This is a genomic window from Flavobacterium sp. LC2016-23, from assembly GCF_009674775.1.
GTDB lineage: Bacteria > Bacteroidota > Bacteroidia > Flavobacteriales > Flavobacteriaceae > Flavobacterium.
In genome coordinates, this window is sequence record NZ_WKKE01000026.1 from 1 (window position 1) to 57,671 (window position 57,671).

General features: G+C 36.8%; 56 protein-coding genes (1 of these 56 running past the window's edge). 32 read left to right on the forward strand and 24 right to left on the reverse strand.

The features are described 5' to 3' along the window. Window positions 1-88: 88 nt before the first annotated feature. Window positions 89-1,279 carry a DUF5009 domain-containing protein gene (locus GJU43_RS19305; protein WP_154343054.1) on the reverse strand — a complete coding sequence of 397 codons (1,191 nt, stop codon included), beginning with the start codon at window positions 1,277-1,279 and terminating at the stop codon, window positions 89-91. A gap of 138 nt (window positions 1,280-1,417) precedes the next feature. On the opposite strand from GJU43_RS19305, the gene GJU43_RS19310 reads away from it, so the two are divergent. After that, the gene (locus GJU43_RS19310) at window positions 1,418-2,155 is read left to right on the forward strand and encodes a tyrosine-protein phosphatase (RefSeq protein WP_154343211.1); all 738 of its coding nucleotides are present in this window, start codon (window positions 1,418-1,420) and stop codon (window positions 2,153-2,155) included. Here GJU43_RS19310 and GJU43_RS19315 read toward each other — a convergent pair whose 3' ends face one another. After that, a complete protein-coding gene (locus GJU43_RS19315; RefSeq protein WP_229655089.1) occupies window positions 2,156-3,508 on the reverse strand; it encodes an undecaprenyl-phosphate glucose phosphotransferase in 1,353 nt (450 codons plus the stop codon). Between the two features lie 224 nt (window positions 3,509-3,732). Between GJU43_RS19315 and GJU43_RS19320 the strand changes: the two genes are divergently transcribed. The 3 genes from GJU43_RS19320 to GJU43_RS19330 all read left to right on the forward strand — a co-directional run bounded on the left by GJU43_RS19320 (window position 3,733) and on the right by GJU43_RS19330 (window position 7,374). Beyond that, window positions 3,733-4,695 (forward strand): T9SS C-terminal target domain-containing protein, encoded by a 963-nt coding sequence (locus tag GJU43_RS19320; RefSeq protein ID WP_154343058.1) that lies wholly within the window; start codon window positions 3,733-3,735, stop codon window positions 4,693-4,695. Window positions 4,696-4,826: 131 nt separating this feature from the next. Continuing rightward, a complete protein-coding gene (locus GJU43_RS19325; RefSeq protein WP_154343060.1) occupies window positions 4,827-5,249 on the forward strand; it encodes a helix-turn-helix domain-containing protein in 423 nt (140 codons plus the stop codon). 262 nt (window positions 5,250-5,511) lie between these two features. Next, a complete protein-coding gene (locus GJU43_RS19330) occupies window positions 5,512-7,374 on the forward strand; it encodes an ABC-F family ATP-binding cassette domain-containing protein (RefSeq protein WP_370455659.1) in 1,863 nt (620 codons plus the stop codon). A 167-nt stretch (window positions 7,375-7,541) separates the two neighbouring features. Here GJU43_RS19330 and GJU43_RS19335 read toward each other — a convergent pair whose 3' ends face one another. Then, complete coding sequence (locus GJU43_RS19335; RefSeq protein WP_154343062.1) at window positions 7,542-7,910, reverse strand: four helix bundle protein; 369 nt, start codon at window positions 7,908-7,910, stop codon at window positions 7,542-7,544. Between the two features lie 98 nt (window positions 7,911-8,008). After that, window positions 8,009-9,562 carry an SDR family oxidoreductase gene (locus GJU43_RS19340; RefSeq protein WP_370455660.1) on the reverse strand — a complete coding sequence of 518 codons (1,554 nt, stop codon included), beginning with the start codon at window positions 9,560-9,562 and terminating at the stop codon, window positions 8,009-8,011. Between the two features lie 127 nt (window positions 9,563-9,689). Between GJU43_RS19340 and GJU43_RS19345 the strand changes: the two genes are divergently transcribed. Further along, on the forward strand, window positions 9,690-10,481 hold the full coding sequence (locus GJU43_RS19345; protein WP_154343064.1) for an O-methyltransferase: 792 nt from the start codon (window positions 9,690-9,692) through the stop codon (window positions 10,479-10,481). A gap of 53 nt (window positions 10,482-10,534) precedes the next feature. On the opposite strand, the gene GJU43_RS19350 is transcribed toward GJU43_RS19345, so the two are convergent. Continuing rightward, window positions 10,535-11,194 (reverse strand): DUF6565 domain-containing protein, encoded by a 660-nt coding sequence (locus GJU43_RS19350; RefSeq protein WP_154343066.1) that lies wholly within the window; start codon window positions 11,192-11,194, stop codon window positions 10,535-10,537. Between the two features lie 296 nt (window positions 11,195-11,490). On the opposite strand from GJU43_RS19350, the gene GJU43_RS19355 reads away from it, so the two are divergent. The 11 genes from GJU43_RS19355 to GJU43_RS19405 all read left to right on the forward strand — a co-directional run bounded on the left by GJU43_RS19355 (window position 11,491) and on the right by GJU43_RS19405 (window position 25,257). Further along, window positions 11,491-12,177, forward strand: a complete 687-nt coding sequence (locus GJU43_RS19355; protein WP_154343068.1) for an ABC transporter ATP-binding protein — start codon at window positions 11,491-11,493, stop codon at window positions 12,175-12,177. A 139-nt stretch (window positions 12,178-12,316) separates the two neighbouring features. Beyond that, window positions 12,317-12,886 (forward strand): cob(I)yrinic acid a,c-diamide adenosyltransferase, encoded by a 570-nt coding sequence (locus GJU43_RS19360; RefSeq protein WP_154343070.1) that lies wholly within the window; start codon window positions 12,317-12,319, stop codon window positions 12,884-12,886. A 218-nt stretch (window positions 12,887-13,104) separates the two neighbouring features. Then, the gene (locus GJU43_RS19365; RefSeq protein WP_007138072.1) at window positions 13,105-13,326 is read left to right on the forward strand and encodes a DUF2795 domain-containing protein; all 222 of its coding nucleotides are present in this window, start codon (window positions 13,105-13,107) and stop codon (window positions 13,324-13,326) included. Window positions 13,327-13,413: 87 nt separating this feature from the next. Beyond that, window positions 13,414-16,758 (forward strand): preprotein translocase subunit SecA, encoded by a 3,345-nt coding sequence (gene secA, locus GJU43_RS19370; RefSeq protein WP_154343072.1) that lies wholly within the window; start codon window positions 13,414-13,416, stop codon window positions 16,756-16,758. 330 nt (window positions 16,759-17,088) lie between these two features. After that, window positions 17,089-17,433, forward strand: a complete 345-nt coding sequence (locus GJU43_RS19375; protein WP_154343074.1) for a hypothetical protein — start codon at window positions 17,089-17,091, stop codon at window positions 17,431-17,433. Between the two features lie 117 nt (window positions 17,434-17,550). After that, window positions 17,551-18,354: an MbnP family protein gene (locus GJU43_RS19380; protein ID WP_154343076.1), complete on the forward strand. Its 804-nt coding sequence runs from the start codon at window positions 17,551-17,553 to the stop codon at window positions 18,352-18,354. Window positions 18,355-18,587: 233 nt separating this feature from the next. Beyond that, window positions 18,588-19,631, forward strand: coding sequence for a cytochrome-c peroxidase (locus tag GJU43_RS19385; protein WP_154343078.1), 1,044 nt, complete (start codon window positions 18,588-18,590; stop codon window positions 19,629-19,631). Between the two features lie 288 nt (window positions 19,632-19,919). Continuing rightward, window positions 19,920-20,879, forward strand: coding sequence for a transporter (locus GJU43_RS19390; protein ID WP_154343080.1), 960 nt, complete (start codon window positions 19,920-19,922; stop codon window positions 20,877-20,879). Between the two features lie 102 nt (window positions 20,880-20,981). Further along, entirely contained in the window at window positions 20,982-21,326 is a 345-nt protein-coding gene (locus tag GJU43_RS19395; protein WP_154343082.1) for a hypothetical protein, read from the forward strand. A gap of 90 nt (window positions 21,327-21,416) precedes the next feature. After that, window positions 21,417-23,576, forward strand: a complete 2,160-nt coding sequence (locus GJU43_RS19400) for a TonB-dependent receptor (RefSeq protein WP_154343084.1) — start codon at window positions 21,417-21,419, stop codon at window positions 23,574-23,576. Window positions 23,577-23,652: 76 nt separating this feature from the next. Then, complete coding sequence (locus tag GJU43_RS19405) at window positions 23,653-25,257, forward strand: PepSY-associated TM helix domain-containing protein (RefSeq protein ID WP_154343086.1); 1,605 nt, start codon at window positions 23,653-23,655, stop codon at window positions 25,255-25,257. 73 nt (window positions 25,258-25,330) lie between these two features. Here the strand turns inward: GJU43_RS19405 and GJU43_RS19410 are convergent, their stop codons facing one another. The 4 genes from GJU43_RS19410 to GJU43_RS19425 form a co-directional block, all read right to left on the reverse strand. Beyond that, entirely contained in the window at window positions 25,331-25,993 is a 663-nt protein-coding gene (locus GJU43_RS19410) for an RNA methyltransferase (protein WP_154343088.1), read from the reverse strand. 55 nt (window positions 25,994-26,048) lie between these two features. Beyond that, complete coding sequence (locus GJU43_RS19415; protein WP_154343090.1) at window positions 26,049-27,023, reverse strand: sulfotransferase family protein; 975 nt, start codon at window positions 27,021-27,023, stop codon at window positions 26,049-26,051. A gap of 24 nt (window positions 27,024-27,047) precedes the next feature. Beyond that, complete coding sequence (gene cysC / locus GJU43_RS19420) at window positions 27,048-27,584, reverse strand: adenylyl-sulfate kinase (RefSeq protein ID WP_154343092.1); 537 nt, start codon at window positions 27,582-27,584, stop codon at window positions 27,048-27,050. 131 nt (window positions 27,585-27,715) lie between these two features. Beyond that, window positions 27,716-28,351: a hypothetical protein gene (locus tag GJU43_RS19425; protein WP_154343093.1), complete on the reverse strand. Its 636-nt coding sequence runs from the start codon at window positions 28,349-28,351 to the stop codon at window positions 27,716-27,718. Between the two features lie 95 nt (window positions 28,352-28,446). On the opposite strand from GJU43_RS19425, the gene GJU43_RS19430 reads away from it, so the two are divergent. The 3 genes from GJU43_RS19430 to GJU43_RS19440 all read left to right on the forward strand — a co-directional run bounded on the left by GJU43_RS19430 (window position 28,447) and on the right by GJU43_RS19440 (window position 33,043). Then, complete coding sequence (locus tag GJU43_RS19430) at window positions 28,447-29,145, forward strand: NAD-dependent deacetylase (protein WP_370455661.1); 699 nt, start codon at window positions 28,447-28,449, stop codon at window positions 29,143-29,145. Window positions 29,146-29,224: 79 nt separating this feature from the next. After that, window positions 29,225-30,571: an adenylosuccinate lyase gene (gene purB, locus GJU43_RS19435; RefSeq protein ID WP_154343097.1), complete on the forward strand. Its 1,347-nt coding sequence runs from the start codon at window positions 29,225-29,227 to the stop codon at window positions 30,569-30,571. 237 nt (window positions 30,572-30,808) lie between these two features. Further along, on the forward strand, window positions 30,809-33,043 hold the full coding sequence (locus tag GJU43_RS19440) for a cation:proton antiporter (RefSeq protein ID WP_154343099.1): 2,235 nt from the start codon (window positions 30,809-30,811) through the stop codon (window positions 33,041-33,043). A 95-nt stretch (window positions 33,044-33,138) separates the two neighbouring features. Here the strand turns inward: GJU43_RS19440 and GJU43_RS19445 are convergent, their stop codons facing one another. The 3 genes from GJU43_RS19445 to GJU43_RS19455 form a co-directional block, all read right to left on the reverse strand. Then, the gene (locus tag GJU43_RS19445; protein WP_154343100.1) at window positions 33,139-33,777 is read right to left on the reverse strand and encodes a peroxiredoxin; all 639 of its coding nucleotides are present in this window, start codon (window positions 33,775-33,777) and stop codon (window positions 33,139-33,141) included. Window positions 33,778-33,869: 92 nt separating this feature from the next. Further along, on the reverse strand, window positions 33,870-35,087 hold the full coding sequence (locus GJU43_RS19450; protein WP_154343102.1) for an MFS transporter: 1,218 nt from the start codon (window positions 35,085-35,087) through the stop codon (window positions 33,870-33,872). Between the two features lie 19 nt (window positions 35,088-35,106). After that, window positions 35,107-36,018: an AEC family transporter gene (locus tag GJU43_RS19455; protein ID WP_154343103.1), complete on the reverse strand. Its 912-nt coding sequence runs from the start codon at window positions 36,016-36,018 to the stop codon at window positions 35,107-35,109. A 116-nt stretch (window positions 36,019-36,134) separates the two neighbouring features. Between GJU43_RS19455 and GJU43_RS19460 the strand changes: the two genes are divergently transcribed. The 3 genes from GJU43_RS19460 to meaB all read left to right on the forward strand — a co-directional run bounded on the left by GJU43_RS19460 (window position 36,135) and on the right by meaB (window position 38,637). Continuing rightward, complete coding sequence (locus GJU43_RS19460; RefSeq protein ID WP_154343105.1) at window positions 36,135-36,542, forward strand: Rrf2 family transcriptional regulator; 408 nt, start codon at window positions 36,135-36,137, stop codon at window positions 36,540-36,542. 55 nt (window positions 36,543-36,597) lie between these two features. Then, the gene (locus tag GJU43_RS19465; protein ID WP_154343107.1) at window positions 36,598-37,239 is read left to right on the forward strand and encodes an NAD(P)-dependent oxidoreductase; all 642 of its coding nucleotides are present in this window, start codon (window positions 36,598-36,600) and stop codon (window positions 37,237-37,239) included. 306 nt (window positions 37,240-37,545) lie between these two features. Next, the gene (meaB, locus tag GJU43_RS19470; protein WP_154343109.1) at window positions 37,546-38,637 is read left to right on the forward strand and encodes a methylmalonyl Co-A mutase-associated GTPase MeaB; all 1,092 of its coding nucleotides are present in this window, start codon (window positions 37,546-37,548) and stop codon (window positions 38,635-38,637) included. Between the two features lie 27 nt (window positions 38,638-38,664). Here meaB and GJU43_RS19475 read toward each other — a convergent pair whose 3' ends face one another. The 4 genes from GJU43_RS19475 to GJU43_RS19490 all read right to left on the reverse strand — a co-directional run bounded on the left by GJU43_RS19475 (window position 38,665) and on the right by GJU43_RS19490 (window position 43,078). Further along, on the reverse strand, window positions 38,665-39,207 hold the full coding sequence (locus GJU43_RS19475) for a hypothetical protein (protein ID WP_229655090.1): 543 nt from the start codon (window positions 39,205-39,207) through the stop codon (window positions 38,665-38,667). 249 nt (window positions 39,208-39,456) lie between these two features. Next, entirely contained in the window at window positions 39,457-41,400 is a 1,944-nt protein-coding gene (locus tag GJU43_RS19480) for an LTA synthase family protein (protein WP_229655091.1), read from the reverse strand. A gap of 37 nt (window positions 41,401-41,437) precedes the next feature. Next, on the reverse strand, window positions 41,438-41,665 hold the full coding sequence (locus GJU43_RS19485) for a hypothetical protein (RefSeq protein ID WP_127339667.1): 228 nt from the start codon (window positions 41,663-41,665) through the stop codon (window positions 41,438-41,440). A gap of 27 nt (window positions 41,666-41,692) precedes the next feature. After that, window positions 41,693-43,078, reverse strand: a complete 1,386-nt coding sequence (locus tag GJU43_RS19490) for an MATE family efflux transporter (RefSeq protein WP_154343111.1) — start codon at window positions 43,076-43,078, stop codon at window positions 41,693-41,695. Between the two features lie 192 nt (window positions 43,079-43,270). Between GJU43_RS19490 and GJU43_RS19495 the strand changes: the two genes are divergently transcribed. Then, a complete protein-coding gene (locus tag GJU43_RS19495) occupies window positions 43,271-43,780 on the forward strand; it encodes a hypothetical protein (protein ID WP_154343113.1) in 510 nt (169 codons plus the stop codon). Between the two features lie 74 nt (window positions 43,781-43,854). On the opposite strand, the gene GJU43_RS19500 is transcribed toward GJU43_RS19495, so the two are convergent. After that, window positions 43,855-44,730, reverse strand: a complete 876-nt coding sequence (locus GJU43_RS19500; protein WP_154343115.1) for a PPK2 family polyphosphate kinase — start codon at window positions 44,728-44,730, stop codon at window positions 43,855-43,857. A gap of 272 nt (window positions 44,731-45,002) precedes the next feature. Between GJU43_RS19500 and GJU43_RS19505 the strand changes: the two genes are divergently transcribed. The 8 genes from GJU43_RS19505 to GJU43_RS19540 all read left to right on the forward strand — a co-directional run bounded on the left by GJU43_RS19505 (window position 45,003) and on the right by GJU43_RS19540 (window position 50,753). Then, window positions 45,003-45,839 carry a hypothetical protein gene (locus GJU43_RS19505; protein ID WP_154343117.1) on the forward strand — a complete coding sequence of 279 codons (837 nt, stop codon included), beginning with the start codon at window positions 45,003-45,005 and terminating at the stop codon, window positions 45,837-45,839. 49 nt (window positions 45,840-45,888) lie between these two features. Then, window positions 45,889-46,218 (forward strand): hypothetical protein, encoded by a 330-nt coding sequence (locus tag GJU43_RS19510; protein WP_154343119.1) that lies wholly within the window; start codon window positions 45,889-45,891, stop codon window positions 46,216-46,218. 236 nt (window positions 46,219-46,454) lie between these two features. Then, on the forward strand, window positions 46,455-46,955 hold the full coding sequence (locus GJU43_RS19515) for an RNA polymerase sigma factor (protein WP_154343219.1): 501 nt from the start codon (window positions 46,455-46,457) through the stop codon (window positions 46,953-46,955). Window positions 46,956-46,957: 2 nt separating this feature from the next. Continuing rightward, complete coding sequence (locus GJU43_RS19520; RefSeq protein WP_154343121.1) at window positions 46,958-47,923, forward strand: hypothetical protein; 966 nt, start codon at window positions 46,958-46,960, stop codon at window positions 47,921-47,923. A gap of 26 nt (window positions 47,924-47,949) precedes the next feature. Next, window positions 47,950-48,612: a carboxypeptidase-like regulatory domain-containing protein gene (locus tag GJU43_RS19525; RefSeq protein ID WP_154343123.1), complete on the forward strand. Its 663-nt coding sequence runs from the start codon at window positions 47,950-47,952 to the stop codon at window positions 48,610-48,612. 96 nt (window positions 48,613-48,708) lie between these two features. Further along, window positions 48,709-49,296, forward strand: coding sequence for an LURP-one-related/scramblase family protein (locus GJU43_RS19530; RefSeq protein WP_154343125.1), 588 nt, complete (start codon window positions 48,709-48,711; stop codon window positions 49,294-49,296). 112 nt (window positions 49,297-49,408) lie between these two features. Then, a complete protein-coding gene (locus GJU43_RS19535; protein WP_154343127.1) occupies window positions 49,409-50,125 on the forward strand; it encodes a 3-ketoacyl-ACP reductase in 717 nt (238 codons plus the stop codon). A gap of 115 nt (window positions 50,126-50,240) precedes the next feature. Continuing rightward, window positions 50,241-50,753, forward strand: coding sequence for a hypothetical protein (locus tag GJU43_RS19540; RefSeq protein WP_154343129.1), 513 nt, complete (start codon window positions 50,241-50,243; stop codon window positions 50,751-50,753). A gap of 75 nt (window positions 50,754-50,828) precedes the next feature. Here GJU43_RS19540 and mtaB read toward each other — a convergent pair whose 3' ends face one another. Continuing rightward, complete coding sequence (mtaB, locus tag GJU43_RS19545; protein WP_154343131.1) at window positions 50,829-52,163, reverse strand: tRNA (N(6)-L-threonylcarbamoyladenosine(37)-C(2))-methylthiotransferase MtaB; 1,335 nt, start codon at window positions 52,161-52,163, stop codon at window positions 50,829-50,831. Window positions 52,164-52,670: 507 nt separating this feature from the next. Between mtaB and GJU43_RS19550 the strand changes: the two genes are divergently transcribed. After that, complete coding sequence (locus GJU43_RS19550) at window positions 52,671-53,192, forward strand: hypothetical protein (RefSeq protein WP_132038086.1); 522 nt, start codon at window positions 52,671-52,673, stop codon at window positions 53,190-53,192. Window positions 53,193-53,293: 101 nt separating this feature from the next. On the opposite strand, the gene GJU43_RS19555 is transcribed toward GJU43_RS19550, so the two are convergent. From GJU43_RS19555 to GJU43_RS19580, 6 genes are all read right to left on the reverse strand, one after another. Then, on the reverse strand, window positions 53,294-53,821 hold the full coding sequence (locus tag GJU43_RS19555) for a GNAT family N-acetyltransferase (RefSeq protein ID WP_154343133.1): 528 nt from the start codon (window positions 53,819-53,821) through the stop codon (window positions 53,294-53,296). A 2-nt stretch (window positions 53,822-53,823) separates the two neighbouring features. Then, complete coding sequence (locus GJU43_RS19560; protein WP_154343136.1) at window positions 53,824-54,627, reverse strand: Cof-type HAD-IIB family hydrolase; 804 nt, start codon at window positions 54,625-54,627, stop codon at window positions 53,824-53,826. A gap of 130 nt (window positions 54,628-54,757) precedes the next feature. Beyond that, on the reverse strand, window positions 54,758-54,976 hold the full coding sequence (locus GJU43_RS19565; RefSeq protein WP_059116437.1) for a putative signal transducing protein: 219 nt from the start codon (window positions 54,974-54,976) through the stop codon (window positions 54,758-54,760). A gap of 31 nt (window positions 54,977-55,007) precedes the next feature. Beyond that, window positions 55,008-55,823, reverse strand: coding sequence for an alpha/beta hydrolase (locus tag GJU43_RS19570; RefSeq protein WP_154343138.1), 816 nt, complete (start codon window positions 55,821-55,823; stop codon window positions 55,008-55,010). Window positions 55,824-55,841: 18 nt separating this feature from the next. Further along, window positions 55,842-56,507 carry a DEAD/DEAH box helicase gene (locus GJU43_RS19575; protein WP_154343140.1) on the reverse strand — a complete coding sequence of 222 codons (666 nt, stop codon included), beginning with the start codon at window positions 56,505-56,507 and terminating at the stop codon, window positions 55,842-55,844. A gap of 240 nt (window positions 56,508-56,747) precedes the next feature. Next, window positions 56,748-57,671, reverse strand: the 3' portion of a protein-coding gene (locus tag GJU43_RS19580) for a sigma-54 dependent transcriptional regulator (protein ID WP_154343142.1). 240 nt of this gene lie beyond the right edge of the window; 924 of the gene's 1,164 nt are visible here — the last part of the coding sequence; the start codon falls outside the window, past its right edge; it ends in the stop codon at window positions 56,748-56,750.

Genomic DNA, 57,671 nt, shown 5'->3' on the forward strand with positions numbered 1-57,671 from the left:
CGCAGTATTCAGTCGCAGTCGCAGTCGCAGTCTAGCTGAGACCGAGACTGCGACTGCGACTGCGACTGAATACTGCGACTAAAAACTGCTACAAATGCAGCTGGATCTTATACTTGTTGCAGATTTTCATGACCAAAAGCATGATCGTTGAAAAAACGAGACTCCAGATAATCCCCGGAATGCCTTCACGGAAATAGCCCGGAATAATATGAATTTCAAAAACTTTACAGAAATAATAAATAACGCCCGGTAAGATGTAAATTAACAGTGGGTTTGCCGCTGCAGGCATAAAGAAACCGCTCCATTTGGTCTGTTTCTTAATTTCCATCAGCCAATACAAAAAGTAAAACAGCACGGTACAAATGGCAGCCGAAAACATCGTCCAGGAAGGCGTTCCTTTTATTTTTGAGATTCCAAAATACGGTCGTAACAAATATCCGGTTACCAAAAACAATATTGCAAAACCGATCACGGGCCAATTGATTTTTGGAGTGACTTTTCGATCGAAAAACAATAACGAAATAATCACACCGGCAGTTACCACAGCAGCATGGGTTAAATGTCCGGCAATAAAACTAAGTACCGAATTTTGATGAATCAGTGATCCTTCGATTAAATTAAGTGAATTGGCAAAGACACAAATGATCAAAAACAAAATCATTGCCCCTAATTTTCCGCAAACCAGCCAGTAATACACTACTGTAAAAAGGTACGCCCAACCGATCAGTCCCAGAATGCCCCACCATTTTGGCGTCATACCAGTTGCTCCGGTATCCTGAACATATAAAAAATATAAGGCCACTAATACTAACATTCCGCCATATTGAAGCGTGTTTTTTAACCAGACCGGAAAATTTTTGGCATATTTATTCCAAATCGGAATTGGCATTGCATAGGCCAAAAGCCCCCAGAGAGCCGGAGTGATAATCATTTTTGAAGCATCATAGCCATATTCAGCATTCACCATAAAAACGCCAATAATGATTAAAGCCAAGGCTCTTTTTAACGTATGTGTCCAAATCGTTCTGGCACTATCACCTTTTAACAGTCGCGCATTGAATGCAAACGGAACCGACATTCCGACAATAAATAAAAATGCCGGAAAAACTACATCTACAAAAGTCATGGCATCTGCATCGGCCGGCATGTGTTTCATCCATTGTGGTACGTTTTTCACGCTTGCCAGCTCATTAACAAAAATCATTACAAAAATGGTAATTCCACGTAAAGCATCTATCGAAATAATCCTTTGATTGTATAAGTTTTCCTTTATTTTCATAAATTATTGCATTTTTAGTAACTTCAAATATAATATAATTACGAAATGAGAAGTTACATTGTTACCTTAATTTTGAGTGGTGAATTTCCGTTTAACAAATTCGCTAAAAACACATCCTTTTTTTTTTACTTTTGCGGCATGTTATCATTCTTTAAATCAAAACCGTTCCTGAAAGATCTTCTTTCCGATAATTATGTCGATATCCATTCGCATCTGTTACCGGGAATTGATGATGGCGCAAAAACTATAGCTGACACCCTAAAACTAGCAAGGTCTTTTGCCGAAATTGGCATTTCTCAATTTGTGACAACGCCACATATCAAACATCATTTCTGGGATAATTCGTCTGAGTCCATTAGGGCTAATCAGCTGGAAACTGCAATGGCATTAAAAGAAAATGGTATTCATACTCCCTTTCGGGCCGCTGCAGAATATTTCATGGACGACTGGTTTGAAAATCATTTTAAATCTGAAAAACTACTGACATTAAAAGACAATTATGTACTCGTAGAAATATCATACATTAGTCCGCCGGCACAATTACACAAAACACTTTTTGATTTGCAGGTAGCAGGTTACATTCCGGTTTTGGCACATCCGGAAAGGTATTTGTATTACCATCAAAACTTTGGTGAATACGAAAAACTAAAAAAGTCGGGTTGTTTGTTTCAATTGAACTTACTTGCGACAGTAGGCTATTATGGTACAGGAGTCACTAAAATTAGCGAAGAGTTATTGAAAAAAGGAATGTATGATTTTGCAGGCTCTGACGTGCATCATCACAACCATATTAAGGAATTGAACAAAAAAATAAAGATAAAGAGTGTTTCTGCCTTAAAGGAAGTTATTGCAAACAATCAATTTTTCAAATTTTAGCTAGTAGGCGTTCTCTTCTCCTTTAAAAATATTGATAATCGTTCTGACAATAATTTTCATATCCAAAAGCAGACTCCAGTTTTCGATGTACCAAATGTCGTAATCGACTCTGTTTTCCATGTCGATAAGTTCTTTCGTTTCGCCACGATAGCCATTCACCTGTGCCCAGCCTGTAATCCCGGGTTTTGCATATTGTCGCACTAAATAATTGTTGATCAGCTCACTATATTCTTTTGCCAGATTGACCATGTGCGGTCTTGGTCCGACGACCGACATATCTCCCCAAAAAACATTAAAAAACTGTGGCAATTCGTCTATACTTGTTTTGCGGATAAAAGCACCAAATTTGGTAATCCTTCTATCTCCTTTCCCTGCTTGTTTGTTGTGCGCCAAATCATTGACATACATGCTTCTGAATTTAAAGCACATAAAAGAACGGTTGTCCCTGCCCGAACGTTCCTGTTTGAAAAAAACCGGCCCACGGGATTCTATTTTAATTATGAGGGCAACTATTGGCAAAAGCCACGGAAAAATCAATAAAATAACCCCAAGCGAAAAACAAATATCAAATACCTTTTTGATAAGCCTGTTGGAAGCAAATTCCAAAGGTTCAGGGCGTAGCATAAGAACAGGAGTATTTCCATAAAACGTGACCTCAACTTTGCTTGATTTGGTGTACAATTGAAAATCAGGAATAAACTTGATACGAATCATGTTTTGTTCGCATATTTTCGTGAGCTTATTGATTACTTCAATTTTATCAATGTGAAGTGCCACATACATCTCGTCAATTTTTTCCTCAATGATAAAGCTCTCAATACGATCAAATCCACCTAAAAGCGGGCCTGAAAAACCGGGAGAGATCGCTTCTTTTTCATCAAAAAAACCTAAAAAACGGTAGCCGTACGTCAAATCCTTAGCCAGTATTCTTCGCATTCTTTCCCCTGTATCATTAGCCCCAACAATAATTATTTTTTTAAAATTAAATCCATTGGCTCTGATTTCTTTTAAAAGCTTCATTAATACATAACGCGAAATCATAATCAGCAAAAAGAAAAACAGGTAAAAATACAATAAGCGAAGCCTTGAAATATCTCCATATTTTAAAAAAACAACAAAAATTGCCACCAGTGCGGCATGGATCACAATTTTATTAATGGTTCTTTTAAATATCGATTCGATACGTTCAATTCGTATTATTCGATACGAATTCCGATGAAGCAATAAACCAATCCAGATTAAATTCATCAGTAAGGCAATCGTTTTTTCCTCTTTTAACAAAAGTTCCTTCAAATCTCCAAATCTCGCCAGTGCTGACAGATTTATTGCTACATTTAACAATAAAATATCCAAACAGACAAACAAAATTTTGAAGTAGCGGGAAAAACGGTAATGTGATATTTTTTGAGAAATTTTCATATTTGGGGGGAACTATCCTCAATACTTTTTTAGACTAAAATTCTGATCTAAGCAATGATGGTGCAAAATAACATTTAAATTGTATTTTTTGGTGTTATTTTAAAATCAATTTATTTTAAAATTTTACTTTTAACCCATTTGAATCCAAAACACCTGCAATGCTAAAATTCTTTTTATTATTTATACTCACAACATCCCTTTCGTATGCTCAGATTTCCGGCTGTACAGACCCGCTTGCTAAGAATTACAATCCGGCCGCCACACTTAACGACGGAAGTTGCCAGTATAAATCTTTAAAAATAAAACCGGAGTATTCCATTCGGTTAAGTGATTCCTTAAAAGAAACTTCCGGATTAATTGCCTTTAACGGTTTGTTATGGTCACACAATGATGATCACGATACCACACTTTACGGATTGGATTCTTTGGGAAAAATCAAAAAAAAAGTCATTCTCAACACTGTAAACCACGACTGGGAAGAAATTTCACAGGATAGTAGCCATTTGTACGTTGGTGATTTTGGAAATAATTTCAGGGGAAACCGAGTGGATCTGCATATTTTAAAAATTGAAAAAAAATCTTTTTTAGAAGGAGTTCCTAAAATGGATACGATTTCATTCTCCTATTCTGACCAAACCGATTTTAGTGCCCAAAAAGGAAACACGACCAATTTTGACTGTGAAGCTTTTATTGCCACCAGAGACAGCATTTATTTATTTTCCAAACAATGGACTTCTTCCCAAACCAGCATTTATGTTTTACCCAATCAACCCGGAAAACAGATTGCGCAATACAAAGAAACCCTTAATACAGAAGGTTTGGTCACCGGAGCCACTTATCTGGAATCAAAAAAACGGATTGTCCTTTGTGGGTATTCCAAAACAGGGAAAACTTTTTTATATCTTTTGTATGATTTTAAAGACCATAATTTCTTAACCGGAAACAAAAGGAAAATTGATCTCAATCTTCCTTTTCATCAGATTGAAGGTATTGCAACACGCGACGGTCTTCATTATTATGTAACGAATGAAAGCCTGGTCCGGAAACCAATTCTGAATGTTCCGCAGCAAATTCATTATTTTGATTTGAGTGCCTTATTGAATTCCGATACCGACAAATAATTCACAAATCGAAATACTATAAGCTTAGTATTACAAAAACACATTTACATGAATTTTTTTTTATCTTTGAAATTCATACTTTTTCATCCAAATGGCTTTATCTTTGAGCCTTCATAAAATTGATATTCATTATGGAACAAAAAATACATCAGGGAAGAAACGTAAAACGTTTCAGAGAAATGCTTGGAATCAAACAAGAGGCATTGGCTTTTGATTTGGGAAATGACTGGAATCAGAAGAAAATTTCTATACTGGAGCAAAAAGAAGAAATTGAAGAGGATATACTGAATCAAATCTCACATACATTAAAAATTCCTGTGGAAGCTTTTCGAAATTTTGATGAGGAGCAAGCGGTGAATATTATTTCGAATACTTTCGGAGACAATACTTCTGTTGGTGAAAATGCTTGTGTTGGAAATTCTAATTCCACATTCAACTTCAATCCAATCGCAGAGTTAAAAAAAATTCACGATGAAAAAATTGATTTATACGAGCGTATGCTGAAAGAGAAAGATGAAATGATGGAACAACTTAAAAAATTAATCAATAAATAATTGCCTAATAATTATTCACAAGACATAGTAATACACAAAGAGACTTTCGAGTCTCTTTTTTGGTTTTGGGAATTAACCTTTCTTGTGTCTTATTGGAAAAGGCTTGAAAAGAATTTATCAGCTATCGTTGACCTTATCCGGGGCATTGGGATTCCATCTGCATAAATAATTCGCAAATCGCAATATAATAACTTACTTTTGCAAAAAAGTTGTGATTTGTAAAACCTTCATAACTTATAATTTATAACTCATAATTTACAAAGTGAATTACTTATCTGTAGAAAATATATCGAAGTCGTTTGGGGAAAGAACCTTATTTGACAACATCTCATTCGGAATCAATAAAGACCAAAAGATTGCTTTTATTGCCAAAAATGGTTCTGGAAAAACAACCATCATGAGCATTATTAACGGTTTGGACGAACCGGACACCGGTCAGGTCGTTTTACGAAAAGGAATCCGCATGGCTTTTCTTTCGCAGGACAACAATCTTCAGGAAGAACTGACGATCGAAGAAAGTATTTTCGCTTCAGATAATGAGACACTTAAAGTAATTGAAGCCTACGAAAAAGCATTAGAAAATCCGGATGACGAAGAAGCCTACCAAAAAGCTTTTGACGGAATGGATCAGCACAATGCATGGGATTTTGAAACCCAATACAAACAGATTTTATTCAAATTAAAACTCGAAGATTTTAAATTAAAAGTAAAAAATCTTTCCGGTGGACAAAAGAAGCGTCTTTCTTTGGCCATCATATTGATCAATCGTCCTGATTTATTGATTCTGGATGAGCCAACCAACCACTTAGATCTGGAGATGATCGAATGGCTTGAAAGTTATTTTTCCAAAGAAAACATAACGTTGTTCATGGTGACGCACGACCGTTTCTTTTTAGAGCGTGTTTGTAACGAAATCATTGAATTGGATAACGGAAAATTATACCAGTACAAAGGAAATTACTCGTATTATTTAGAGAAAAAAGAAGAACGAATTACGTCTGAAAACGCGAGTGTTGACAAAGCTAAAAACTTATTCGTAAAAGAACTGGAATGGATGCGCCGTCAGCCAAAAGCGAGAACGACTAAGTCAAAATCGCGTCAGGATGATTTTTATGTAATCAAGGAAAAAGCACAAAGCCGTCGTCAGGAAAACAAAGTCGAGCTTGAAATCAATATGGAACGTATGGGAAGCAAGATTATTGAGCTTCACAAAATCTCCAAAAAATTTAAAGACCACGTCATTCTGGATCAGTTTAGTTTTGATTTCCAGCGTGGCGCACGTATCGGAATCATTGGTAAAAACGGAACCGGGAAATCAACCTTCCTGAACCTTCTTACCGGAACACTTCCGCTGGATAGTGGACGCGTAGTCAAAGGCGAAACGATAAAAATTGGTTATTACACCCAAAGCGGAATCAACCCGAAACCGAATCAGCGTGTGATTGATATTATAAAAGAATACGGTGAATTTATTCCGCTTGCGAAAGGCAGAATGATTTCGGCTTCACAATTGCTGGAACGTTTTCTTTTTGATGCTAAAAAACAATATGATTTTGTAGAAAAATTAAGTGGTGGAGAATTAAAACGTCTGTATTTATGTACCGTTTTGATTCAGAATCCAAACTTCCTGATTCTCGATGAGCCAACCAACGATTTGGATATTGTAACGCTAAACGTTTTAGAGAGTTTCCTTTTGGATTACCCTGGCTGTTTGCTTGTGGTATCGCACGACCGTTATTTCATGGATAAAATTGTCGATCATTTATTTGTTTTCAGAGGAAACGGTGAAATCGAGAATTTCCCGGGAAACTATTCTGATTTCAGAGCCTATGAAGATAGTGCCGATGTAGCGCAAAAAGAAGAAAACAAAGCAGAAAAGAAAGACTGGAAACAAAATAATCCGACAGGAAATCTGACTTTCAATGAGCAAAAAGAATATCAAAAACTGGAAAGAGAAATTAAAGATTTGGAAATTGACAAAACCAAAATCGAACAATTATTCTCTGACGGAAAAGTAGCCGACGCCGATATCGAGAAAAAAGCAAACGAACTGCAAAATATCATCAACAAAATAGACCAGAAAGAAGAGCGTTGGTTTGAGCTTTCTGCGAAGATTGAAGGGTAGTTTTTAGTATTCAGTCGCAGTTTTCAGTTTTCAGTGAATTGTCGAAATTCTTTGGGTTAAAAATTAAAAAAAAAACCATAACAAAAAAACATTTTGTTATGGTTTTTTTATGTTGAAACCCGCTGAAAACTGCCACTGCGACTGAAAACTGAAAACTGCGACTGAGACTAAACAATACACCCAAATTTCCCGGGATTGTTTATCATGTAGTTAATCAGCCTTCCGATTTCTATGCTTTTATAATTTAAATTATCAAATGTATTTTTACTGATGTAGTTGCATTGTAGCGAAAATTCCAGCCAGACATTCGTCTCAGAATTTTCCGCATCACTATCGGTCAACTTGCTTATAAAATGATTTATATATCTTCTCTTTCTATAGGATTCAGAAATATTAGCACTTACACTTCTTGAGGAACGACGTATTTGATCCGTAAGAGAATATTTTTCTTCAGATGGAAATGATTTTGATATTTCAAATATTTCCATTGCAAGCTCAAATGATTTTTTATAAGCCAGTAATTCCTTAAAATCCATGAATTTAATTTTTCACAATGATAATAAAAAAATAAGAAAAAACCTTCTTTTTACTAAAAATAAAGACCGAGACTGAGACCGAGACTGCGACTAACCCCCTACCACGGAATCGGATTATAATCCTTCAAAAACTTCCCGCACCAGTGTTTTCCTGTATTGATTCCGTCGAACAAAGGATCCATAACTCTTGCCGCACCGTCTACAATATCCAATGGCGGCTGAAAATCTTCCAATTCCTGTTTCTTTTTGGCCAGTTCGGCAGGATCTTCATCGGTTACCCAGCCGGTATCGACAGCATTCATAAAAATACCATGTTTCGCCAGCGTTCCCGAAGAAGTATGGGTCAGCATGTTCAAAGCAGCCTTCGCCATATTGGTATGTGGATGGCGGTCTTCCTTAAAAAAGCGGTGGAATTTCCCCTCCATTGCCGAAACATTTATAATGTGTTTTTTTCCGGTATTGTCTTTCTTCATGACTTCCGAAAGGCGGTTACAGAGCACAAAAGGAGCCACTGAATTGACCAATTGCACCTCAATCATTTCCGTCGTTTCGATTTGTCCCAATCTCAAACGCCAGCTGTTTGTTTTCCGCAAATCTACCTGCTGTAAATCGGCATCGAGTTCTCCTTCCGGAAAAACTTCGTTTGCCACCAGGGCATTATCAAAAGAATACGGAATCTGCGATAATTTGGCCGAAGCACGTAACCCAATTCCCGGTTCAGGTCCGTGCCAGGTCACCGGCATATTTTGGTTTGAAGAAGCTCCGCTTGTCAGGATTTTTAATTCATCGAGACAATTGATATGATCCAGTAACAATTCCTGAGCCTGTTTTGGCAAAGAAGCAATGGAACGCTCCTCATTTTCCATTAAATGCGTATAAAAACCCGCAGGACGTCTCACCGTCTGGGCCGCATTATTGATCAAAATATCCAGTCGCTCGTATTTTTGTTCGATAAAATTGCAGAAAATTTCCACACTTGGAATATGTCGTAAATCCAGTCCATGAATTTTCAACCGATGCCCCCATTCCATAAAATCGTCTTCTTTAGAAAAACGCAGGGCAGAGTCCACAGGAAAACGGGTGGTTGCAATCACAGTTGCCCCGCCGCGTAAAAGCATCAGCGTAATGTGATACCCAATTTTTAAACGGGAACCGGTAATTACAGCAATCTGTCCTTTTACATCAGCCGTCTGAAAACGTTTGGCATAATTAAAATCACCACAGTCGGTACACATCGTATCATAAAAATGGTGCATTTTAGTAAAGCCCGTTTTACAGACATAACAGTTTCTGGGTGTTTCTAATTCTAATTGTTCTTTATGATCCAGATCATTAAAAGCCAATAATTTGGGAGCCACAAACACACTTGCTTCACGCGCATGACGTATTCCGGTTTCTTTGCGGGCCGTTTTGTCTTTCTTTTCCATTTTGCGTTTTGCCGCTTGTTTCCCATCCTTAATTCTTCTGGAAAACTCACCACGATCCGGTCTGGAGAACATTCCTGCCTCTTTGATCAACGCGATTCGCTGTTCTTTCGGAATATCAAATATCTGATTGGTATCGGTATTCAATTGTGCCAGGATGGCAATGCATCGCTCAATTTCTTCCGGAGTTATTATATTCCTGTCTTCTGATTCTTCCTTCAGCATCATAAAATGTGTATTATTTCAAGGCCGCAAATATACTCTTTTAACAGTGCAATACACTTCTTAAAACCTATTGGCTTTTGGGTATTCTCTTTCGTATTTGTATCTTCGTCGCCACTTTGTAACTGTTGCTATGCTATTTCAGATAAAATCATATTTAAAATTTCTTTGGAACTCCAAAAACGAACATGCCGTTCATTCTCCGTTTGTATTTCATTTACTAACGAAATGTTTTTACGACAAAAAAGCAAAGCCGGAATATGCAATTCTGAAAAAGTACAGGAAATCACTTTTGGAAAATAAAAACGTTATTGAAGTAACCGATTTTGGTGCCGGTTCGAAAGTTTTTAAATCGAATACCAGGCAAATTGCAAAAATTGCAAAAACAGCCGGAATATCTCCAAAACGTGCCGAATTATTATTTCGTGTCGTTCGCTATTTTCAGCCGAATACTATTTTAGAAATCGGAACCTCATTGGGTTTGGCCACTTCTGCCCTGGCGTTAGGCAATCTAAACGCAAAAGTAATTACGTTAGAAGGCTGTCCGCAAACTGCAAATCAATCTCAATTACAACTGCAAAAATTTAATTTCAATAATGTCAATTCAGTTATAACAGAATTCGAAAAGTATTTGCAAGAGATCAAACTGAGACTGAAAACTGAGACTGAAAACTTTGAACTAATCTATTTTGACGGCAATCATTCTAAAAAAGCGACTCTCGCCTATTTTGAACTTTTATTACCAACTATAACCAATGATTGTGTCTGGATTTTCGATGATATTCACTGGTCTGCTGAAATGGAAGAAGCCTGGGGAATTATTAAAAATCATCCAAAAGTAAAAGTAACGATCGATACATTTCAATGGGGATTCGTTTTTTTCAGGCGAGAACAGAAAAAAGAACATTTTATCATCAGGGCATAAAAAAAATGACAACCATTTCTGATTGTCATTTCTTTACTTATTACAATTTTTTTTTACTTTTTAGCAGCTGCTGTTTCTTCAGATTTAGCTCCCATTCTGTTAAGCGTATACATTGGTGCAAATTTCAATTTCAAACCTGCAATTTTTCTGTTATCTGAAGAGGTAAGACCTTCTTTTTCAACTGTATTTTTACGGCTGTCAAGTGCTTCGTACATCAATTTAATTTCATCCCAGTCTTCACGAGAATAACTGTCTTTGTTATTTTCTACTGTATGAACAAATTGTTGGTACACACTATGAATATTTTGAGCATTTACCCAGTTAAAACTCATGTCTTCACCTATTTTTCCTTCACCAAATAATGCATTACGCAATTGTTGTTTAGGACTTGGTGCGGGCGGTGCTAAAACTTTCGTCATTTCATTTTTAAACTCTTCGTATTTAACTTTACTTGTGTTTATTTTTTCTGTTTCTGCTGTATTGTCTTTAATATCGGCAAGAGCCAACTGTGCATTTTCTGCTCTTCTGTTGTATTCAGCATCTACATCTTTCCAGTCTGCTTTCAGATCATCTGCTGCAACATTCTTTACTGAATCGACATAGGTCACATAAGCGTCGATTGTCTTTTTCGCATTTTCCTGTTTTTCATCCTTACATGATGTGAAGCTTAAAGCTATTAATGCAATACCCGATACAATTTGTATATTTCTCATAATTTTGATTATTTAAATGTTATAGAGCAAATATAGTTAAAAAATTGAATAATCATAAATTATTTTGAATAATTTAATATTAATTTTAAATATAATTTAATTAAAAATTAAAAATATGATAATTATGTAAAAATAAATCAGAATCATATAACAAGGATTTTTTAAATGTTTTATAATTTTTAAGAAACAGGAAAATCAAGCCGGTAAATACAATTTTGTAACAAAAATCAATTAAAGACTACTTATCGATTATTGAAAAGTGTTTTGTACTTTTAAAACCAAAATTGTAAAACGAAATGGCAAATCCATTAATTAAAATAACGGACATCAAACGAGACTTTGTTCTGGGCAACGAAATTGTTTATGTCTTAAAAGGTATTGATTTAGAAATAAACAAAGGCGAGTATGTAGCTTTAATGGGCCCTTCGGGATCCGGAAAATCGACTTTAATGAATTTGCTTGGATGTCTCGATACGCCAACATCCGGACATTATGTTTTAAACGGAAAGGATGTAAGCCAGATGCGTGATGATGAACTGGCAGAAATCAGAAACAAAGAAATTGGTTTCGTTTTTCAGACCTTCAACCTTTTGCCGCGAACTACCGCTTTAGATAATGTAGCTTTACCTATGATATATGCAGGACATTCTAAATCGGAACGTGTCTTACGTGCCACAGAAGTGCTGAAACAGGTAAATCTTGCCGACAGAATGGACCATCAGCCGAATCAGCTTTCGGGAGGACAAAGACAACGTGTGGCCATTGCCCGTGCTCTGGTCAACAAACCTTCCATAATCCTGGCCGACGAACCAACCGGAAACTTAGACAGTAAGACTTCCGTAGAAATCATGAAACTCTTCGGAGACATTCATGCACTGGGAAATACCGTTATTCTCGTAACACACGAAGAAGATATTGCTGCCTACGCACACCGTATTATCCGATTACGCGATGGTTTAATTGAAAGTGATACCACAAAATAATTTCTAAATAGTTGAAATCGTTTATTTGTTGAATCGTTTAATCGGGAAACTATTTACCTGTTATTTGGGTAACCGTTTAATAAGGAAAGGGGAAAACTTAGTTCCTCAGCAACTTAGAATCTTAGCATCTTAAAAAAAAATGAAAGTATATACAAAAACCGGAGATAAAGGAACAACCGCCCTCTTTGGAGGCGACCGTGTTCCCAAAGATCACATCAGAATTGACAGTTACGGAACTGTTGATGAACTGAACTCTTATATAGGACTAATACGCGATCAGGAAATTGATCTCCATTATAAAACGATTTTAATTGAAATTCAGGATCGTTTATTTACGGTAGGCGCCATTTTGGCAACTCCTGCAGAAAAAGAAGTGCTCAAAAATGGTCAACTCAGGTTAAAAAACCTGGGAATAATTGATTCCGATATTGAATTATTGGAAAATGAGATTGATAAAATGGAAGAAAGTCTTCCGCAAATGACGCATTTCGTTTTACCGGGCGGACACCCAACCGTGTCACATTGTCATATTGCAAGATGTATTTGCCGCCGAGCAGAGCGTTTGGCAGTACATTTAAGCCATAATGAACACGTACCCGAAATTGCCATACAGTACCTAAACCGACTTTCTGACTACCTTTTTGTCTTGGCACGGAAGTTGTCCTCTGACTTAAAAGCGGAGGAAGTGAAATGGATTCCGAGGAAGTAAACAGTCGCAGTTTTCAGTTTTTCAGACTGCAAACCAGCACCAAAAACTGAATACTAAAAAGTACAGTAATTAGAGCCAAATTTCAATTTTAAGACTGAAAACTGGCACTGAAAACTGAATACTAGTAAAGACGTTCTTAAATTTTCTTAAAATAAATCAAAATTTACTTGTCTTTTTCAGTAAAAAATTTATTTTTGCACAAACTAAACAGATAACAGATGTATTGGACATTAGAATTAGCATCTTATTTAAGTGATGCGCCATGGCCTGCTAACAAAGATGAACTTATAGACTACGCTATTAGAGCTGGTGCTCCATTAGAAGTAGTAGAAAACCTTCAGTCTATTGAAGATGAAGGAGAGATATATGAATCAATGGAAGAAATTTGGCCTGATTATCCAACAGACGAAGATTATCTTTGGAATGAGGATGAATATTAAAAAATAAACCAAAGGAAAAAGTCTCATCACAGAGGCTTTTTTTTTGGTTCAAATACACATTTACATAATATAGAAATACAATAAATCATGAGTTTCATAAACAGTATTATTAAAGTCTTTGTAGGTGACAAGTCACAGAAAGATGTCAAAGCTTTACAACCTTATTTAAATAAAATTAAAACATTCGAAACCAGCTTAATGAGTTTGTCTCATGACGAATTGAGAGCCAGAACCGTATATTTTAAAGACAGAATTAAAGAAGCCAGAGCTGACAAAGATGCTAAAATTGCTTCGCTTAAAGCAGAAGTTGAAAACATCGAAGACATTGACAAAAGAGAAGATCTTTATGATGCTATTGATGCTCTTGAAAAAGAGGCTTATGAAATCTCAGAGAAAACTTTATTAGAAATTCTTCCTGAAGCATTTTCTGTTGTTAAAGAAACGGCACGCCGTTTTAAAGACAATTCTTTTATTGAAGTGACTGCTACAGCAAAAGACAGAGAATTTTCTGCAACAAAATCATACGTTACCATAGAAGGTGACAAAGCTACATGGGCTAATAAATGGAATGCTGCCGGTAAAGAAATTACCTGGGACATGATTCATTATGATGTTCAGTTAATTGGCGGAATGGTTTTGCACGAAGGTAAAGTTGCCGAAATGCAAACGGGGGAAGGTAAAACGCTGGTGGCTACACTTCCGCTTTACTTAAACGCTTTGACCGGAAACGGAGTGCATCTGGTAACTGTGAATGATTATCTGGCAAAACGTGATAGTACATGGAAAGCACCATTGTTCGAATTTCACGGTTTAACTGTAGATTGTATCGACAATCACCAGCCAAGTACAGAACAAAGAAAAAAAGCCTACGACGCCGATATCACTTACGGAACCAACAACGAATTTGGTTTTGACTACTTAAGAGATAACATGGCACATTCGCCAAGCGACTTAGTACAAAGAAAACACAATTATGCCATTGTCGATGAGGTCGATTCTGTATTGATTGATGATGCAAGAACACCACTTATTATTTCAGGACCGGTTCCTCAGGGAGATCGTCATGAATTTAATGAATTAAAACCGAAAATCGAAAACTTAGTGGCGCAGCAACGTCAGTTAGCAAACGGTTTTTTGTCTGAAGCAAAAAAATTAATCAAAGAAGGAAACACCAAAGAAGGCGGATTCTTATTATTAAGAGCGTACAGAAGTTTACCTAAAAACAAAGCATTAATTAAATTTTTGAGTGAAGAAGGAATCAAACAATTGCTTCAAAAAACCGAAAATCAATACATGCAGGATAACAATCGCGAAATGCATAAAGTCGATGAGGCTTTGTATTTTGTAATTGAAGAAAAAAACAATCAGGTTGAATTGACTGATAACGGTATCCAATACCTTTCAGGAGATACAGATGCTGACTTTTTCGTACTTCCGGATATTGGAACTGAAATTGCAGCAATCGAAAAACAAAAATTAGACAAAGACGCTGAAGCGGAAGCAAGAGAAAAATTATTCCAGGATTTTGGCGTAAAAAGCGAGCGTATCCATACGTTAACGCAACTTTTAAAAGCGTACGCTTTGTTTGAAAAAGATGTTGAGTATGTGATCATGGACAACAAAATTATGATTGTCGATGAGCAAACCGGTCGTATCATGGATGGTCGTCGCTATTCTGACGGTTTACACCAGGCGATTGAAGCAAAAGAAAATGTAAAAATCGAAGCTGCCACGCAAACTTTTGCCACCGTTACATTACAGAATTATTTCAGAATGTACAGCAAATTGGGTGGTATGACAGGTACGGCCGTTACAGAAGCCGGAGAGTTATGGCAGATTTACAAACTGGATGTTGTTGAAATTCCAACCAACCGTCCAATTTCAAGACAAGACAAAGAAGATTATATCTACAAAACAACACGTGAGAAATTCAACGCTGTAATTGAAGATGTAACAGAATTATCAAATGCAGGAAGACCTGTTTTAATTGGAACAACTTCTGTAGAGATATCAGAATTATTAAGCCGAATGTTGAAAATGAGAGGCGTTACCCATAACGTTTTGAATGCTAAAATGCACAAACAAGAGGCGCAGATTGTAGAAGAAGCAGGTAAAGCCGGAGTCGTAACCATTGCCACAAACATGGCTGGTCGTGGTACCGATATTAAATTATCACCGGAAGTAAAAGCTGCCGGAGGTTTAGCAATCGTGGGTACAGAGCGTCATGATTCCCGTCGTGTAGACAGACAGTTACGTGGTCGTGCAGGACGTCAGGGAGATCCGGGAAGTTCTCAGTTTTATGTTTCTCTTGAAGATAACCTTATGCGTTTATTTGGTTCTGAAAGAGTTGCAAAAGTGATGGACAGAATGGGACTTCAGGAAGGGGAAGTGATCCAGCATTCGATGATGACCAAATCTATCGAGCGTGCTCAGAAAAAAGTAGAAGAAAATAACTTTGGTGTTCGTAAGCGTTTATTAGAATATGATGACGTTATGAACTCACAACGTGAGGTAGTTTACAAACGTCGTCGTCACGCCTTATTTGGTGAGCGTCTGAAACTGGATATCGCCAACATGCTTTACGATACCTGCGAATTAATCGTAAGCCAGAACAAAGCTGCAAATGATTTTAAAACCTTTGATTTTGATTTAATTCGTTATTTCGGAATTACCTCTCCAATTGCTGAAGCTGATTTTACGAAATTAACTGATATTGAAATTACAGGAAAAGTATACAAAGAAGCTTTGGCATTCTATACAGAGAAAACAGAAAGAAGCGCAAGAGAAGCTTTCCCTATCATCAAAGGAGTTTATGAAGAGCCAAACAATCATTTTGAGCGTATTGTAGTTCCGTTTACAGATGGAATAAAAACACTGAATGTGGTTACGGACCTGAAAAAAGCATACGATAGCGAAGGAGCGCAATTAATTGCTGATTTCGAGAAAAACATTACTTTATCTATTGTAGATGAGGCGTGGAAAAAACACTTGCGTAAAATGGACGAATTGAAACAATCTGTTCAGTTAGCCGTTCACGAACAAAAAGATCCGCTGCTTATCTACAAATTAGAAGCTTTTAATTTGTTCAGAGGGATGTTAGACAACGTAAACAAAGAGGTAATTTCATTCTTATTCAAAGGTGATTTACCGGCTCAGAACGTTCCTGAAATTCACGAAGCAAAAGAAGTTCGTCAAAAAGAAAACTTCAAATTAAGCAAAGATGAAATCGTTAACAGCGAAGACATCAACCGCGAAGCAGGCGAAACGCAACAACGTCAGGTTACGGAAACAATCGTAAGAGATATGCCAAAAATTAACCGTAATGATACTGTAACAGTTCAGGAAGTTGCTACCGGTAAAACCGAAACAATGAAATTCAAAAAAGCAGAAACCCTATTGGCGTCAGGTGCCTGGGTTCTTGTTAAGGAATAATTTTCAGTATACAGTCTCAGTTTACAGTCTCAGCATGAAACTGTAAACTGCAGCTGCGACTAAAAGTCTTAAACCCGACAGGTTTTGAAAACCTGTCGGGTTTGTCTTTTAAAATAGTTTCCATTAAAACTGAGACTGAGACTGAGACTTAGACCGCGACTGAGACTAAAACTTCAACCAAATAAACCCAACAGGTTTTGAAAACCTGTCGGGTTTGTCTTTTAAAAAAATAACAAAAATTATTCGTTATAAAACGAATAAGATGTATTTTTGCTGTCGTAACAACGAAATCAACCTTTGAAGAAGTTTTTTATCATATTACTTTCCTTTATGCTCTTAGTGCCATCCTTTGGCAGTTTCTTTGTTTATACCTCATTCAAATTAAATCAGGACGAAATTTCAAAAACCATTTGCGTACAGCGTAAAATGCTTTTTAATTCCTGTAACGGTCGATGCGAACTTCAAAAAAGTTTGAAAAAATACGCCGACAACGAAAAGAAAATGCAAAACAACCTGAAAGAGAAATCAGAAGTAGTTTACATTCAGAATACAATTACAAACGAATTCAAATTAGTAGCGACAATAGTAACTAAAGCAAAACTTTTTGCTTCTTTAGATAAAAAACCTATTTCGGTTTCAACTGCTACTTTTCGTCCTCCCTCCTGTTTTATATAATTTTTTAAATCGCATTTCAATGTATTGTTGAGATGATTATTTCGTTGTTCCAAAAACAATGAAAAGTTGTTGACGCACACCATCAATTTAAAATTACAATTATATAAAATTCATCAAATGAAAAATACTTTATACAAAGCCATAGCTCTTGTGGCAATTTCTATAGCGCTTAGCTCCTGTTCAAGCGACGATAACAAAAATGATTTATCAGGATCAGGAAGTTTAATTTTAGAATATGACAACGGATTTGGCGCAAACGACCTCATCTTAAACACTCAGGGCAATACGACTTCTAACAACGAAGTATTAAAAGTCAGTTTAGTTAAATATATCATTAGTAATGTTGTTTTAACGAAAGCCGACGGAAGTATTTATACTTATCCAAAAAGCAAAAGCTACTTTATTACTGATGAAGGTTCGGCAGACGGACACGAATTTAAACTTACCGATATTCCTGCAGGCGATTACGTAAAAGTAAAATTCGGAGTGGGCGTTGACGAAGAACAATGGAAATTAGGCGCTGCCGGCCAGGGTGATTTTCTGGCAAAGGCTGATGCTGCCGGAATGATGTGGTCCTGGGCTGCAGGCTATAAATTTCTCGCTTTCGAAGGTACTTTTACCTCCCCGACCGTTGCGACACCTACCCCGTTTATGATTCATACCGGTAAAACCGGAACCGATTATAATTATACCGAAGTCTCCCTCGATTTACCAACAAAAGCATTGGTACGCACTACAATCACACCAGCGGTTCACTTCAAAGTTGATTTATCTAAAATCATTGACGGAACGAACAAAATCAAACTTTCGGATAACAATTCGGGAGGAATGGGTGCTATGATTATGGGTGGGGCTAACTTACCGCTTATTACGCAGAACATCTCTGCAATGTTCAAAGTAGACCACGTACATAACGACTAATTTTAGTATCAGGAGCACAAAATTTCGGTTTACCGGAAATAACGTCCCGCTTTCCGTTTCAATCTTTTTATCCGCCGCGGCGGATAAAAAGGATTTCCACTGCAATCGGGGCTAGGCTACCACTTTTTGTACTTCCAATAAACCAAAGAACAATTGCGCCCCTTATAATTTGTGCAAATTCGAGCAATTAGTGGCAAAAAATAAATCCGTTTGTTCTTTATAAATAAAAAATCATGCTGAAAATAAAATATTTTCTATGGCTTATGATTCCGTTGTTATGGAGTTGCTCTAATCAGGAAGACGAGGAATATGTAAACATCCCTTTGGAATTTAAAGTTCCGTCAAACTTTCCTGCCTTAGCATATAATCTTGCACAGAATCCGCCAACAGAAAAAGGATTTGAACTGGGTAAAAAACTGTTCTATGACGGACGTTTAGCATCAGACGGAATCGTTTCCTGCGGCTTTTGTCACATACAAGCCAACGCGTTTACACATCACGGACATACAGTAAGTCATGGTGTAGATAATGCACAAGGAACCCGAAATACGCCGTCTATTCAGAATCTGGCGTATCAGACTACATTTATGTACGACGGAGCTGCAGACCATTTGGACTTGCAGCCTATAATTCCGTTAACGAATATCATCGAAATGAACGGAGATCTGAATACCATTCTAAAAATGATGAAAGCTGACAAAGACTATCAAAAACTATTCGGGCAGGCTTTTGACGATGGTGCTATTACCACCGAAAATATGCTGAAAGCACTTTCACAATTTATGGTTATGGTTACGTCATCAAATTCGAGGTTTGACAAATACAGGCGAAACGAAGCTGGCGGAACTTTAACGGCTGATGAATTGGCTGGTTACGGCTTGTTTAAATCAAAATGTGCTTCCTGTCACGCTACAGATTTGCAAACAGACAATTCATTCCGAAACAATGGCCTGGCCGTAAACCCCATGGTAAACGATGTTGGCCGTTACAGATTGACGGAACTTGCGAGTGACTATTACAAATTCAAAGTCCCAAGCTTACGAAATGTGGAAGTTTCAGGGCCTTATATGCACGACGGAAGATTTGGAACCTTGGAAGGCGTTTTGGATCATTATGCAAACGGTATAGAAAACTCGGCAACTCTGGATCCCCTGTTAAAACAAAACGGAAAATTGGGAATTTCACTTTCTGATACTGATAAAAAACAAATTATAGCTTTCCTGAAAACGCTGACCGATAATCAATATTTAACTGATAAACGTTTCTCGGAATATTAGAGAAAAATAAAGCCCACAGATTGTGCGATTTTACAGATCAACACAGATAAAAGCAATTGAAATCGCATTTAAAAAATCATTGGAATCAATTATATCTGTGGCAAAAAATAAATTATAATGAAAACCGGAGCCCTGGCCCCGATTGCAGTGGAAAGCCTTTTTGATAAAAGACCAAATTTTTCCTGAGTTTATAAAGCGACCAGCGGAAGCTTTGTAAACTTATAGAAAAATGGGATTTTGAAAAAAGCTTGCAACGGAAAGCGGGATTAGCCCCTAAAAAAAATGAAAATGAAAAAAATAATAGTAGTGTTTGCGCTTCTGGCTGGCTTTTCGGCTTTTAGTTTTACGGAAAAAGATAGTATTTCGGCTTTTACGTTCAGGCGTTTGGCCATGCTGGAGGATTTTGACTGTGATGCCTGCGGCTGCTCGGCAAGTGGAGGAAGTATGGGCTTTGGTTCGATGCTGAATAATAATTTTGCGGGTCTGAGATATCTGAAACAAAGTTATACGAGTCGCGACGGAATCTTCGCCAATTCTCCGTGGATGGATGAAAACTTCAACACCGTTCAGGCGTGGGCCAGAATTCCGGTTACAGAGAAAATCCAGATTTCGGCTCTGGTTCCTTATCATTTTAACGAAAGGAAATTAACTTCCGGAACCGAAAATATCGCCGGATTAGGAGATATTACCATAATGGCGTTGTATACCGTTTTTGAAACTCAAAAGGACAGCACCTTTTTTACGCACAAAATAAACCTTGGCGGAGGTGTAAAACTTCCGACCGGAAAGTTTACAGAGGCTAATAATTTAGGCAGTGTCAACCAGAGTTTTCAGCTGGGAACCGGAAGCTGGGATTTTCCTGTAGTGTCAGAATATGTGATCAAACACAAAAACCTGGGTTTAAACACCACTTTAAACTACATCTTTAAAACTGAAAACAGCAAAAATTACCAATACGGTGACCAGTTTAATTATGCGGGAACCTTCTTTTATTTGTTCGATTTAAAATCGGTTCAGATTGTTCCGCAGGCCGGTCTGGCAGGTGAAGTTTACCAAACCAACAAACAGTACAGTCTGGGTTTACCTAATACTGCGGGTGATATTTTGTTCGGAAAATTTGGAATCGAAGCCGGAAAAGATAAATTCTCCATTGGAATAAATGCGATGTTGCCGATTAATCAAAATTTATCGAATGGCAATATGGAAGCAAATTACAGGTGGAGTGTGAATCTAAATTATACTTTGTAACCGTAAAAAAAACAGATTATCAAACAGAGAGCAGTTCATCCTGTCTGCCCTCGTAAACAACAGAAAGCTTTGAAGCGATTTTTGATCCTATTTCTTTCCTGCATGCTTTTACTGCCCACATTTGGCAGTTTCTTTGTTTACACCTCTTTCAAATTAAATCAGGACGAAATTTCAAAAACCATCTGCGTACAGCGAAAAATGGTTTTTAATTCCTGTAACGGCCGATGTGAACTTCAAAAAAGCCTGAAGAAATATGCTGACAATGAAAAAAGAATGCAGGACAATCTGAAAGAAAAGGCAGAAGTGGTTTATATTCCGAATAGTGCGCTAAACAATTTCAAGTTAGTCGCACCGTTAGAAAAGCGAAGAGCCATTTTTGCTTATTTTAATAAAAAACCAATTTCGGTTTCAGGTTCAACTTTTCATCCTCCCTCTTATTTTGTATAGATTTTCGTTCCGCTTTTCATTTTTTTTGACAAGCTTTTCCGGGATTCCATCAATAGAATTCCAGTTACTTTAAAATTTATATGATTTAAAATGAATAAAACATACCTCCTCTTAGTATTACTGGGACAATTTGTCTTAGCACAAAATAAAACAGAAAAAGACACCACACAATCACAGGAACTTGAAAACGTTTTTGTAACCGCCAACCGAACTGCAACCTTACGCAAAGAAACACCTGTCGCCATTAGCAAAATAACGGCCAAAACCATTAATGAGACCAAAGCAACTGCCGTTTACGAGATCATCAACAAAACGCCGGGCGTCTTAATGGTCAATTTAGGAAACGAACAGCACATGATGTCAATTCGCCAGCCGATGACCACTAACGCCTATTATTTATACCTGGAAGATGGCTTACCGATTCGACCAATGGGAATCTTCAATCATAATGCGTTGCTGGAAATCAATCAGTATAATCTGCAGAGCATTGAAGTGGTAAAAGGTCCGGTTTCTTCTTTATATGGACCCGAAGCTGTTGGAGGAACGATCAATTTAATTTCGCTAAAACCACCTGTTGATCCGGAATTTAAATTTGGGGTTCAGGCTGACAATTATGGCTACAGAAGATTTCAGGCCGCCGGCGGTGCCACAATCGGAAAAGTGGGTTTTCATATTGCCGGAATTTCAAGCCTTCAGGAAAATGGATGGATGACGTATTCGGATTATAACAAAGACAACCTGAATGCCCGAATCGATTATAACATATCTCCTTCTACCCGACTGATCAGCAATACCATGTACGGCAAATATTACTCCGACATGAGCGGAAGTGTTAATGAAGACGCCTTCAACAACAGAACCTATAAAAGCTCTTCTGATTTTACATATCGAAAATCTGACGCTTTAAGAACGCGACTGACACTTGAGCATGACTGGAATGACAAATCAAGCAGTTACATTACCGCTTATTTAAGGGATAACAAACTGGGACAGAATCCTTCCTACGGAATCCGATGGAGTCCAACCGTAAATCCGACAACAGCCAAAGGAGAAGTAAATTCGAATAACTTTAAAAGTTACGGCGCTATTGGGCAGCATACGCAAAAGTTCGATTTCCTGAATACTAAAATTGTTGCAGGTGCTTTATACGATTACTCTCCCGTAACTTATTGGTCGTATGTCATTGACTTAAAAGCAAACTTAAATCCGGGCGAAGCGGGGAAACAAACGGTAGATTCTTATGAAATTATCGCAGAACATCCGGATTCGAAACTGGCGGATTATACTGCTGATATTTTTAATACCGCGGGATATGCTCAAATAAGCATCAATCCGTTCGAAAAATTTATTTTTACTCTTGGCGGCAGATACGATAATATGAAAGTGAATTACGACAATGCATTAGATCTTTCCTCCGGAAGCAAAGTGTATGATAAAGCTACTTTTAAGATTGGAGCCAATTATAATCCCATTGAATATGCCGGATTTTACGGCAATTATTCACAAGGTTTTGCACCTCCGGGAATTACTTCAATTTTCAGAACGAAACCCGGAACTGGCGGAACTACTGGAGTTCCTGCCGATTTCTATTACAATTTGGAGCCCGCTACATTCGATAATTACGAAATTGGCGGCTGGCTTTCTTTCCTGGAAAACAAACTAAACTTCGATTATGCCTTGTATTATATGGAAGGCAAAAATGAGTTGTTGAACATTAAACTGGCGGATAACTCAACCGATTACCGTTCTGCCGGAGAAACGCGCCATAAAGGAATCGAGTTTGGTGCTTCGTATCGTCCATCAAAACAATTCAACATCCGTTTTGGCGGAACTTATGCACAACACACCTATATTGATTTTAAACTCTCTGATAAACCTAGCGATCCGGTTCAGAATTTAAACGGAAAAGAAATGCCCGCAGCACCAAGATGGTCCGGAAATTCTGAGGTGAGTTATTATCCAGACTGGATTCCCAATCTAAGAACTTCTGTTGAATGGCAGCTGGTGGGCAGTTATTATCAGGATCAGATCAATACCGTAAAATATGGCGGTTATAATTTGTTCAACGCCAGGATTGGTTACCAGTGGAAAAAAATTGAAATCTACGGAAATGTACTGAATCTTACCGATAAACTATACGCTTATAATGTTTCCCGAGCCAATACCACAAATGCTCAGCCTACTTATACGGCGGCTGCGCCAAGAACGTTTGTCTTTGGAATTCAGTATAATTTTTCACTAAAAAAGTAATCTAAAGTTTTTGCCACAGATTAAAGCAATTCAAAATCCTTTACATCTGTGGCTAAAAAAAAATCAGAAGCTAATCATGAGTAAAGAAAGAAATAAAAAATATTCAAAAAAGAAAGATTCTAAATTCATTAAGAAAATCAAACAGCACATGTACAAATGGCATCGTGTTATTGGATTAATTACAATTGTTCCGGTGCTTTTCTGGACATTGTCCGGTTTGATGCACCCTTTTATGGCGCATTTTTTCAAACCCGAAATTGCCCATGAGAAACTGGAACAGCAAATAATTGACAAAAATCAGCTGCAGCTTTCGATTCAGGAAGTGCTGAAGAAAAACAGCATCAATGATTTTAAAAATTTCCGAATCGTTTCTTTCAACAATACGACCTTTTATCAGGTAAAAATGATTCCGGGAGATTTGTTGTATTTTGATACGTCAAATGCTAAAAAACTCGAAAACGGAGACCGAAAATATGCAGAATGGCTGTCACGCTATTTTCTGGACGACCAAAAAAGTCCGGTAAAAAAGAGCGAAGTCGTCACCGAATTTACTTCACAATACAAATATGTAAACCGTTATTTGCCGGTGTACAAAATAACGTTCGATCGTTCTGATGCTATGGAAGTGTATGTGGAAACTTCTTCAGGCAAACTGGCGACCTATAACCCTAAATCCAGACAGGCTTTTATTTGGTTTTTTGATACTTTTCACAACTGGTCATTCATTGATGCTATTACCAACAACAGTATTCGAATCATCACCATGATTTTTTTATTGTCCATCATCGGATTTTCTGCCTTAAGCGGCATAGTAATCTACGGTTTGTTGTGGAAGCAATTCAAAAAAACAGATCAGTTACAGCCCAAAAAAGGACTGAGAAAATGCCATCGTCAGATCGGAATCTGGGTTTCGCTTTTTACTTTAACGTTTGCTTTTAGCGGAGCGTATCATGCCACCACAAAGTGGGCGCCCTACACGTTATCGCAAATGGTTTATGAACCCACATTTTCTACAAAAGAAATTCCGTTACCAAACAACAACTTAAATCTGGACTGGAATCGTTTTCAAAATATTGGAATCATCAGCCTGAATGACAGCACCTATTATCGCTGTCAGCTCGTGGAAGCAGAAACTAAAAAATTCAAAAAGCCAAAAGCAGACCCCAATTCTAAATGGAATAAAAAAGACGAACCAAAAACAGAGGTGGTGTATATCAATGCGGTCACAAACAAAATCGCCCCCAACCTGGATTTTGATTATGCTGAATTTTTAGCGTATTATTTTACAGGTGGTGCCCCAAGAGAAGCGTGTTGCGAAATGATCGAAAGCAGTGATGATGAGCCCCAGCCTTCATTGGAAAATGCAAAATTACTGGAATCAAAAGTTTTAACCGATTTTGAAAGTCGGGAATATGGTTTTGTCAACAAAAGATTACCCGTGATAAAACTGGCTTACGACACACCCGAAAAAACCACTTATTTTATCGAAACAGCGACTTCAAGGCTTGCGGCTGTTGTTAAAAACTCCGATAAAGTGGAAGGGTATTCGTTTGCCATCCTGCATAAATTTTTATTTATGGACTGGGCCGGAAAAAATATCAGGGATTTAACCATGGTTTTGGCAGCACTGACCATTTTGGTGGTAAGTATTCTGGGGTTTATTCTTTTCTTAAAGAAATAGATGCTGAGGTACTAAGTCTCTAAGGTTCTAAGAAGAAAAACTCAGAACCTTAGAAACTTAGAGACTTATAACCTTATCTCGGATTTTCCTCAAAATATCTCGCTTCGATTCTCCTGATATCTTTGATGGAACTTTTTGCCCAGGCCAGACGTTTTTCAAGGATTTCTTCTTCCGATAATTGCCAGGCAATAGCTGAATTTCGTAATCGATTCGTAAGGTTTTGAATGATAATGGCCGCTGAAACAGAAATATTCAGACTCTCAGTAAAACCGACCATGGGTATTTTCAGAAAGCCATCTGCTTTCTCCAGAATTTCCTGTGAAAGTCCGTCGCGTTCCGTGCCGAAAAACAAGGCACTCGGTTTGGTGATATCAAAGTCTTCCATCAAACAATCGTTTTCATGAGGTGTCGTGGCAATAATCTGGTAACCCTTATTTTTTAAAGTAGAAAGACAATTCGTAATCGAATCAAATTGATTGATATCTACCCATTTCTGGGCACCCATTGCAATTTCCTTATCGATTCTTTTACCGTAACGCTGTTCAATAATATTCAATTCCTGAATTCCGAAAACTTCGCAGCTTCGCATTACGGCACTGGTATTGTGCATCTGAAAAACATCTTCGACAGCAATCGTAAAATGTTTGGTGCGGTTCGCCAGCACTTTTAGAAATTTTTCTTTTCGGTTATCCGTCAGTATATTTTCAAGAAAGGCGAGGTAATCTAAATCAGTCATTTTTGCTTGTATTTGCCGCAAAAATACTAAAAAAGAATCGTTAATAAAGTAGTTCTTAATTTCTGTCGGCCAGTTGTCCGGATAATTTACTTTCTAAATTTTCATACAAACGATTCACCTCGCTTAGATCTATCGCTAAATTTTCACTTATAAAAGAATCCCCTTTAAAAGTGTTTCCTTCATTTTTAGAATGCTTTTTCAGACGTTCGTACATCTGATCGATTTCTTCGATATAATAATCGCCGTCTATCATATCAATAACCTTTTCGAGAATATCCCTCATTCCGTCTTTGTAATTGTAGACCAGCACATTTTGATCTTTTTCATGAAAATCAAAATAGGCCTGATAATACTTTTCAAGAACTACCGCACTATATTGCTGGAAGCTGATTTCTTCCATCTCCTTAGTGGTAATTCCAAAAATTTCGGAAGGGAGTAAATTGGGAACCATATGCATTCCTTTGAGTTTGGAATGTGATTTTAATACTTCTGTCGGATTTCTGTACAACAGCACAAAAGGCAATTCAGGAAAAAGGGCTCTTAATTCACCTGCTTCAAAGATGTGCCAGGAATCTAATTTTACCACTAAATTCTTTTCTTCAGGAAATCGTTTTTGTCCCAGTAAAGTGATTACGGCTTTTATCAGTACTTTTTTTTGAGCCGGATCAAAAAGTTCACTTCTTAGGATCGCATCAAGAATCGGAGCCTCTGAAACAACTATATTCTGCGGGGAAACGGCCAAAGACTGCGCCAGCATGGTCGAGCCACAACGCGAGACATGAAACACAAAAGCTTTTAATTGCGCAGCAACCAATTGGTCTGCCCAGTCAATAAGATTAGCTGCGGTGCTCACTACTTTAAATCTTTTTGAATTGTTCGAATGACTGATGCATTTTACCAGTGTTTCCTCAAAAAAAGGATCCAGATATCTTTTGTCTCCCAAATAAATCCACTCAAAATATACCTCTCCCTCTTTTTCAATTAACTTGTTCGGAATCCAATGCAAAAGTGGGTGATTTGTATTTTCCATGTTTATGAGATTTAGTTATAGGGTTTACTGAACAGTATTGTTTATGTTATCCAGTATAAAAGAGTATAGTTTATGTGTTGAAACAAACTCTGTTTCTGAATCTGTTTTTAAGGTTAAATCAGCCTTTAAAGGAACTTCATACACATCACTTATCCCTGTAAAATTGTTGATTTTATTGCTGTCAGTATCGGGCAGCAGTGCTTTTTTGTACAATCCTTTTGGATCTCTTTTAATCAGATTGTCTATCGAGCAGTCGAGATAAACTGTTCTGACAAAATGATGCCGGCTGATTTCATTTCTTAAATCTTCGTAAGGATTGATTACCGACATTAAAACAATAACCTTAGACTGAATAAAATCCTGCCCGACACTAAAAAGGCGTCTCACATTCTCGTATCGGTCCTCTTTTGAAAAGCCCAGATCTTTACAAAGTGTTTTCCTATAAATGTCTCCATCTACGATTTCAACTTTGTGTCCTTTCTCCAGGAGTAAATGCTCTACATTTTTAGCTAATGTAGTCTTTCCGGAACCTGACAAACCTGTAAATTGTATTAATAGCATCTAAAAATCTTTTTTTTACGGATAAACAAAACGATATAAATCAATATTTTGCTGTTTTATTTATAGTAAAAATACTAAAAAAATAACACGGCCAATAGTTATATTTTAGTAGATTGAAGATTCCTTATTTTTTAAACAGAATCAACATTTTTACTGTCAAGTATATTTTTTACGACATTATACAAAAGAAAAGTATTCCAATCTTCTTTATAGGAGTATCCTCTGTTAAATTCCATCGGATTTTCATTCGAATAAATAGAAATATAGGTTGAATACTTATGAAGTCTTACATCTTGCCACAGAATTAGTTTTTTTTCCTGTTTTAAAAGCTTTGTTACGAGAATAATTACACCCTCCGGATTAATATTAACTTCTCCAATATTGAAAGATATACCAGCTTCAAACTCTTTAATAAATTCACTCACTTGATTTTTAAAATATAAATCCCAAAGTGAATTTATTATTGTTCCGTAAAGTTCATGATATTCCTGTTTTTTCAATCCAAAATAGGTACTGAATTTTATTTTGAGTACCTCATCGTTATAATTCCTTACATAAACCTGATACTCTCTGCCAAAAACAATATGATATCGATACCATGTAATTCCATACCTGAATTCCTTAATCTCATTGGATTTAAAAGCGGTAAACGTATCATTTGCCAAATCTTTATCTTCAAATTTTATAAATTCAGGATGAAGGTGTAAGGGTCTTTTATAATTATCTAAAAAGCTTCTTTTAATTTTTACTTGAAGTTCTGGTACCAATTGAAAGTATTTAAGTTGTGCTAAAAATAGTATTTTTATTTTATAATTTTAGCTTTTAACTATCTTTGAAAAAAGGTAAAATCAAATTCAATATTGTGATAAATAATAAAAAGAAATTAGTCATTTTAACCGGTGCCGGAATCAGTGCCGAAAGCGGTATCAAAACCTTTAGGGACAGTGATGGTTTGTGGGAAGGCCATGATGTGATGGAAGTAGCAACTCCCGAAGGCTGGCACAAAAACCAGGAATTGGTATTGGATTTTTACAACAAAAGACGCCAGCAGCTCAAAAAAGTGCTGCCGAATCAGGGTCACCGTATTTTAGTCGAATTAGAACAGGATTTTGACGTGCATATTATCACTCAGAACGTAGACGATTTACACGAGCGGGCCGGAAGTACCAAAGTATTGCACTTACATGGTGAACTGCTGAAAGTTAGGAGTACGCAAAACCGTAATCTGATTTTAGATTGGGAAGACGATTTGTTTACCGGAGATTTTGATGTAAACGGACATCAGCTGCGTCCACATATTGTCTGGTTTGGCGAAGAAGTGCCTGCTCTTGAGGAAGCGATTAAAATAGTGGAAGAAGCAGATTATTTTGCCGTAATCGGAACCTCGCTGCAGGTCTATCCGGCTGCAGGTCTGATTTCTTACACGTATAGCACTACACCTGTTTTTTATATTGATCCAAAGCCTATTGCAATTCCGAATATTCAGAATAAAGTAGAAATCATTTCCAAAATTGCTTCTGAAGGAGTGGCGATTTTAAGAGACCGTTTAAAATCAATTTAAAAGTACAATTGCCCGTTTTGATGACTTCTAATCCCCAAATTCTGTTTATATTTGCACCTTTCGAACAAACAACATAACAATGACTACTTTAAACGAATTGAATGCTATTTCTCCAATTGACGGAAGATATAGAAGTAAAACCCTTTCATTAGCGCCTTTTTTCTCTGAAGAAGCCTTAATCAAATACCGTGTATTGGTTGAAATTGAATACTTTATTGCCTTGTGCGAAGTACCATTACCACAACTAAAAGACGTAAACCCCAATTTATTTGACAGTTTGCGTGACATCTATAAAAACTTTTCTACTGAAGATGCCCTTTGGATCAAAGAAACAGAGAAAGTGACCAACCACGATGTAAAAGCAGTAGAGTATTTTATCAAAGATGCTTTTGAAAAACTGGGTTTATCTCAATACAAAGAGTTCATTCACTTCGGATTAACCTCTCAGGATATTAATAACACTGCGATTCCGCTTTCTACAAAAGAAGCTTTTGAACAGGTTTATATGCCGTCCTTAATTTCCTTAATTTCAAAATTAAAAGAATTAAGCACAGAATGGGCAGCCATTCCGATGTTGGCGCGTACACACGGGCAACCGGCTTCCCCTACACGTTTAGGGAAAGAAATTCTGGTTTTCGTGGAGCGTTTGGAAGAGCAGCTGCGTTTGTTGTTCAATGTTCCGTTTGCAGCTAAATTTGGCGGTGCGACCGGAAATTACAATGCGCATCATGTAGCCTATCCTCAAATCGACTGGAAACAGTTTGGAAGCAAATTTGTTGAAACAGGTCTTGGTTTGCACCATTCTTTTCCAACCACACAAATTGAGCATTACGATCATTTTGCCGCATTTTTTGATGCTTTAAAAAGAATCAATACAATCATTATCGATTTGGATCGTGACATCTGGACGTATGTTTCGATGGATTATTTCAAACAAAAAATCAAAGAGGGTGAAATCGGATCATCGGCTATGCCACATAAAGTAAATCCGATTGATTTTGAAAACTCTGAAGGAAACTTAGGAATGGCAAATGCTATTTTCGAACATTTAGCGGCTAAATTACCAATCTCAAGATTACAGCGTGATTTGACTGACAGTACGGTGCTGCGTAATATTGGCGTTCCGATCGGACACACTATTATTGCTTTTGAAGCCTCCTTGAAAGGTCTGAACAAATTACTTTTGAACGAAGCTAAATTTGCTGAAGATTTAGAAAAAAACTGGGCGGTTGTAGCTGAGGCAATTCAGACCATTTTACGTCGTGAAGCGTATCCGAATCCTTATGAAGCATTAAAAGGTCTGACCCGGACAAATGAAGCAATTGACAAAAAAGCAATTCATAATTTTATTGCGACTTTAGAAGTTTCTGATGCTGTAAGAGCTGAATTAATGGCAATAACACCTGCTAATTACGTCGGAATCTAAATAAAACACAAAATATTCTCTCAAAAAAAGCTATCTTTAACGATAGCTTTTTTTTATTAAATACCATTGGAAGTTAGCCCGGATTGAAATAAAAAGTCTTTTATGAAAAAATGAATATTTTTTTAGCGATTACAGAGCGACCATTGTAAGCTGCTCTAACGGCATTAAAAATAAGTGTTTTGAGTAAAAGCCTGGAATGGAAAGCTGGATTAAGTTCCTGAAAAAACACCTATTTATATGATTACCTTAAACGCCGCTGCCGCAACTACACACCATTTACAACCTTTAATCAGCGACCTCGGATTGATTCTGATTACCGCCGGGATTGCTGTGCTATTATTTAAAAAAATGAAACAGCCTCTCGTTTTAGGCTATTTGATTGCCGGATTCCTCGCAGGAAACCACTTTGATTTCTTTCCTTCAATCACAGAAATGAAAAGCGTTGAAGTCTGGGCCGAAATTGGCGTAATTATTCTCCTCTTTAGCCTTGGGCTCGAATTTAGTTTTAAGAAATTAATGAAAGTCGGCGGAACAGCCTCTATTACCGCCATTACACAGATTATTACCATGGTCATTATTGGTTATCTCGCCGGACAATGGATGGGCTGGTCCCAAATGGACTGTATTTTTCTGGGGGTCATTTTATCTATTTCTTCCACCACTATCATCTTAAAAACCTTTGATGAACTTGGCGTAAAAGCACAGAAATTTGCCGGAATTGTTATTGGATCCCTAATCGTACAGGATATTGTCGCTATTTTAATGATGGTTTTACTTTCTACCATTGCCGTAAGCCAGCAATTTTCCGGAAGTGAATTAATGATGTCGGTTCTAAAGTTAATTTTCTTTTTAACGGCCTGGTTTGTGGGCGGTATCTTTTTTATTCCGACCCTTCTTAAAAAAGCCAAACATTTACTAACAGATGAAATGCTGCTGATTATTTCACTTGCCTTATGTTTAATGATGGTAAGTTTCGCCGCCAATGTTGGTTTCTCTCCTGCCCTAGGTGCTTTTATAATGGGATCCATTATTGCCGAAACTACGCAGGCCGAACATATCGAGCATTTAATAAAACCCGTTAAGGATTTATTTGGCGCTATCTTTTTTGTATCAGTCGGAATGTTGATCGACCCGAAAATGCTTTACGAACATGCCTTTCCGGTTGCTATCTTAACACTACTTACGATCGTTGGCCAGTCTGTTAGTTCTACTATTGGAGCTTTACTGGCCGGACAGCCTTTAAAACAGTCGGTACAAACCGGAATGAGTTTGTCTCAGATTGGTGAGTTCTCGTTTATTATCGCCACCCTCGGAATGACCTTAAACGTCACAAGTTCGTTTTTATATCCGGTAGTGGTTGCGGTTTCTGCCGTTACCACTTTTACCACTCCGTTTATGGTCAAATACGCGGTACCGTTTTCAGAAATCCTCGAACGAAAGCTTCCGAAAAAATGGGTTAAAAACATCAACCGTTACAGTGTAAATGCCCAGGCCATAAAATCGGTCAGTACCTGGCAAAAAGTGCTGCATGCTTATATTGTTCAGATTGTGTTACATACTATTGTTATTGTGGCAGTGATTTTACTGTCTTCAAAATTTGTAGCGCCATTGGTTATTGATACCCGATTCGGAAACACCCTTGCAGCCCTTATCACTTTGGTTATCATTGCTCCGTTTTTATGGGCACTTTCGTTGCGACGCATAGCAGTAGAAGAAGTTGATGAATTGTGGGCAGAGCGAAAATACAGAGGTGCCCTACTAATGCTGATTCTGATTAGAATGAGTCTCGGCCTGTTCTTTGTTGGATTTTTACTGAATATTTTCTTCTCGCCTTTAATCGCTCTGATTGCTTTGGTAATTGCTATAGGGGCCTATCAGATCTTCCCTAAAAAGCTGAACGAGCAATACCACAAAATAGAAAATCACTTTCTAAAGAATCTGAACGATCGCGAAAACAAAAAAATTGACCGAAGATATGCCAACTTAATGCCATGGGACGGTCACATGTCCTTTTTTGATATTGGAAAAGAATCCAATCTGGCAGGTAAGACTCTGGAAGAATTAAGAATCAGGGAACAATTAGGAATCAATATTGCTTACATAAAACGTGGAGAGGTAACCATACCTATTCCAACCAAAAACGAACGCCTGTTCCCGGGTGATGAAATCTGTGTTATTGGTACCGATGCCCAGGTGACTGAATTTACGAAATTTCTAAATCAAAATGAAATAGAAGCTCCGGCAAAAGTAGAAGAAACGAATATCGTATTGCGACAGCTCGAAGTCTCCCAGGAAGAATTTATTCAAAAATCTATTGGACAATTCAGATCTAAAACAAACGGAATGGTTGTAGGTATTGAGCGAAACGGAAACAGGATACTAAATCCGGAATCCAGTTTAGTATTAGAGAAAAATGATATCCTTTGGGTAGTTGGAGACAAAAAAAGAATGTCTGATTTGTTAAGGTCCTAAGAGACTAAGCTGCTAAGGTACTGAGTCAAAAAAAAAAGGTTCTAAGTTTTCTATTCTGAAAACTTAGAACCTTAGTACCTCAGAACCTCAGCCCCTTATTTATTAGGCTGCGGAGTCATTCGCAAATACGGTTTGATTGGCGTATGCCCTTTTGGGAATTTCGCCGGAATATCACTATCGGGCACTGCGGGTGTGATGACCACATCTTCTCCGTCTTTCCAGTTTGCAGGAGTTGCCACGCTGTAATTTGCAGTTAATTGCAAACTATCAATCACACGAAGCAATTCGTCAAAATTTCTTCCTGTAGAAGCCGGATAAGTCAGCGTCAGTTTAATTTTTTTGTCAGGACCAATTACAAAAACCGAACGCACCGTAAATTTCTCACTTGCATTTGGATGTAACATGTCATATAAAGTCGCTATTTTTTTATCCTCATCAGCGATTATCGGAAAGTTAACCGTTGTATTCTGAGTTTCGTTAATATCTTTAATCCACTCTTTGTGAGACTCCAGACCATCTACGCTTAAAGCGATCACTTTTGTATTTCTTTTTGTAAATTCAGGAACATAATTGGCAACTGTACCTAGTTCAGTGGTACAAACAGGGGTAAAATCTGCAGGATGCGAAAATAAAACGCCCCATGAATCCCCTAACCATTCATGAAAATGGATTGTTCCTTCTGTTGTTTCGGCCTGAAAATCCGGAGCTATATCGCCTAATCTTAATGTTGACATAATTTAAAGTTTTTTTAGTTCCTCTAAAATTACTAAAAAAATAATTAAAAAAAACTAAACTCTACTTTTTCTATCAATTTTAAGATAATAAATTATTTCTTCTTTTGAATGTTTGGCAGAAAGTATGCTAAAACGCCAATTAAGGGTAAATACGAACTTATGATATACACATATTCAATACTGGTTTTATCCGCAATATAACCTAAAACAGCAGATCCTAAACCACCCATTCCGAATGCAAAACCAAAAAACAAACCTGAAATCATTCCAACTTTTCCCGGTTTTAATTCCTGTGCATAAACCAAGATAGCCGAGAATGCAGAAGCAATCACAATTCCGATAATAACAGCCAGAACACCGGTCCAGAATAAATTGGCGTAAGGCAAAAGCAAGGTAAAGGGTGCGGCTCCTAATATAGAAAACCAAATGATATATTTTCTTCCAAAATGATCTCCTAACGGGCCTCCGATTAAAGTTCCTGCCGCAACAGAAGCCAGGAAAATAAATAAGTAATATTGTGATTCCTGAATGCCTAATGAAAATTTACTCATTAAATAAAAAGTAAAATAACTAGACATACTGGCCATATAAAAAAACTTCGAAAAAATCAGCAGCAATAAAACAAGAATCGAAATGGTAATTTTTCTATTCGATAATGCAACTGTTTCTTCTTCTAAAGAGGTCTTTTTGGCAGCTCTTAAACTCATATGATTTTCGTACCAAACGGCAATTCTTGACAAGATACCAATTCCGATAACACCTGCAATGACAAACCAGATTACATACGATTGCCCATGCGGTGCAACAACTAAAGCCACTAATAAAGGTCCGACAGCACTACCGGCATTTCCGCCTAACTGAAAAATAGACTGTGCCAGACCCCGCTTTCCTCCGGATCCCAAAAAAGCAACTCTTGACGCTTCGGGATGAAAAATAGAAGAACCTATCCCCACTAAAGCCACCGAAACCAGTATCATTACAAATGAAGTTGAAATCGATAATAATCCCAATCCCAAAATCGTAAAAATCATCGCTGCTACGAGTGAATACGGTTTTGGTTTTTTATCCGTATAGAATCCAACAAAAGGCTGTAATAAAGAGGCTGTCAGCTGGAAAACAAACGTAATTAATCCGATCTGCGTAAAACTCAGATCGAAGTTTTCTTTTAGGATCGGGTATGTGGACGGAATTACGGATTGCATTAAATCATTTAGTAAATGTGCAAATGCTATTGAAAATAATATCGAATAAACTGTTTTTTGCGCTAAAGCGCTGCTGTCGATTGCAGCAGTCTGAGTAGATGAATTCATAATGTGGTAAACAAAAAATTTATATAAAACTAACTATAAAATACCAGACGGCAAGGGTTATGAACGAAACCGGTATTCCGAAACCAATCATCATGCTGCTTAATTTAGGTTTTAATCCGTAAGTCGAAGCCAGAATTGCACCGGTTATCATGGGTGCCATTGCCATTTCCATAACTGTTATTTTAATAGCCTCTGAATGCTGTTTTAAAATCAAAACATATAAAATCAGGATTACCAGAGGAGCCAGAATTAATTTATAAAAAAGTCCGAGTCGCAAAAATTTCCAATGTCTGCTTTTTCGGTCAAATGTAAGCTGCAGACCTACCGAAAGCAAGGCCAGAGGTGTAACAAAACTTCCAATTTTCAATAGAAGAGCCTGTAAGTCGTCGTTAAATTCAAAACTAAAAACATTCATCAGGCAGGCAAAAACGAAAGTCAGAAACGGAGGAAAAAGAGCCACCTTTTTTAGAATACCGAAAGCATCCGCACTTCCCTTAGAATAAAAAGCAGCCACGAAAACACCTAAGGTCGAAACTACGACAAATGTCCCCGGCTGATCGACAAGAACGGCTGTCTCCAGACCTTTTTTTCCAAATAAGGCTTCAATTATCGGATAACCCAAAAAAGAACTATTACTTAATCCTGCGGTGAGAATCATGCAGCCAATCAATTTATTAGACCAGCCCATTCGTCTTCCTAAAAAATGAAAAAAGATAAAAGCCAGCAGAAAACTAATCCAGCCTGCTCCTATTGGAAATAATAATTCCGGATTCCATTTTATTTTTGGAATATGATATAAGGTAATCGCAGGCAGGCAAAAATAAAGGACAATTTTGTTTAAATACTTGTAGATATTCACCGGAAACTGCTTTATTCTTTGCAAAAGCAAACCTAAAGCCAGGAAGAAGAATATTAGAATAAAGTTGTTCATAGTGCAGGATTAGGACAAAAATAGGGATTTATAAAACACTGAAGAACATTAATTTTTAGTTAAAACTTTTTTTTATAAAGAAAACGTTTTATATTTGTAACATATTTTATTACAGTATGATTTCAGGTAAATTTGCCATAACGATTCACATTTTAACTTTACTCACTAAATTCCCCAATGATTTTTTATCATCGGAATTTATTGCAGGAAGTATGAACCTAAATCCTGTTTTGGTTCGTAAAGAGATTGCGAATTTAAAAGCACATCATATTGTAGAAAGTAAAGAAGGAAAAAATGGGGGTACCAAATTATCTAAGGAAGCTTCAGATATCACTTTAAAAGAAATATTCGAAATGACTTTTGACAAAATCAATTTAGGTTATGCCAAAAATCAGCCGAATCCTGACTGTCCGGTTGGAAAAAAAGTCAACCAGAATTTGGCTGAGTTATATGACGATATCAACGAAAAAGTAGGTTTACAATTGAAAAAAATCACACTGGAAGATTTTTCGAGTCAGTTTTAATCCCTTTTTTTACACAAAACTGTAACATTTTTTATTACTAATTAAATTATATATTATGAAAATTGCAATCATTGGAGCTACAGGATTTGTTGGCTCCGCTATCTTAAACGAACTAGCATCCAGAAACCAGGACATCACAGCGATCGCCAGAACTCCAAAAGAAACATCCGCTGTAAATTGGGTAGCAGCAGATATTTTTAATGTGGATATCTTGGCTGAAACGCTAAAAGGACACGATGTTATTATTTCTGCTTATAATCCGGGATGGGCTAATCCTAACATTTACGACGATTTTATTGCAGGGTCAAAAGCCATTCAGGAAGCGGTTAAAAAATCAGGTGTTAAACGTTTTATCACGATTGGTGGTGCGGGAAGTTTGTTTGTAGCGCCAGGTTTACAAGCGGTTGATACTCCGGATTTTCCAAAAGAATATCACGCCGGAGCAACTGCAGCAAGAGATTATTTGAATCTTTTGAAAGAAGAAAAAGATCTGGACTGGGCCTTTTTTAGCCCTGCTTTCGAAATGCATCAGGGAATCACAACCGGAAGAACAGGAAAATACCGTTTAGGTTTAGAAAACCCGGTTTTCAACGATGAACAAAGAAGTATTCTTTCGGTTGAAGATTTAGCAGTTGTTATTGCCGATGAAGCAGAAAATGCAAGACACCATCAGGTTCGTTTTACAGCGGCATATTAAGAGGAAGGTTCTGAGGTACTGAGTTGCTGAGGTACTGAGACTATAGGCTTTTTTTTGCCACGAATTACACGAATTTTCACGAATTTTCACGAATTTTTTTTCTCATTTTTGTCATCCTGACGCAGGAAGGATCACACTCGTAACTCCACACAGAAAGTCGCCAATCTTTGTAGAATATCAATGTGATCCTTCCTGCGTCAGGATGACAGCACTAAAAAAATCTTGTAAATTCGTGTAATTCGTGGCAAACTAACTTTTTGAAACTGTCTTTGTTTTCTGTACTTTTACAAAACCAAAAAGCACACTTTGTCAAGTTTAAAAAAACAATCAGGCAGTTTACACGAGAAAGCCGGGATTTCACCTCCTGAAATCACCAATAGTGCTGCTATCCATCAGATTCAGAAAAACAGAAGGAAACAACCTTCATCGGCTGAATTAATAAATGGAATTCTGGATCAGAACAGAACGGCTTTAAGCCGTGCTATTACTCTGGTCGAAAGCACTCATCCTGAACATGCTGAAAAAGCAAATGAAGTAATCCAGGGGTGTCTTCCTCATGCCAATAAATCCATACGCATTGGGATTACCGGAGTTCCGGGGGTTGGGAAAAGTACTTTTATAGAAGCTTTTGGAAAATTCCTTACCGCGTTGGGTAAAAAAGTGGCCGTATTGGCAGTTGATCCAAGCAGCTCACTGTCACATGGAAGCATTTTAGGAGACAAAACCCGAATGGAAGAATTGGTAAAGGATGAAAATGCTTTCATCAGACCGAGTGCTTCCGGAGATACTTTGGGCGGAGTTGCCAGAAAAACCCGTGAATCGATTATTTTGTGTGAAGCCGCAGGTTTTGATACTATTATTATTGAAACCGTTGGTGTAGGACAAAGCGAAACCGCTGTTCACAGTATGGTTGACTTTTTTCTGTTATTGAAAATTTCCGGTGCCGGTGATGAACTTCAGGGAATCAAACGTGGTATTATGGAAATGGCAGATGCTATTGTCATCAATAAGGCCGATGGTGACAACATCAAAAAAGCGCAGCAGGCGAAACTGGAATTCAACAGGGCTTTGCATTTATTTCCTCCAAAAAAATCAAACTGGCAGCCAAAAGTTACGACTTGCAGTGCCATCACCAATGAAGGAATTTCTGAAATCTGGGAGACTATTTCCCAATATTTTGTAAAGACAAATGCATCTGGTTTCTTTCAGGAAAAACGAAAAGAACAAAATCAGTTCTGGATGATGGAAACTATCGATGAACATTTGAAATCAAACTTTTACAATCAGCCCGGGATTATTCGGCAATTGGAACAAATTAAAAAAGCGGTGCAAAATGATGAAATATCACCTTTTGCAGCCGCCCGGTTTTTATTAAGTGAATATAAAAAACAGCTCTAAATTCCTTAAAGCTGTTTTTAATTTCATTTACTTCTCATTTACATTAATTGCAATGGTATAAGTTCCTTCACTTTCTTGAATAGGATATTTACCAGGAGTTAAAATGTCTGAATTGAATTTTAAAGATTTCACTAATTCCGGAGCTATAATTTGCCCCTCAGGTATTACATAAACTCCGTTTCTTACTAATTCTTTCTGATGCTCTGCAGTCAAGGCACTTTTTTGAATTTCCATAACAAAATTTCCTTTTTCATTTGCAACACGTACCGGTGTTCCGGTAGGTTGTGGTTTAAAAAAGTTGTGCCAGCTAAAGGTATAAATATCATAACAAAATCCTTCTGGCTGACTGCAATCAATGTTATGCGCTCCCCAATTTCGCACAATAATTGCATCGTCGTCATAGATTCTTCTGGAAACTGACTGATTTTGCTGCTCTGTTTTTAAGGATTCCGCATTTTGATCTTCACCGGATTCGTTGTTACAGCTTATAAAAAAAGCTGCAAACACAAAAACGAACATTCCTTTTACTACTTGAGATTTTTTTAATTTTTTTTGTTGTAAATTTTTCATAATACATAAATTTAATTGACCTTACTCTATCACAGGCTTTTCAGGTTACGCCTTTTGGTTTATGATATATCAATTAAATTTATTTTTTGTTACCCTCTCATTTGGCTTTTAATTCAAAAAAAATAAGAATTGTTCCATTGCTTTCATTCTCCTCCAGTTTAAATTGTCAGTAAATCAATCTTTTTAAAAGAAAAAGCTGCTAAGTATGAAATTACATACCCAGCAGCTTTTTTTAAAATGAAGTGAAAATTATTTTTTTGTACCTCTAAGTTTATATTTGTTTTCCTTGTACAAATTTCCTGCTGTAATTACATGTGCCAAAGCATCTTTGGCCAGTTCTTCGTTTAGTTTTACAGGAATCAGGGTCGTATCATTTTTGATTTCAAATTGCAGTGGTTTCAGATTCGGCTGCATAATCACAACCTGATTCTCTACCCTGAACGCATTGATATCATTAAACTGCATAATCGATCGTCCCTGCACTTTAGCGTCCAGTTTATTCAGGTTTCTCCCCACCATTGGCGTTTCAAACGGAATTCCCAAATACCCTAACAAGGTTGGCGGAATATCAATCTGACTTGCCAGTTTGCTGTATACTCCCCCTTTTTGAACTCCGGGTCCCATTATTAAGGCCGGAATATGGAATTTATTGATTGGTACAAGATTCTTTCCGTACGTTCTTGTATTATGATCGGCGATGACAATAAAAATCGTATTTTTAAAATAAGCTTCTTTTTTAGCCATTTCGAAGAATTTTCCAATCGAAAAATCGGCATATTTCATGGCGTTATTTACAGTTGCAGGTTTCTGATCGTATGGTTTTATTCTTCCTGCCGGATATTCAAAAGGTTCGTGATTTGAAGTCGAAAACATTAAGGAGAAGAAAGGTTTGTTGCCTTTCGCCTTAAAATAATTGTTTGCTTTGGTCACTAAATCTTCATCAGAATAGCCCCAGGTTCCTTTGAAAGCATATTTGTTTCCATCAGATTCAAAATCTTCCTGATCCACAATATCCTGAAAACCGTTTCCGTTGAAAAACGAAGCCATATTATCAAAATTGGCCATTCCGCCATAAATAAAACTGGTTTCGTATCCTTTTTGTTTTAAAGCATCCGCCAGGGTAAAAAATCCTTGTTGAGAGTTCCCTAATTTCACTACGCTTTCAGATGGTGAAGGCAGAAATCCGGTCACAACAGCTTCTATTCCGCGTACGCTTCGGGTTCCTGTACAATACAAATTGGTAAATAACAAGCCTTCTTTCGATAATTTATCAAATTCAGGAGTTAGTGGTTTTCCTCCTAAAATCCCAACATACTCTGCACCTAAGCTTTCCTGCAAAAAGATCACCAGATTATAGGGCTTCTGTACCGTTGTATCGGGTTGCTGCACATGAAGAAACGGAATTTCAGCATCGGTAAAATCGGTTGGTCCGGCGATCATGTATTTTTTGACGCGGGCGATCGCTTCGGCTTCCTCCATTTTTCCGTACATTTTGGTGTTTCCTTCATTTTTAATGGAATATGCCGCAAAAGCAACGGTATAAAAAGAATTCAATCCCAAAGTATTGGTTAACTGATCTGTAGAAAAAACAGCATTACTGGCATTGATTGGCCGTTTTGAGGTAAGACTGGAACGGGCTCCGAAAAACAATAAAAAAGCCACTAACGGAAAAACCATTAATTTGAATTTATACGCTGTACTGGTGGTATGAAAAAGTTTTTTCCCTTTTTTGAAAGCAAAATACAAGACCAGCCCCAAAATAAGAAAGGTAACAATGATAGAAGTCAGGTAACTTTTCAGAAGCATCCCGACCACTTCCTTCGGATAAATCAGATAGTCTAAGAAAATTTTATTCGGACGTGTGTCGTATTGTTTTACAAAATCGGGCGAGGCTAATTCAACGAAAAGAATCAGGAACAGGAATAAGAAACTGTAAATCACCAGAAAGTTATTCGTAAACTTAAGCCATTTGCCAGGCAGAAATGTAATTAAAACAAAAGGAAGAAAAGACAAATAACATAACAAGATCATATCCATTCGCAGACCGATTGGAAAAATATACCAGAAATTCGGTGTTTCTACGACTCTTTCTTTAAATAGAAAAAACAAAAATATTCGACTTAAAGTAGTAATCAGCAATCCGATTGCTATGAAATTAAAAACAGGTTTTAAAAAACTTAATTTTTTCATCATAAAGATTTAGAGCTTAAAAAATAGATTCAAAATAAAATTACTCTTCGTAACGGTTTATTTCTCTGTCGTAGAATTCATTTGCCAGAACAATCAAACCTTCCATTTCGGCATTCAGTTCTGCCTCATCAAGATCTTCCGCTTCTTCCATAAATTCAACCTCATCATCTTTTAGGTTGATAATAAATCTTGGATAATCAAGGTGAACGATAAAAATATCATCCGGAAAATCAGTGTTATCTCCGAGTAAAAATTTAGGTAATTCCATTTTTATTTATTTTTTTAAGTTTCAAATTTAGTTATTTGCAACTGAATTATTAATTAATTTTTTGGTTAAGTAATGAAAACGAATGTACAGGAATATTGCCGCTGAAGTTAATCCGGCCAAAAGTCCAATCCAGACTCCCTGTGCTTTCCAGGGGGTGTATTCTGCCAAATAGTAGGAAATCGGAAACCCAATGACCCAATACGCTACAAAAGTAATGTACATCGGTACTTTCACATCCTGCAAACCTCGCAAAGCGCCTAAGACCACTACCTGAATTCCGTCGGAAATCTGAAAAACCGCGGCTATTAAAAGTAATTTTGAAGCAATCTCTATTACTTCTGTATTGTCTGTAAGCTGCAATGTATTTTCCATATTCAGAAAGAGATAAGGCAAAATGCTATGAAAGGCAATAAATACCGCTGCAAAAACAACTTCCAGAATAATAGACAGCAAAAACACAGATCGCGCTACGACTACGAGTTTTTTATAATCCATCAGACCTCTTTGATTACTGACACGAATCATGGAAACAACACTAAGCCCCATAGCAAACATAAAAGTCAGGGAAGAAAGACTTAGAGCTACCTGATTGGCGGCCTGACTTGTTTTCCCGATATTGCCACAAAGCCAGATGGAAGCTGTAAAAAGTACTACTTCAAAAAGCATCTGCATGGCGGATGGCAAACCTAAGCTTATAATTTTTCTAAGGGTTTCTTTCTTGATTTCTTCAAAACTAAAATTCTGAAAGTAAGTTTTAAGCTGTTCTCTTCTCGACAGGATAATGTGCATGAAAAGGACCATCATAATTCTTGAAATTACGGTTCCCAAAGCTGCGCCTACAATTCCCATTTTAGGAAAAATCCAGACGCCGTAAATCAGCATATAGTTAATTCCGACATGAATTATATTGGCCATAATAATGGCATACATTGAGTATTTGGTCATCGATAAGCCATCGGCGAATTGTTTGTATCCCTGATAGATAATAAGCGGCACCAGAGAAAACGCTACCCAGGCCAGGTAAGGTTTTGCCAGGACAATAACATCTGCAGGCTGGTGCAGTAATTCCATCAAAGGCATAGCCAGCACAATTACTCCGAAAAGCAAAAGACCCAGAATGATACATAAAAACAATCCGTGGTGAAACGCAGCACGAATTTTTGATGGATTTTTTTCGGCATCAGCCTCTGCTACAATAGGAGTGATAGCGGTAGAAAATCCTATTCCTAAAGACAAGGCTATAAAAATCATACTATTGCCCAGCGAAACTGCTGCCAGTTCTGTACTTCCCAATTTCCCTACCATTATATTATCGACGATACCAATTAAGGTATGTCCGACCATTCCCAGAATAATGGGATAGGCCAGTCTTAAATTATAAGAGAACTCTTTTGTGTAATTTTTTAAATTCAATTTTACTGCTTTTAAGCTGGCAAAGATACTGAGAAGCTTTGAATTCTTTTCTATTATCAAAAATATAAGCAAAAATTAAGAATATGCTTCATAATCCCCAGATTATATAACAATTGTCAAGAATTATATAACAAAGCCCATATGCTTAGATTTTACTTTTACACCATTAAATAATTAAAAAAAATTGTCACAATGAAATTAGGAAATCTAAAAATGTTATGCCTTGCACTTATTGCTTTATTATACGCCAACACAACTTTCGCTCAGGACAGTGAAATTAAAAATTACGATCAGGGATTCAGATTAGGATTTGGAATAAATGGAGGTATACCAACTGACAAGGATTATAATTGGGCACTTGGCGGAGATGTACGTCTGCAATATGACTTAACCAAAAGAGCGTCATTAACCCTGACAACAGGTTTTACCAATTTATTTAAGGGAGGCGATGCCAAGGACCTTGGATTTATTCCGGCAAAAGCAGGTTTTAAAGCCTTTGTATGGGAAGACCAATTTTATGTTTTAGGTGAAGTCGGTGCCGGTTTTGCTGTTACGAACGGTTACAACAACACAACATTTTTATGGGCTCCGGGAATCGGGTACGCCAATAAGTACATCGATCTTAGTGTTCGATATGAAGACTATCACGATTTCAAAACCAATCAGGTAGCATTGCGCGTAGCCTACGGTTTTGATTTGTAAAAATACATTTATTTTTATTCTTTTGTTTTTGGTAAAAACCCGGCAGTTGCTCATAGGCTGTCGGGTTTTTTATTTTATTTTTCTAATTCTTTTTTATACAGTTCAAAATTGGCTTTTATTTCATCATCCAGTTCAGGTTCTTTAATGTCGGTATACTTTTGCATTTCTTCCCAGATAATTTTGGCTACAATATACCGGGCCATTTCCTTATCATCGGCAGGAACAATGTACCAGGGCGCATGATCGGTTGATGTTTTATTAATAGCCTGCTGATAATATTTCTGGTATTCCTCCCAATGTTCACGTTCTTTTAGGTCCCCCGGTGAAAATTTCCAATTGTGTTTTCCTTCTTCCAGACGGCGCAGCAATCGTTGGCGCTGTTCTTCTTTGCTAAGGTGCAGAAAAAATTTCATTACAATAGTGCCGTTTGCAGCAATATGTTTTTCGAAATTATTGATTTGCTCTATCCTGTTTTTCCAAAATTTTGGTTTAATATCTTCTACCGAATTGATTCCGGGCAGGTTTTCACTTAAAATAAATTCCGGATGCACACGTGTTACCAGCACATTCTCATAATGCGTCCTGTTAAAAATGGCAAACTTCCCTTTTTCCGGAAGTGCAATATAATGTCTCCATAAATAATCGTGTTCTAATTCAGTTGAATTGGGTGTTTTAAAACTATGCACCACCACTCCACGCGGATTAAATTCCTTAAACACTTCCCGAATAAGACTGTCTTTCCCTGAAGTATCCATTCCCTGCAGACAAATCAGGACGCTGTATTTATTGTGCGAATACATCACATCCTGCAAGTCGCTCAGTTTTGCCTGAACCTTATCCAGTTTTTCTTCTTTTTCGTCATCATCCGCTTTGATATCCAGCAGCGTCGGAATATTCTTTAAACTTATTTTCTGAACAACTTTAAAATCATTTGGGTCTATCGATTTCATATTCACAAATTTTATTATTATTGGTATTTGATCTGTTATTACCGATTAGTGAGGGTAATTTCACAGCATTCCGTTTTATCGTAATAGTAAATATAGTACTTTTACGAAGCATATTCCTGCTATTCATTGCAATACTTTTTCAATAAATTGTTTTTTCCAAGCCATAACAAGAGCTTCCGTTGGTCGCTTTGTTCTGCCGGAAAAAATACAATTTCTCCTCAAAGTATTTTCATTGCTATCAGGGCTGGGCACTCTTTTACAAAACAAAATTCATGGAAAAATTCACTTTAGAAATATTATTTCAAATCATCGGAATCGGTTCGGCATCAGGATTATTCTTCAATAACAATTCCCTTTATATCATTGGTGACAACAGTGGATTCTTATACGAATACAACATGCAGGACCAGCATTTAAGCCAACATCCTTTGATTGATAATCCATCGCAGAATATTCCCAAAAATATCAAACCTGATTTTGAATCTATTACCCATCACAATGATACGTTGTATGTTTTTGGCTCGGGTTCGACCGAAAACCGGAACAAAATGATTGCGTTCGATCTGAAAACCAAAACGATTTTACAAAAAAACAATTTGGTCGACTTATACAGTCTAATGCAAAGTTTCGGAGAAATAAAACCGGAAGATTTCAATCTGGAAGGTGCCATTTTCGATGGAGAAAACTGGTACTTATTCAATCGCGGAAACGGAAAGTCAAACAAAAACACCATCTTCACCATCCATGCTAAAAATTTAGGAGAAGAATTTGCCCTGGTTGCCACCAACTACAAACTGCCTAAAATAAAAGGAGTCCGTTGCGGTTTTACCGATGCGGTTTTAGTCGAAGACAAAATCTATTTCCTTTCAACCGCCGAAGATACCCAATCTACTTACGACGACGGGGAAGTCCTCGGAAGCTTCATCGGACGCATTGATCTCAAAACCATGAAAATCGATTTCACCCAAAAAATAACCTCCGCCAACAAATTTGAAGGCCTGACTTTCTACAAAAAAGAAAATAGTAAAATTGAGTTTTTGCTTTGCGAGGATAATGACACGGAACTTTTGGAAACCAAGATTTTTAAGTTGAGTTTGCTGGTTAAGTAAATTCAATATTTTTAATAGAGAGATAGCATCGTTAATTCAAAAGTTAAGAATGAATAAAGAAGTAATAATTAATAATTTTAGTCGATCGCTAAAAAATTTATCGTTAGAGGCTGATGAACAAATAGCATCATTTCCAAACTTTGTTGTTGTAACAGATGAATTATTATTGGATTTTAATCATTTCTATGAGGTTATAAAAGAAAACTATTCAGGTCTCTTTTCTGAGGAACAAATAAAAGTGTTAGATCATATAAACTTTTATATTGACCAAATACCTTCTGAAGATTTATCTATAAGTGAAATAGATGAGTTGACAAATTATTCTTTCTGGAAACAACTAAGAATTTTGTCAAGAGAAGCAATTTTAAAATTAGAATAAAATTAAATACATTTTTAATATCAAGTATTTTATGATATCACAAAACGGGAGAATATCATTGCGGGAGACGCACCGCTGTGCGCCTCTACGATAAACCTTTGTCGCTTTGCAACTTTGAACCTTTGAACCTTTAAAAAAAAAATCATCATCGTCCCAACCTTTTTATCTTTTTAACCCTCTTAAGTATAAAGACAACAATTGTGATAAACGAAACTCAGATTTCCAACTGCAAAAAAATGCAACGTGATGCGCAGCGTCAGGTGTATGAGTATATGGCTCCAAAGCTGTATCGCCTCTGCAAACGATACCTAAAAAAGGAAGAAGAAATAGAAGAAGCCCTGGCCGATGCTTTCTATACCATCTTTACCAAAATAGAACAGCTTAAGGAAGTTCAGGCTTTTGAGGCCTGGGCCAGAAAAATAACGGTGAACCATTGTTTGGCGACTATTAAGAAAAATACAAATTTCAATATGTATCTTGATGATGTCAAATTGCTGTCACAACCTTTTACGGACGAAATTACGCATTTAGAAGAAGAAGATTTACTCAATTTATTAAACCATATTCCGGATGGCTGCAAAACTGTTTTTAACCTTTTTGTCATAGAAGGTTACGGACATAAAGAAATAGCCGCGATGCTCAACATTTCTGAAGGCACCTCAAAATCACAATTGAATGCTTCCAAAACCAAGCTCAAGGAATTAGTAAACAAATTGTATTATCAAAAAGCAAAATAGTCATGGACAATCACGATAAATTATTCGAAAAAATAAAAGAAGCTTCGCACAACGCCGAGAGCAAAGATTTTCCCGCAATGGATAAAGTCTGGTCCCGCGTTGAAGAAAAACTGGACAAAAAAGAAGATAAAAAAACAATAGCATTATGGAAAAAAATTGCCATTGCCGCTTCTCTGTTATTGGTTATTTCTTTAGGCTCTCAATTTATAAAAACAAACAATACCTCAACTATTCAGGAAACAAATCAGGTAGTAACGAATGAAACCCAAAAAGAACCGATTCAAACCGGTTTAGAAAAAAATAAAATTGCAACGTCTGAAGACTCAGGAATCATATCAAAAACGGAAGCGACAGAAATCCTGAACAACCAAATTAAGCAACAGCAAAAAGTAGCGATTCAGGAAACACATAGTGCCAACAAACAGACAATTGATTACGAATCAGTTCCTTCAATTGCAGCTGATCAAGTTGCGGCACCTGCTCCGTCAATTTCTTCCGGTTTTTCAAGCGAAGAAGATTCGGTTGAAAAAGACAAAGCCTTTGCTCCCGTTGCGGCATCAAGGCCTTTAAAAGGCGAATCTTACCGAATGGCTGCTGCCGAGAAAGAAACTCAGATGGCCAAAAAAAGTGCGCCCCTGGTGATCCTGAACGGAAAAGCAATTTCCCATACAGATGACGCCAAAAGAGACAAGATGATGCAGGGAGAGCTTTCGAACTTAAATCCGGAAAATGTAGAATCGCTGGTAGTTCTGGACGAGCCATTATACATTATTGACGGCAATTATTATTCTGAAGATGATCTGTTCGGTAAAAATCCAAAAAGTCCGTACGCTCCATTAAACAGACAGGAGATCAAAACCATTACTATTCTGCAGGATCTTGAAGCGACCGAAAAATATGGTGAAAAAGGAAAAAAAGGCGTTGTCATAATCACCACCAAAACCGGAAAACCAGCTCCGCAGCAATAGCAAAAACTTCACTTAAATCTACTATCATGAAAAGTCTCAAACTTCTTTCATTAGTCCTTGCTATGCTGGTAGGTTTCGTATCCGCTGCACAGCAAAAAATAATAACAGGAACTGTTTCCGATTACAATACTGTTCTCCTGGCCGGAGCATCTGTTAAAATTCAGCAATCAGGAAAAGAAACTGCCACCAATTTCGAGGGAGAATATACAATTGCTGCCCAAAAAGGGGATTCGCTCATTTTTAGTTATGTGGGATGTCAGCTACAAACACAAGTCGTAGGAAATAAAAATGTTATGAATGTACAATTAACCACCAGTCCCCCGCTCCCTGAAAAATTTGGTTATAATCCGCAAATCACTGATAAACAGTATCTCCGGTTAACCGAATCCCAAATCAGAAATATTGATTCTGTTCCATCCAACAAGGAACCGTTGTATATTGTTGACGGGGTTCCGGTGAAATCACAGCAAATAGCAAGAATCAATCCTTATGATATTGAGAATATCAGCGTCTTAAAAGAAAACGAAGCTACTTCACTTTATGGCATCAGAGCATATTACGGAGCCATTATTATTAGTACAAAAAACGAAGTGTACAAGAATCTTACAGCCGAAGAAACAGCTATTGAATTAATGAAGCTCCCGGTTCCTTTCTCAAAAAAACAAATTAAGAAAGATTTAAATTATTAAAAGTGTTTGAAATCGCTTTTGGCTTCATCATAGTTATTTTACTACATTTGGTTTTTAATAAAAGCCTTTAATAAATTAACTTTAAATCAAAATTTAATGAATCCTATTTTAAATCAGAATTTATTCCTTGTAAAAGAACATGTTGGTATGTTTAAAGCAGCTAACAACTACGATATTTATGATCCCGAAACCAATCAGATCATTATGAATTGCCGCGAAAATAACCTTGGCTTTTTCACCAAAGTATTTCGTTTTACTGATTATAAAAGAATGACTCCTTTTGATGTTGAAATTACAACTGCTTCCGGTGAAAAATTAATTACCGTAAGACGTGGTGTTGCCGTTTTCCGTTCGACTGTTGAAGTTCTGGATGAAAAAGATCGTTTGGTAGGCACTTTCAAACAAAAGTTCTTTTCTTTTGGCGGGAAATTTGAAATTCTGGATAAAAATGAAAGACCTTGTGCCACTCTTCAGGGAAAATGGACCGGTTGGGATTTTAAATTTTCGCATGAAAACAGGCAATTGGCTCAGGTTAGCAAAAAGTGGGCAGGAATGGGCAAAGAACTTTTTACCAGTGCAGACAATTATGTGCTTCAGATTGAAGAGCACGTAGCAGCCGACAGTCCGTTGAGGCAATTAATCCTTGGAGCTGTGATGTGTATCGATATGGTTCTGAAAGAATAAGAAAGTTGTTAAACTTAGATTAAGAAAAAACGGAAAGCATCATTTTAGAAATCAAAAGAATTATTTTTGTGTCACTAAGAATGATGCTTTCTGCATTTCAAAAAATACGACCATGACAGATTTAAAAAATAAAAATGCCCTGATTACCGGAGCCGGGAAAGGAATCGGAAAAGCAATCGCTATAGCGTTAGCCAAAGAAGGCGTCAACGTAATCCTGATTTCCAGAACCCAGGCTGATGTGGATCAACTGAGCGCTGAAATTTCCAATTTAGGTGTAAAGGCTTTGGCTCTAAGTGCTGATGTTTCAGATATTACTTCTATCAATACAGCAGTAGAAAAAGCATTGGCTGAGTTTACCAACATTGATATTTTAATCAACAATGCCGGTATTGCTGCTTTTGGAAAATTCCTTGAACTGGAGCCGGCTGCCTGGGAAAAAATCATTCAGGTGAATTTAATGGGAACCTATTACACGACCCGCGCTGTTTTACCCAACATGATTGAAAGACAAACAGGCGACATCATCAACATTTCGTCTACTGCAGGTTTAAACGGAAATGCCTTAACCAGTGCGTACAGTGCTTCTAAATTTGCTGTAATGGGTTTAACCGATTCGTTAATGCAGGAAATGAGAAAACACAATATTCGTGTTACGGCACTAACGCCAAGTACAGTAGCTACCGATCTGGCTTTGGATTTAAACTTAACGGACGGAAATCCGGAAAAAGTAATGCAGCCGGAAGATATTGCCGAATTAATCATTGCGCAACTGAAATTAAACCGCAGGGTTTTTATTAAAAACAGCAGTATCTGGTCGACAAATCCATAGATTAAAAATAAATTCCAAAAAAATTTAAATTCCAAATTCCATGCGCTAATTGGAATTTGGCGTTTGGAATTTGGAATTTGGAATTTTAAAAAGATTGGAATTTTAAAAAAACAAGATGGAACAATATTTAAGACAATTAATTGCGATAGAATTCACAGACAAAAAAGAAATTTTTACCGGCTTTCTTATTGATTATTCCGATGACTGGATTTTACTAAGAAATAATCCTGTTGATTATATTCTTGACGGGTTTGTGATTCTAAAAAACAAAAATATCGAAGCTGTTCACAGAGATCAGGACCTTGCTTTTACTGAAAAAGTAATCCGTATGAAAGGTTTGAAAACAAATGCCGAAGATATTATTCCGATAAGAGATCTGGCTTCTATTGTGAATTTCATTACTGATAAATATGGGATTTTCCAGATTTCAAAAAAATCGGCCAAATCTGCTTATTTAGGCAAATTAATCGAATTAACCGACGAAGAACTGACAATTGACTTCGTGGACATAAAAGGAAAGTTTGGAGGCGAATTAAGCTTTAATCCGCAAAAAATAAGAGTAATTGAATTTGATACGGATTATATCAATTCCCTGAAATTGGTAATTCAGGAAGATGCGAAACAGTAGTTAAACAGTTAGTTCATTCTATAAAAACAGAAAAGCCCTTTAAAGGGCTTTTTGTTTATTTTTTCATTTCGATTTTTATGCTTCCGTCAGTTTATGTGAAAACTCCAGGCGAACACTTCCGTCTTCGTCTATTTTTGTTAGGTTAATTTCCTGCAAAGTATTGACTAATTCAGGATTCCACGGCGTTTTTACTTTTACGTAATTTTCGGTAAAACCGTGAATATAGCCTTCCTTATTTTCGCTTTCAAATAAAACCGTTCTGTTGGTTCCTATCTGGCTTTCGTAAAAAGCACGACGCTTTTTAACCGATAAACCACGTAACATTTTACTGCGCTTTGCTCTTACGTTTGCAGGAACAATTCCGGGCATATTTGCGGCTTCGGTATTGTCTCTTTCCGAATACGTAAATACGTGTAAATAGGAAATATCCATTTCATTTAGAAAATGGTACGTTTCTAAAAAGTGTTCATCTGTTTCTCCGGGAAAACCGACAATAACATCGACACCGATACAGGCATGCGGCATTACTTCACGGATTTTATTCACACGTTCTGTATACACTTCACGCAAGTAACGTCGTTTCATTAATTTTAAAATATCGTTACTTCCGGATTGTAACGGGATATGAAAATGCGGTACAAAAGTTCTGCTTTTCGAAACAAAATCGATTGTTTCATTTTTCAACAGATTAGGTTCAATAGATGAAATTCGCAAACGTTCAATTCCTTCTACTTTGTCCAATGCCTGGACTAAATCCAGAAACGTATGTTCGTGTTTTTTATTTCCGAATTCCCCTTTCCCATAATCACCGATATTGACTCCGGTCAAAACAATTTCTTTAATGTTTTGAGTCGATATTTCTTTGGCATTTTGCAAAACGTTTTCAAGGGCATCACTTCGCGAAATTCCCCTTGCCAGTGGAATTGTACAATAGGTACATTTATAATCGCAGCCGTCCTGTACTTTCAAAAAAGCACGGGTACGGTCACCAATAGAATAACTTCCTACGTAAAAGTCGGCATCAGCAATTTCGCAGGAGTGTACTTCACCCATATCGTTTTTGCTTAAGTCATGAATATAATCGGTAATTTTAAATTTTTCGGTAGCCCCCAAAACCAAATCAACGCCATCAACAGCTGCTAATTCTTCAGGTTTTAGTTGTGCATAACACCCAACTGCGGCTACAAAAGCTTTTTCGTTAAGTTTCATTGCTTTTTTTACCACCTGCTTAAATTGCTTATCGGCGTTCTCTGTAACCGAACAGGTATTGATCACATAAATGTCTGCTATTTCTTCAAAATCGACACGATCAAAACCTTCGTCAGTAAAATTTCGGGCGATTGTGGAAGTTTCTGAAAAATTCAGTTTGCAACCAAGCGTATAAAAGGCAACTTTTTTTCTATTTTCCATAGGAATACACTACATTTTAAGTAGTAAGATATTATATTTACATCTTCAATTGAAGAGTTTGCAAATTTACATACAATATTCTTTAAAATAAAATCAACAATACACTATATATCAACATTTTGTATTAATCGAATATTTAAATTTGACGTAAAAACCATAAATTGAACCCGGTAATATCTAAAATAAGTTTTTACCTTAAAAGATTGCAAATCTTATTTCAATAAGAATTAAATGACAAAAACATCGATTAAATGCAAATAATATCGATTAAATACATTTTTTTGAAAATTAAATTAAAATTTTCTTACATTTAACTTTCAAAAAACTGCTTTTACCCGAATAAGGTTAAGCAATTAAAAATTTAACATAAATAAATTAATTTAACAACAGATTTTTCCATAACAATTTTGATATTTTGTCGTTATGTTGTTGTTTTGTTTAATAAAGTAAAATGGGAAAGCCGAAAACCATAAAGAGTAGGCAAAAATTAAAAACTCCAAACTTATTATGAAAGCATTTTTACCCACAATCTGCTTGATGTTCTTAACCATTTTCAGTTCGCAAGCGCAAACTGCTGCTGCTCCGGCTACTAATCCGTTCCCATCCATTAGTACATTAACAAGCTGGGCCAGTTTAAACTCTCAATCACAATTTGATATTGCAATTCGTGCTGTGGGGTTTAAATTTGAAGTAAAAGAACCAGGAGAAGGATCTACTGCATATACTTACATCCGCAAAGTAATGGTTAATGAAGTGAACTATACAGATAGAATTGTCTACAGAATTACCAATAATAATTCTGCAAGTATAATCTCATTAGTAACTGCTTCTACTGATTTAGTTAGTTTGTACACCCCGCAATTGGCGACTTTTAAAAACAACAATTGCAAAACAGAGATGTCTAAAGACAAAAACACCACCTGTACTTGTTACGAAAGTGTAAATTTTGCTATCGATCTTTGCGACGAACGCGTAAAATTAACAATGGGTGACGGAAATAAATATTTTGTTTCTGTAGCTAAAAAATAATTCTGAATATTCAGAAACATAAACTTCGAGCTGTTTTCCAAATCTTTTTAAATCTTCAGGAGTAAGTTTAAAAAGGTTTGGGATGCATTTCTTAGAAAAAATTATAAGTTTGGATTCTTTGCCTCGTACCAGACAGCCAGTTCTTCTTCATACTCAAAAGAATTTACGTACTGCAAACCCAGCTTTTCTAAAATTCTTCGGGAGTTCTCATTCCCAGCGTCTGCATAAGCATAAAGAGCCTTTACTTTCATTACATTAAAAGCATAAGCTGTAAAAGCTTTTCCGGCTTCGGTTGCATAACCTTTTCCCCAGTGTCTTTCGATGAAACGATATCCAATTTCATAAAAATCTTTATGATTATTGATTTCATCCGTTATAAATTTGATTCCGGACCACCCCAAAAATTCGTTGGTTTCTTTTAGAATAACCGCCCAACGGCCTGTGCCAAAATCTTTATACTGCTGCTGAACAAAATTAATATAAGCGCGACTTTCATCAATATGAGTAACAGGTTTATTCCCTAAATACGTATGCACATTTGGATTCGAATCCAATTCAAACATGCCCGCATCGTCTGAAGAAAGAAATTCCCTTAAGATCAGACGTTCTGTTTCAATTGGTGTTTTCATTTCTAATTTAAAATAAAACGCTGCACTACCTCGGCAACACCGTCATTATTATTGGAAGCCACAATCAAATTGGCTCTGTCGCGTAATTCAGGGGTTACATTATCCACCCAAACGCCAAGTCCGGCATATTCAATCATGGTGAGGTCATTTCCGGCATTTCCTACTGCAATAATTTCACTTTGATGAATATTGAGCTTTGCTGCCAGAAGTTTAAGACTCGCCGCTTTATCGATTCCCTGCTGAGCTGCTTCCAAAAAGAAAGGTTTAGACATGGCCACACTTAAATGAGGCATTGCTGCTTTCAGGTCCTGCTCTACTTCTTTTAAATAAGAAGGCTCTTCCAATAAAATACATTTTACTGCCGCTCTGTTTACGGCGTCCTTAAAACTTGGTACTTTGCGATGTGGCAATCCTGTTATTTCTTTTTCAATTTCAATATACTCCGAATCGGTTTCGCTGATAATTTCGTTATCCAGATAAGTAATAATATGGGTTTTCATCTTCACACTATAATCGTACAATTCATGAATCTGTTCGATTGTCAGTTTTTGCTCAAATAAAATAAGATCCTCTTTTACCGTACTAATAATAGCTCCGTTAAATGAAATAATAAATGAATCGTTCAGATCTAATTCTAATTCTTTGGCATAAGCCGTCATCGCAGAAGTTGGGCGGCCGGAAGCCAAAACCACGTAAACACCTTTTGCCTGGGCTTTAAGAAGCACTTTTTTATTTAATTCCGAAATTTTATGATCGTCAGTCAACAAGGTATCATCCATGTCGAGCACCAGCATTTTATATTGCATGTTTTTTTACTTTTAAGTCGCAGTCTCGGTTTTCAGTCCCAGTCCCAGTCCCAGTTTTCAGTCCCAGTCGCAGTCTCAGTTTTCAGTCTTCGACAAATTGAGACTGAAAACTGAGACTGAAAACTGCCTTTTAGATACTCATTCTGAAATCTTCGATCACAGGATTTGCTTTTGCGAAATCTGTTTCTTGTATAAATACTTCTACTGCCAGATCTGTCTGCCCAAAGCCACCTAATCTTGCGGATTGAATATTATCTTTTTTAGTAGTTTCTACTCCTGCTTCTTCTAATCTTTGCTGCAAAGCAATGGCTAAAACTTCACTTCCTGAAAACACCTTCATTAATCCCATAACATTTTATTTTTTTATTATTATTTAATTCTTACTCTAAAATTACTTTTAACTGATTCTGAAAATCATTATTTTCATTCATTCCAATATGATCCTGATCCCTCAATGGGTAAAAATGTCCATTTGATCTTAATATTTTACCCAGACGAATGGAATTTTCATAAGGAATCAATTGATCATTAGTTCCATGAAAAATATAAACCGGGCCTTTAATTTTGGGCAAATATTCATACGTTTCAAAATGAAACTTTTTCATAAAGTCCGGAAAAAACGGTACTCTCGTACTTGATAATTCCGTGAAACTATAATACGGGGCCTGCAAAAGTAAAGCTTTAGGCTTATTCTCTGAAGCCAATATAGCTGCAAGTCCTGAACCAATTGAATAGCCTGCAACAATAATTTTATTTTCGGGATATCGCTCTTTCAATTTTTTATAAACAATAGAAATATCCTTATTTAATTGTTCTTCATTTTCAATTTCGCCTTCACTTTTACCAAAACTTCTGTAATCTAAAATAAAAATATCATATCCCAAATTAGTATACGTACTCGCTATTTTGCCCCAGGTTTCTAATGTTCCGGCATTTCCGTGAAGATAAAAAACAAGCCCTTTGGATTTCTCTGATTTAAACAGAAGTCCATTCAGGTTTGCGCCATCGAAAGACTTGATATTTAACTCCTCAAACTTTTGGTGATACTCGAATCGATACTCTTTTGAAAGTCTTTCACTTTGAAAAACCATTCCAATCTGATTGAAATAAACATAGGAAATAACAATAACATAAATAACAACGAAAAAAACTAAAAGTACAATCGCTAAAAATTTAAATGTTTTTAATATCTCCATGAATACTTTTTAAATCGATTATTCCTCTTCTTCAATCTGGCCTTCTTCCTCGTCCAGTTCCTCTTCCCCTTCTTCATCCATATCAAAAAGATACGGTTCCAGCAACATTTTGTCTGCCAAAATTTCGATACGTTCCGTTAATACTTCGGCAAAAATAAGACGTTGTGTTTTGGCGATACTGTTAGAAATACGCATGATTTTAGTTTCATGACGTAGCTTTAAAATCGGATCTGAATCATCCAGAATAAACATTTTAAGACGGTTTACATTGTAACCTGCCGTCGTAAACATATCACTCAATTTATTTGGTGTTCCGATTAAAACATCAACTCCCGTAGAAATATAGTTTTTATCGTAATCCATGTCTCCTTTATCATGAACACCATACACTTCAAGGTTGGTGTACTTTCCGTATTTCGCAAAAAGTTCAACCATTTCCAATACTTTGGTTTTGTCTTCCACAATAATCAAAGCTCTTGGTGATTCTTCTACCTGACCTGCCAATTGCTGAATAACATTCAGAACAATTGTCGTTGATTTTCCGCTTTGTTTTGGAGAAAGAATAATACAGTCAGCACCACTTTTTATAGTCGAAAAAGTTTCTTTCTGTAATACATTAGGTTCTGTCAGACCATTTTCTATTAAGGCGTCCTGTAGCTTCTCGTTTATTTTTTTTAGTTTCATTTTTTTTAATGCTGTAAGCTGTAGGCTGTAGGCTTTAAGCTGCAGACCTGCGCAAATTGATTTACTATTAATGCTATAGGCTTTAAGCTGTAAGCTGTAGGCCTCATGCAATTACTTTATTTATTTTAATGCTGTAAGCTGTAGGCCTTGAGCAATTACTTTATTTTTTTAATGCTAAGCGTTATGCTACTTTCTTTTATCACAGTAGACAGAGGCAGTAAGCTTAAAGCCTAAAGCTTTTTATTTAGTGGCAAACATTTTTACGTCTGTTTCTGAGATTTCGTTTCCGCCAAGGATAATCAGTCTTTCGATTACATTTCGAAGCTCACGGATATTTCCGGTCCAGTCGTATTCCTGTAATAGTTTTATAGCCTGAGCAGAAAATATTTTGACTGCATTTCCCTGCTCTGAAGCAATTTTCTCTGTAAAATGCATAATCAAAGCCGGAATATCGTCGCGTCTTTCATTTAATGGCGGAACTTTAATTAAAATTACCGCCAGCCTGTGGTATAAATCTTCACGGAAACGACCTTCTGCAATTTCTGTTTTTAAATCTTTATTGGTTGCTGCTACTACGCGAACATCTACTTTTATATCTTTTTCGGCGCCGACTCTGGTAATCATGCTTTCCTGCAGGGCTCTCAAAACTTTGGCTTGCGCCGAAAGGCTCATATCACCAATTTCATCCAGGAAGATAGTGCCTTTATCTGCTGCTTCAAATTTTCCGGCACGGTCCTTCACTGCCGATGTAAAAGCCCCTTTTACGTGTCCGAACAATTCACTTTCGATCAGTTCACTTGGAATCGCCGCACAGTTTACTTCAATAAGAGGAAAATTAGCACGTTCACTTTTTTCATGTAACTGATGCGCCACTAATTCTTTTCCTGTTCCGTTTGGTCCTGTAATTAAAACTCTCGCTTCAGTTGGGGCTACTTTTTCAATCATCAGTTTAATATGATTTATAGCCTCGCTTTCCCCTACCATTTCGTAGTTCTTACTGACTTTTTTCTTCAGGATTTTGTTTTCAACTACAAGTTGTTTTTTGTCTAAAGCATTACGAACCGTATTTAATAAACGGTTTAAATCCGGCGGTTTTGAGATATAATCAAATGCTCCCAGACGCATGGTATGAATCGCCGTTTCCATATCGCCGTGACCTGAAAT

Coding starts and splice junctions, on each gene's coding strand:
- GJU43_RS19305 (WP_154343054.1), bottom strand. CDS start 1,279: ATGAAAATAAAGGAAAACTTATACAATCAAAGGATTATTTCGATAGAT.
- GJU43_RS19310 (WP_154343211.1), top strand. CDS start 1,418: ATGTTATCATTCTTTAAATCAAAACCGTTCCTGAAAGATCTTCTTTCC.
- GJU43_RS19320 (WP_154343058.1), top strand. CDS start 3,733: ATGCTAAAATTCTTTTTATTATTTATACTCACAACATCCCTTTCGTAT.
- GJU43_RS19325 (WP_154343060.1), top strand. CDS start 4,827: ATGGAACAAAAAATACATCAGGGAAGAAACGTAAAACGTTTCAGAGAA.
- GJU43_RS19335 (WP_154343062.1), bottom strand. CDS start 7,910: ATGGATTTTAAGGAATTACTGGCTTATAAAAAATCATTTGAGCTTGCA.
- GJU43_RS19340 (WP_370455660.1), bottom strand. CDS start 9,562: ATGATGCTGAAGGAAGAATCAGAAGACAGGAATATAATAACTCCGGAA.
- GJU43_RS19345 (WP_154343064.1), top strand. CDS start 9,690: ATGCTATTTCAGATAAAATCATATTTAAAATTTCTTTGGAACTCCAAA.
- GJU43_RS19350 (WP_154343066.1), bottom strand. CDS start 11,194: ATGAGAAATATACAAATTGTATCGGGTATTGCATTAATAGCTTTAAGC.
- GJU43_RS19355 (WP_154343068.1), top strand. CDS start 11,491: ATGGCAAATCCATTAATTAAAATAACGGACATCAAACGAGACTTTGTT.
- GJU43_RS19360 (WP_154343070.1), top strand. CDS start 12,317: ATGAAAGTATATACAAAAACCGGAGATAAAGGAACAACCGCCCTCTTT.
- GJU43_RS19365 (WP_007138072.1), top strand. CDS start 13,105: ATGTATTGGACATTAGAATTAGCATCTTATTTAAGTGATGCGCCATGG.
- secA (WP_154343072.1), top strand. CDS start 13,414: ATGAGTTTCATAAACAGTATTATTAAAGTCTTTGTAGGTGACAAGTCA.
- GJU43_RS19375 (WP_154343074.1), top strand. CDS start 17,089: ATGCTCTTAGTGCCATCCTTTGGCAGTTTCTTTGTTTATACCTCATTC.
- GJU43_RS19380 (WP_154343076.1), top strand. CDS start 17,551: ATGAAAAATACTTTATACAAAGCCATAGCTCTTGTGGCAATTTCTATA.
- GJU43_RS19385 (WP_154343078.1), top strand. CDS start 18,588: ATGCTGAAAATAAAATATTTTCTATGGCTTATGATTCCGTTGTTATGG.
- GJU43_RS19390 (WP_154343080.1), top strand. CDS start 19,920: ATGAAAAAAATAATAGTAGTGTTTGCGCTTCTGGCTGGCTTTTCGGCT.
- GJU43_RS19395 (WP_154343082.1), top strand. CDS start 20,982: ATGCTTTTACTGCCCACATTTGGCAGTTTCTTTGTTTACACCTCTTTC.
- GJU43_RS19400 (WP_154343084.1), top strand. CDS start 21,417: ATGAATAAAACATACCTCCTCTTAGTATTACTGGGACAATTTGTCTTA.
- GJU43_RS19405 (WP_154343086.1), top strand. CDS start 23,653: ATGAGTAAAGAAAGAAATAAAAAATATTCAAAAAAGAAAGATTCTAAA.
- GJU43_RS19410 (WP_154343088.1), bottom strand. CDS start 25,993: ATGACTGATTTAGATTACCTCGCCTTTCTTGAAAATATACTGACGGAT.
- GJU43_RS19415 (WP_154343090.1), bottom strand. CDS start 27,023: ATGGAAAATACAAATCACCCACTTTTGCATTGGATTCCGAACAAGTTA.
- cysC (WP_154343092.1), bottom strand. CDS start 27,584: ATGCTATTAATACAATTTACAGGTTTGTCAGGTTCCGGAAAGACTACA.
- purB (WP_154343097.1), top strand. CDS start 29,225: ATGACTACTTTAAACGAATTGAATGCTATTTCTCCAATTGACGGAAGA.
- GJU43_RS19440 (WP_154343099.1), top strand. CDS start 30,809: ATGATTACCTTAAACGCCGCTGCCGCAACTACACACCATTTACAACCT.
- GJU43_RS19445 (WP_154343100.1), bottom strand. CDS start 33,777: ATGTCAACATTAAGATTAGGCGATATAGCTCCGGATTTTCAGGCCGAA.
- GJU43_RS19450 (WP_154343102.1), bottom strand. CDS start 35,087: ATGAATTCATCTACTCAGACTGCTGCAATCGACAGCAGCGCTTTAGCG.
- GJU43_RS19455 (WP_154343103.1), bottom strand. CDS start 36,018: ATGAACAACTTTATTCTAATATTCTTCTTCCTGGCTTTAGGTTTGCTT.
- GJU43_RS19460 (WP_154343105.1), top strand. CDS start 36,135: ATGATTTCAGGTAAATTTGCCATAACGATTCACATTTTAACTTTACTC.
- GJU43_RS19465 (WP_154343107.1), top strand. CDS start 36,598: ATGAAAATTGCAATCATTGGAGCTACAGGATTTGTTGGCTCCGCTATC.
- GJU43_RS19475 (WP_229655090.1), bottom strand. CDS start 39,207: ATGAAAAATTTACAACAAAAAAAATTAAAAAAATCTCAAGTAGTAAAA.
- GJU43_RS19480 (WP_229655091.1), bottom strand. CDS start 41,400: ATGATGAAAAAATTAAGTTTTTTAAAACCTGTTTTTAATTTCATAGCA.
- GJU43_RS19485 (WP_127339667.1), bottom strand. CDS start 41,665: ATGGAATTACCTAAATTTTTACTCGGAGATAACACTGATTTTCCGGAT.
- GJU43_RS19495 (WP_154343113.1), top strand. CDS start 43,271: ATGAAATTAGGAAATCTAAAAATGTTATGCCTTGCACTTATTGCTTTA.
- GJU43_RS19500 (WP_154343115.1), bottom strand. CDS start 44,730: ATGAAATCGATAGACCCAAATGATTTTAAAGTTGTTCAGAAAATAAGT.
- GJU43_RS19505 (WP_154343117.1), top strand. CDS start 45,003: ATGGAAAAATTCACTTTAGAAATATTATTTCAAATCATCGGAATCGGT.
- GJU43_RS19510 (WP_154343119.1), top strand. CDS start 45,889: ATGAATAAAGAAGTAATAATTAATAATTTTAGTCGATCGCTAAAAAAT.
- GJU43_RS19515 (WP_154343219.1), top strand. CDS start 46,455: ATGCAACGTGATGCGCAGCGTCAGGTGTATGAGTATATGGCTCCAAAG.
- GJU43_RS19520 (WP_154343121.1), top strand. CDS start 46,958: ATGGACAATCACGATAAATTATTCGAAAAAATAAAAGAAGCTTCGCAC.
- GJU43_RS19525 (WP_154343123.1), top strand. CDS start 47,950: ATGAAAAGTCTCAAACTTCTTTCATTAGTCCTTGCTATGCTGGTAGGT.
- GJU43_RS19530 (WP_154343125.1), top strand. CDS start 48,709: ATGAATCCTATTTTAAATCAGAATTTATTCCTTGTAAAAGAACATGTT.
- GJU43_RS19535 (WP_154343127.1), top strand. CDS start 49,409: ATGACAGATTTAAAAAATAAAAATGCCCTGATTACCGGAGCCGGGAAA.
- GJU43_RS19540 (WP_154343129.1), top strand. CDS start 50,241: ATGGAACAATATTTAAGACAATTAATTGCGATAGAATTCACAGACAAA.
- mtaB (WP_154343131.1), bottom strand. CDS start 52,163: ATGGAAAATAGAAAAAAAGTTGCCTTTTATACGCTTGGTTGCAAACTG.
- GJU43_RS19550 (WP_132038086.1), top strand. CDS start 52,671: ATGAAAGCATTTTTACCCACAATCTGCTTGATGTTCTTAACCATTTTC.
- GJU43_RS19555 (WP_154343133.1), bottom strand. CDS start 53,821: ATGAAAACACCAATTGAAACAGAACGTCTGATCTTAAGGGAATTTCTT.
- GJU43_RS19560 (WP_154343136.1), bottom strand. CDS start 54,627: ATGCAATATAAAATGCTGGTGCTCGACATGGATGATACCTTGTTGACT.
- GJU43_RS19565 (WP_059116437.1), bottom strand. CDS start 54,976: ATGGGATTAATGAAGGTGTTTTCAGGAAGTGAAGTTTTAGCCATTGCT.
- GJU43_RS19570 (WP_154343138.1), bottom strand. CDS start 55,823: ATGGAGATATTAAAAACATTTAAATTTTTAGCGATTGTACTTTTAGTT.
- GJU43_RS19575 (WP_154343140.1), bottom strand. CDS start 56,507: ATGAAACTAAAAAAAATAAACGAGAAGCTACAGGACGCCTTAATAGAA.